64 protein-coding genes (2 of these 64 running past the window's edge) are annotated in these 55,521 nt (G+C 66.6%); 7 read left to right on the top strand and 57 right to left on the bottom strand.

Annotated elements, in window-relative coordinates:
- The 3 genes in view from dndD to dndB are tightly spaced (each overlapping or abutting the next) and all read right to left on the bottom strand, a layout consistent with a single transcriptional unit that may run on beyond the window.
- Positions 1-782, bottom strand: partial view of a DNA sulfur modification protein DndD gene (gene dndD, locus G3I77_RS02335; protein ID WP_248500726.1) — the 5' portion only. The gene continues 1,210 nt to the left of window position 1, outside the view; only the first 782 of its 1,992 coding nucleotides appear in the window; the start codon lies at positions 780-782; its stop codon lies beyond the left edge, outside the window.
- Complete coding sequence (gene dndC, locus G3I77_RS02330) at positions 769-2,262, bottom strand: DNA phosphorothioation system sulfurtransferase DndC (protein ID WP_248500725.1); 1,494 nt, start codon at positions 2,260-2,262, stop codon at positions 769-771. The genes dndD and dndC overlap by 14 nt, the downstream gene beginning before the upstream one ends.
- On the bottom strand, positions 2,259-3,389 hold the full coding sequence (gene dndB / locus G3I77_RS02325; protein WP_248500724.1) for a DNA sulfur modification protein DndB: 1,131 nt from the start codon (positions 3,387-3,389) through the stop codon (positions 2,259-2,261). Before dndB ends, dndC begins: the two co-directional genes overlap by 4 nt.
- A 50-nt stretch (positions 3,390-3,439) precedes the next feature.
- On the opposite strand from dndB, the gene dndA reads away from it, so the two are divergent.
- Complete coding sequence (gene dndA / locus G3I77_RS02320; protein WP_248500723.1) at positions 3,440-4,609, top strand: cysteine desulfurase DndA; 1,170 nt, start codon at positions 3,440-3,442, stop codon at positions 4,607-4,609.
- Between the two features lie 4 nt (positions 4,610-4,613).
- Here dndA and G3I77_RS02315 read toward each other — a convergent pair whose 3' ends face one another.
- The 29 genes from G3I77_RS02315 to G3I77_RS02175 form a co-directional block, all read right to left on the bottom strand.
- Positions 4,614-6,053 (bottom strand): DNA phosphorothioation-associated putative methyltransferase, encoded by a 1,440-nt coding sequence (locus tag G3I77_RS02315; RefSeq protein ID WP_248501440.1) that lies wholly within the window; start codon positions 6,051-6,053, stop codon positions 4,614-4,616.
- 218 nt (positions 6,054-6,271) lie between these two features.
- Positions 6,272-6,643, bottom strand: a complete 372-nt coding sequence (locus G3I77_RS02310; RefSeq protein WP_248500722.1) for a hypothetical protein — start codon at positions 6,641-6,643, stop codon at positions 6,272-6,274.
- A gap of 200 nt (positions 6,644-6,843) precedes the next feature.
- On the bottom strand, positions 6,844-7,662 hold the full coding sequence (locus G3I77_RS02305; protein ID WP_248500721.1) for a hypothetical protein: 819 nt from the start codon (positions 7,660-7,662) through the stop codon (positions 6,844-6,846).
- A 66-nt stretch (positions 7,663-7,728) separates the two neighbouring features.
- On the bottom strand, positions 7,729-7,917 hold the full coding sequence (locus G3I77_RS02300) for a DUF4314 domain-containing protein (protein WP_248500720.1): 189 nt from the start codon (positions 7,915-7,917) through the stop codon (positions 7,729-7,731).
- A gap of 263 nt (positions 7,918-8,180) precedes the next feature.
- A complete protein-coding gene (locus G3I77_RS02295) occupies positions 8,181-9,242 on the bottom strand; it encodes an SAM-dependent methyltransferase (protein ID WP_248500719.1) in 1,062 nt (353 codons plus the stop codon).
- Between the two features lie 78 nt (positions 9,243-9,320).
- On the bottom strand, positions 9,321-9,917 hold the full coding sequence (locus G3I77_RS02290; protein ID WP_248500718.1) for a hypothetical protein: 597 nt from the start codon (positions 9,915-9,917) through the stop codon (positions 9,321-9,323).
- Between the two features lie 15 nt (positions 9,918-9,932).
- Positions 9,933-10,220 carry a hypothetical protein gene (locus tag G3I77_RS02285; RefSeq protein WP_248500717.1) on the bottom strand — a complete coding sequence of 96 codons (288 nt, stop codon included), beginning with the start codon at positions 10,218-10,220 and terminating at the stop codon, positions 9,933-9,935.
- A gap of 28 nt (positions 10,221-10,248) precedes the next feature.
- On the bottom strand, positions 10,249-10,596 hold the full coding sequence (locus G3I77_RS02280) for a hypothetical protein (protein WP_248500716.1): 348 nt from the start codon (positions 10,594-10,596) through the stop codon (positions 10,249-10,251).
- A gap of 160 nt (positions 10,597-10,756) precedes the next feature.
- Positions 10,757-11,155 carry a hypothetical protein gene (locus tag G3I77_RS02275; RefSeq protein ID WP_248500715.1) on the bottom strand — a complete coding sequence of 133 codons (399 nt, stop codon included), beginning with the start codon at positions 11,153-11,155 and terminating at the stop codon, positions 10,757-10,759.
- A 74-nt stretch (positions 11,156-11,229) separates the two neighbouring features.
- Positions 11,230-11,532, bottom strand: coding sequence for a hypothetical protein (locus G3I77_RS02270; RefSeq protein ID WP_248500714.1), 303 nt, complete (start codon positions 11,530-11,532; stop codon positions 11,230-11,232).
- Positions 11,533-11,647: 115 nt separating this feature from the next.
- Entirely contained in the window at positions 11,648-12,331 is a 684-nt protein-coding gene (locus tag G3I77_RS02265; protein WP_248500713.1) for a hypothetical protein, read from the bottom strand.
- On the bottom strand, positions 12,328-12,552 hold the full coding sequence (locus G3I77_RS02260) for a hypothetical protein (protein ID WP_248500712.1): 225 nt from the start codon (positions 12,550-12,552) through the stop codon (positions 12,328-12,330). Before G3I77_RS02260 ends, G3I77_RS02265 begins: the two co-directional genes overlap by 4 nt.
- On the bottom strand, positions 12,549-12,896 hold the full coding sequence (locus G3I77_RS02255) for a hypothetical protein (RefSeq protein ID WP_248500711.1): 348 nt from the start codon (positions 12,894-12,896) through the stop codon (positions 12,549-12,551). Before G3I77_RS02255 ends, G3I77_RS02260 begins: the two co-directional genes overlap by 4 nt.
- Complete coding sequence (locus tag G3I77_RS02250; protein WP_248500710.1) at positions 12,893-13,594, bottom strand: hypothetical protein; 702 nt, start codon at positions 13,592-13,594, stop codon at positions 12,893-12,895. Before G3I77_RS02250 ends, G3I77_RS02255 begins: the two co-directional genes overlap by 4 nt.
- A gap of 19 nt (positions 13,595-13,613) precedes the next feature.
- Positions 13,614-14,066, bottom strand: a complete 453-nt coding sequence (locus G3I77_RS02245) for a hypothetical protein (protein WP_060904441.1) — start codon at positions 14,064-14,066, stop codon at positions 13,614-13,616.
- Entirely contained in the window at positions 14,063-15,568 is a 1,506-nt protein-coding gene (locus G3I77_RS02240) for a DNA cytosine methyltransferase (protein WP_248500709.1), read from the bottom strand. Before G3I77_RS02240 ends, G3I77_RS02245 begins: the two co-directional genes overlap by 4 nt.
- 69 nt (positions 15,569-15,637) lie before the next feature.
- Positions 15,638-16,120 (bottom strand): hypothetical protein, encoded by a 483-nt coding sequence (locus G3I77_RS02235; RefSeq protein ID WP_248500708.1) that lies wholly within the window; start codon positions 16,118-16,120, stop codon positions 15,638-15,640.
- Positions 16,121-16,178: 58 nt separating this feature from the next.
- The gene (locus G3I77_RS02230; RefSeq protein WP_248500707.1) at positions 16,179-16,334 is read right to left on the bottom strand and encodes a hypothetical protein; all 156 of its coding nucleotides are present in this window, start codon (positions 16,332-16,334) and stop codon (positions 16,179-16,181) included.
- A complete protein-coding gene (locus G3I77_RS02225; protein WP_248500706.1) occupies positions 16,331-16,549 on the bottom strand; it encodes a hypothetical protein in 219 nt (72 codons plus the stop codon). Before G3I77_RS02225 ends, G3I77_RS02230 begins: the two co-directional genes overlap by 4 nt.
- A complete protein-coding gene (locus G3I77_RS02220) occupies positions 16,549-17,199 on the bottom strand; it encodes a hypothetical protein (RefSeq protein ID WP_248500705.1) in 651 nt (216 codons plus the stop codon). Before G3I77_RS02220 ends, G3I77_RS02225 begins: the two co-directional genes overlap by 1 nt.
- 84 nt (positions 17,200-17,283) lie before the next feature.
- Positions 17,284-17,733: a hypothetical protein gene (locus G3I77_RS02215; protein ID WP_248500704.1), complete on the bottom strand. Its 450-nt coding sequence runs from the start codon at positions 17,731-17,733 to the stop codon at positions 17,284-17,286.
- Positions 17,734-17,837: 104 nt separating this feature from the next.
- Positions 17,838-18,818: a helix-turn-helix domain-containing protein gene (locus G3I77_RS02210; RefSeq protein WP_248500703.1), complete on the bottom strand. Its 981-nt coding sequence runs from the start codon at positions 18,816-18,818 to the stop codon at positions 17,838-17,840.
- 89 nt (positions 18,819-18,907) lie between these two features.
- Positions 18,908-19,789, bottom strand: a complete 882-nt coding sequence (locus G3I77_RS02205; protein WP_248500702.1) for a PD-(D/E)XK nuclease family protein — start codon at positions 19,787-19,789, stop codon at positions 18,908-18,910.
- 277 nt (positions 19,790-20,066) lie between these two features.
- The gene (locus G3I77_RS02200) at positions 20,067-21,158 is read right to left on the bottom strand and encodes an AAA family ATPase (RefSeq protein ID WP_248500701.1); all 1,092 of its coding nucleotides are present in this window, start codon (positions 21,156-21,158) and stop codon (positions 20,067-20,069) included.
- 23 nt (positions 21,159-21,181) lie between these two features.
- Positions 21,182-21,526 carry a hypothetical protein gene (locus tag G3I77_RS02195; RefSeq protein WP_248500700.1) on the bottom strand — a complete coding sequence of 115 codons (345 nt, stop codon included), beginning with the start codon at positions 21,524-21,526 and terminating at the stop codon, positions 21,182-21,184.
- A gap of 218 nt (positions 21,527-21,744) precedes the next feature.
- Positions 21,745-22,332 (bottom strand): hypothetical protein, encoded by a 588-nt coding sequence (locus G3I77_RS02190; RefSeq protein ID WP_248500699.1) that lies wholly within the window; start codon positions 22,330-22,332, stop codon positions 21,745-21,747.
- A gap of 180 nt (positions 22,333-22,512) precedes the next feature.
- On the bottom strand, positions 22,513-22,767 hold the full coding sequence (locus tag G3I77_RS02185) for a hypothetical protein (protein WP_248500698.1): 255 nt from the start codon (positions 22,765-22,767) through the stop codon (positions 22,513-22,515).
- Positions 22,768-22,797: 30 nt separating this feature from the next.
- Positions 22,798-23,646 (bottom strand): peptidoglycan-binding protein, encoded by an 849-nt coding sequence (locus G3I77_RS02180; protein ID WP_248500697.1) that lies wholly within the window; start codon positions 23,644-23,646, stop codon positions 22,798-22,800.
- A 40-nt stretch (positions 23,647-23,686) separates the two neighbouring features.
- Entirely contained in the window at positions 23,687-24,010 is a 324-nt protein-coding gene (locus G3I77_RS02175; protein ID WP_248500696.1) for a hypothetical protein, read from the bottom strand.
- A 126-nt stretch (positions 24,011-24,136) separates the two neighbouring features.
- Here G3I77_RS02175 and G3I77_RS02170 point away from each other — a divergent pair, with 126 nt between their 5' ends.
- Complete coding sequence (locus tag G3I77_RS02170; protein ID WP_248500695.1) at positions 24,137-25,147, top strand: EcsC family protein; 1,011 nt, start codon at positions 24,137-24,139, stop codon at positions 25,145-25,147.
- Between the two features lie 166 nt (positions 25,148-25,313).
- On the opposite strand, the gene G3I77_RS02165 is transcribed toward G3I77_RS02170, so the two are convergent.
- From G3I77_RS02165 to G3I77_RS02110, 12 genes are all read right to left on the bottom strand, one after another.
- Positions 25,314-28,259: a hypothetical protein gene (locus G3I77_RS02165; RefSeq protein ID WP_248500694.1), complete on the bottom strand. Its 2,946-nt coding sequence runs from the start codon at positions 28,257-28,259 to the stop codon at positions 25,314-25,316.
- Positions 28,256-29,359, bottom strand: a complete 1,104-nt coding sequence (locus G3I77_RS02160; RefSeq protein WP_248500693.1) for a hypothetical protein — start codon at positions 29,357-29,359, stop codon at positions 28,256-28,258. Before G3I77_RS02160 ends, G3I77_RS02165 begins: the two co-directional genes overlap by 4 nt.
- A 54-nt stretch (positions 29,360-29,413) precedes the next feature.
- Positions 29,414-30,343: a hypothetical protein gene (locus G3I77_RS02155; RefSeq protein ID WP_248500692.1), complete on the bottom strand. Its 930-nt coding sequence runs from the start codon at positions 30,341-30,343 to the stop codon at positions 29,414-29,416.
- A 15-nt stretch (positions 30,344-30,358) separates the two neighbouring features.
- The gene (locus tag G3I77_RS02150; RefSeq protein ID WP_248500691.1) at positions 30,359-31,258 is read right to left on the bottom strand and encodes a phage tail domain-containing protein; all 900 of its coding nucleotides are present in this window, start codon (positions 31,256-31,258) and stop codon (positions 30,359-30,361) included.
- Entirely contained in the window at positions 31,258-35,919 is a 4,662-nt protein-coding gene (locus tag G3I77_RS02145; RefSeq protein WP_248500690.1) for a phage tail tape measure protein, read from the bottom strand. The genes G3I77_RS02150 and G3I77_RS02145 overlap by 1 nt, the downstream gene beginning before the upstream one ends.
- A 474-nt stretch (positions 35,920-36,393) precedes the next feature.
- Positions 36,394-36,975, bottom strand: a complete 582-nt coding sequence (locus G3I77_RS02140; protein WP_248500689.1) for a hypothetical protein — start codon at positions 36,973-36,975, stop codon at positions 36,394-36,396.
- A gap of 15 nt (positions 36,976-36,990) precedes the next feature.
- Positions 36,991-37,476 (bottom strand): hypothetical protein, encoded by a 486-nt coding sequence (locus G3I77_RS02135; protein WP_248500688.1) that lies wholly within the window; start codon positions 37,474-37,476, stop codon positions 36,991-36,993.
- Positions 37,477-37,607: 131 nt separating this feature from the next.
- Entirely contained in the window at positions 37,608-38,042 is a 435-nt protein-coding gene (locus tag G3I77_RS02130; RefSeq protein ID WP_248500687.1) for a hypothetical protein, read from the bottom strand.
- Between the two features lie 55 nt (positions 38,043-38,097).
- Positions 38,098-38,580, bottom strand: coding sequence for an HK97 gp10 family phage protein (locus G3I77_RS02125; RefSeq protein ID WP_248500686.1), 483 nt, complete (start codon positions 38,578-38,580; stop codon positions 38,098-38,100).
- Entirely contained in the window at positions 38,540-38,944 is a 405-nt protein-coding gene (locus G3I77_RS02120) for a hypothetical protein (RefSeq protein ID WP_248500685.1), read from the bottom strand. The genes G3I77_RS02125 and G3I77_RS02120 overlap by 41 nt, the downstream gene beginning before the upstream one ends.
- 74 nt (positions 38,945-39,018) lie before the next feature.
- Entirely contained in the window at positions 39,019-39,441 is a 423-nt protein-coding gene (locus tag G3I77_RS02115) for a DUF6093 family protein (RefSeq protein WP_248500684.1), read from the bottom strand.
- Positions 39,438-39,881, bottom strand: a complete 444-nt coding sequence (locus tag G3I77_RS02110; RefSeq protein ID WP_248500683.1) for a DUF6093 family protein — start codon at positions 39,879-39,881, stop codon at positions 39,438-39,440. Before G3I77_RS02110 ends, G3I77_RS02115 begins: the two co-directional genes overlap by 4 nt.
- A 310-nt stretch (positions 39,882-40,191) precedes the next feature.
- Between G3I77_RS02110 and G3I77_RS02105 the strand changes: the two genes are divergently transcribed.
- Entirely contained in the window at positions 40,192-40,710 is a 519-nt protein-coding gene (locus tag G3I77_RS02105) for a hypothetical protein (RefSeq protein ID WP_248500682.1), read from the top strand.
- Between the two features lie 268 nt (positions 40,711-40,978).
- Here the strand turns inward: G3I77_RS02105 and G3I77_RS02100 are convergent, their stop codons facing one another.
- From G3I77_RS02100 to G3I77_RS02085, 4 genes are all read right to left on the bottom strand, one after another.
- Entirely contained in the window at positions 40,979-41,431 is a 453-nt protein-coding gene (locus tag G3I77_RS02100) for a hypothetical protein (RefSeq protein ID WP_248500681.1), read from the bottom strand.
- A 212-nt stretch (positions 41,432-41,643) separates the two neighbouring features.
- Entirely contained in the window at positions 41,644-42,753 is a 1,110-nt protein-coding gene (locus G3I77_RS02095; RefSeq protein ID WP_248500680.1) for a glycosyltransferase family 4 protein, read from the bottom strand.
- A complete protein-coding gene (locus tag G3I77_RS02090; protein WP_248500679.1) occupies positions 42,735-44,135 on the bottom strand; it encodes a hypothetical protein in 1,401 nt (466 codons plus the stop codon). Before G3I77_RS02090 ends, G3I77_RS02095 begins: the two co-directional genes overlap by 19 nt.
- 53 nt (positions 44,136-44,188) lie before the next feature.
- The gene (locus G3I77_RS02085; protein ID WP_248500678.1) at positions 44,189-45,439 is read right to left on the bottom strand and encodes a nucleotide sugar dehydrogenase; all 1,251 of its coding nucleotides are present in this window, start codon (positions 45,437-45,439) and stop codon (positions 44,189-44,191) included.
- A 66-nt stretch (positions 45,440-45,505) separates the two neighbouring features.
- On the opposite strand from G3I77_RS02085, the gene G3I77_RS02080 reads away from it, so the two are divergent.
- A complete protein-coding gene (locus G3I77_RS02080) occupies positions 45,506-46,279 on the top strand; it encodes a glycosyltransferase family 2 protein (RefSeq protein WP_248500677.1) in 774 nt (257 codons plus the stop codon).
- A 133-nt stretch (positions 46,280-46,412) separates the two neighbouring features.
- Here the strand turns inward: G3I77_RS02080 and G3I77_RS02075 are convergent, their stop codons facing one another.
- The 7 genes from G3I77_RS02075 to G3I77_RS02045 form a co-directional block, all read right to left on the bottom strand.
- On the bottom strand, positions 46,413-47,315 hold the full coding sequence (locus G3I77_RS02075) for a TauD/TfdA family dioxygenase (RefSeq protein ID WP_248500676.1): 903 nt from the start codon (positions 47,313-47,315) through the stop codon (positions 46,413-46,415).
- 279 nt (positions 47,316-47,594) lie between these two features.
- On the bottom strand, positions 47,595-48,518 hold the full coding sequence (locus tag G3I77_RS02070; RefSeq protein ID WP_248500675.1) for an endonuclease/exonuclease/phosphatase family protein: 924 nt from the start codon (positions 48,516-48,518) through the stop codon (positions 47,595-47,597).
- On the bottom strand, positions 48,515-49,459 hold the full coding sequence (locus G3I77_RS02065; RefSeq protein ID WP_248500674.1) for an endonuclease/exonuclease/phosphatase family protein: 945 nt from the start codon (positions 49,457-49,459) through the stop codon (positions 48,515-48,517). Before G3I77_RS02065 ends, G3I77_RS02070 begins: the two co-directional genes overlap by 4 nt.
- A gap of 192 nt (positions 49,460-49,651) precedes the next feature.
- The gene (locus G3I77_RS02060) at positions 49,652-50,062 is read right to left on the bottom strand and encodes a hypothetical protein (RefSeq protein ID WP_248500673.1); all 411 of its coding nucleotides are present in this window, start codon (positions 50,060-50,062) and stop codon (positions 49,652-49,654) included.
- 296 nt (positions 50,063-50,358) lie between these two features.
- Positions 50,359-50,790, bottom strand: coding sequence for a DUF6415 family natural product biosynthesis protein (locus G3I77_RS02055; protein ID WP_248500672.1), 432 nt, complete (start codon positions 50,788-50,790; stop codon positions 50,359-50,361).
- Positions 50,787-51,284: an ATP-binding protein gene (locus G3I77_RS02050; RefSeq protein WP_248500671.1), complete on the bottom strand. Its 498-nt coding sequence runs from the start codon at positions 51,282-51,284 to the stop codon at positions 50,787-50,789. The genes G3I77_RS02055 and G3I77_RS02050 overlap by 4 nt, the downstream gene beginning before the upstream one ends.
- Entirely contained in the window at positions 51,284-51,883 is a 600-nt protein-coding gene (locus tag G3I77_RS02045) for a hypothetical protein (RefSeq protein ID WP_248500670.1), read from the bottom strand. Before G3I77_RS02045 ends, G3I77_RS02050 begins: the two co-directional genes overlap by 1 nt.
- Positions 51,884-52,099: 216 nt before the next feature.
- Here G3I77_RS02045 and G3I77_RS02040 point away from each other — a divergent pair, with 216 nt between their 5' ends.
- The 3 genes from G3I77_RS02040 to G3I77_RS02030 are packed head-to-tail and all read left to right on the top strand — an operon-like array spanning position 52,100 to position 54,517.
- The gene (locus G3I77_RS02040; RefSeq protein ID WP_248500669.1) at positions 52,100-53,440 is read left to right on the top strand and encodes a hypothetical protein; all 1,341 of its coding nucleotides are present in this window, start codon (positions 52,100-52,102) and stop codon (positions 53,438-53,440) included.
- A gap of 23 nt (positions 53,441-53,463) precedes the next feature.
- Positions 53,464-54,009, top strand: coding sequence for a GNAT family N-acetyltransferase (locus G3I77_RS02035; RefSeq protein WP_248500668.1), 546 nt, complete (start codon positions 53,464-53,466; stop codon positions 54,007-54,009).
- Positions 54,010-54,022: 13 nt separating this feature from the next.
- Entirely contained in the window at positions 54,023-54,517 is a 495-nt protein-coding gene (locus G3I77_RS02030; protein ID WP_248500667.1) for a gamma-glutamylcyclotransferase family protein, read from the top strand.
- 52 nt (positions 54,518-54,569) lie between these two features.
- Here G3I77_RS02030 and G3I77_RS02025 read toward each other — a convergent pair whose 3' ends face one another.
- Together G3I77_RS02025 and G3I77_RS02020 are read right to left on the bottom strand one after the other, a co-directional pair.
- Positions 54,570-55,025 carry a hypothetical protein gene (locus G3I77_RS02025; protein ID WP_248500666.1) on the bottom strand — a complete coding sequence of 152 codons (456 nt, stop codon included), beginning with the start codon at positions 55,023-55,025 and terminating at the stop codon, positions 54,570-54,572.
- Positions 55,026-55,409: 384 nt separating this feature from the next.
- Positions 55,410-55,521 carry the 3' portion of a hypothetical protein gene (locus G3I77_RS02020; protein WP_248500665.1) on the bottom strand. 698 nt of this gene lie beyond the right edge of the window, so the window shows 112 of its 810 coding nt (coding positions 699-810); its start codon lies off the right edge, out of view; its stop codon occupies positions 55,410-55,412.

Genomic DNA, 55,521 nt, shown 5'->3' with positions numbered 1-55,521 from the left:
AAGAGCTTTCCGCCGGCTCGCTCGAATTCTTTCTCTTTCTTTTCGAGTTTCGCCTGGAGACGGTCACACCTCGACCGGATGCTGCCCAATTCCTGGTGGCGGTCCGCGGCTTCCTGCCTTGCCGCTTCATGCTCGGCTTCCTGAGCGCGGATGTGGTCGATGATGGCCTGGTCTTCATTGGACAGCCGCTGTCGCCGCGCTAGCGCAAGAAGGTCGGTGCGGAGCTGCTCCACCGTGCTCACACCCAGGAGCGAGTGGACTGCGGACTCGATGACGCTGGCTGCCCGCTCGGGGTCCGCAAGCGACTCGATCTTTTCGCCATCGAAGAAGAAGAGTGAGGCTACTTCGAGCGGAAGGATGTCCTCTACGTGATCGGGCCAGCCGTCGCTGAGGATCCGATCGAACTGGCCGTCCACTAGGACGTTCAGGAACTCTTTGAGCTGCTTGCCGCTGGTATGCCAGCTTCGGATCACTCGGTAGTGCCGCTCCTGGTCATCGACGACGATTGAGAATTCTAGCGCGATCTCAGCACCGTCGGACTTGTTGGCCTTGCGGTTGATGCTCTCACGGAGGTAGGAGTCATATGACCGGTTACCCCGCCCGCTGCACCGCGCCCGCGGGCCGTACAGGACTAGTTGGATGGCATCCAGCAGAGTGGTCTTGCCACATCCGTTGAGGCCTCCGATCAAAACAATCGGCCGCCCGGGCTCAACGCTCAGATCGAGTGACTGCTTGCCGCGGTAGGCGCCAAAGTCGTGGAGTTCAAGCTTATGAAGGTGCATCGGTGGTCTCTTCGTCCAGCGTCACGTAGGTGGGAGCGGCGTCGCGGATGGCCTGCTTACGCTTCGCGAACTGAAGGGCGTCGTCTTCGTTCTCGTAGAAGCCCTTCTTGATCGCCTTCTCCAGCTCCTTGAAGAGGCCGGAGCGCCTCGTCATGGTGCGATGCTGCCGTTCGACCGCGAGGAGCTCACGCGTCATCGTGAAGTGAATTTCGTCGCCGTCACACACTTCCTTGAGGAGATCCATCTCTTCAGCCCCGAGGACCAGCTGCTCATCAAGAGGCCGGCCCGGGAACTCCTCGCCCGTGGCTGCCTCATAGATCGCCGGCAGTGTGTCCTCGACTTCATGCTTGTCGAACACCCAGATACGGCGGATCTCGTGCAGTTCCGCCTCCGTGATCAGCTCAATGCCCCGCACGCTCTCGGGCGCCGTCCGCCTCACGAGACTCTGCGCTTCCAACAGCTTCGTCAGCCACTTCTGACGCGCTTCTTGCGTGTACGGGCCCTGGATGACGCCGTCGTGGAAGAGCTGGACATTGCCGTTCATCCGCCGGAAGTCGCGGGTTTCCTTCTCCTGCGACACGTCGTCGAGCTCATTGCGGAGCTCGAGGAGGGGCCGCATCCACTCCTTCTCCTCATCGTTGCGGATCATGGCGGTCATGGACTTGTCCTTGTCCACAAGGGTGCAAGTCCAGCATCCGAAGCGACTGTCACCGCAGGACGGCGTGGTGTCGTCCACCACCAAAGGGCACTCGGAATCTTCGGATGCCCCCTGGTACATGGTCAGCAGATCCTTATTGCGATGCCCCCATGCGTTGGAGTACTGCATCAGGAACATCCAGACCTCATCGGTGCCCCACGCTTCAATGGGGCTGTAGACGAGGGAGTTCGGCAGGTTTCCGTTGGGAGAGAGACGGTCTCGGACACGGCGCTTCTCGTGCTTCGCCATGGCCCGGGCACGCGCCTGACTCTCGGTCTTTCGAATGCCGAGAACGAGGATTGCCTCACCGTGCCGGCGCACGACTCGCCGGATGAACGCGTTCGACGGCTTGATCTTCAACCGCTCTGTGCACCAGCGGAACTTGGGGCGAGGCGCTGGGTAACCCTTACCAATGAGGTTGACCCAGAAGGTGTCCTTAACTTCAGGGATGAGGCGGTGCGGCTCGATAGGCAGTCCCTGCTCCTTCGCCGCCTTCCCCATCGTGTCAAGTGACTGAGTGACCCAAGCCGCAACCACTGGATTTTCAACCAGTGTGTCCGTGCTGATGACGTGCACTGGCTTGGTGCGCTGCTCGTCCGGCAGCCCTTGGAGCGCAAGCCAGACGAGTTGGAGTACGGCGGTGGAGTCCTTGCCGCCGCTGTAACCGATGACCCAAGGCACCTCGTCAGCTGTGTAGAGCTCGCGGATCTCCTCCGTGAGCTCACCGACTACCTCGGCGAGGGCCCTCCCCTGGAAGGGGGCCGACGACTTCGGGGTGCTCATGCATCTCCTCGCAGGTATGCGTCCTCTACACGCTGCTCTTCCGGACTGAGTTGCAGCTTCATGTGACGACGCAGGTAGTTCACGGTCAGAGTCAAGTTTTGGTGGCTCTTCGACACACGCCCGCCGATCAGCGCGCGCCCCTCCCAATCCGGGTTGGTTCGGGACCAGTCAACCGAAGTCAGACACTTGAGCTTTGAGTGCCACTCCTCCGGTGACTCGGAGTCCCGCAGGAGCGAGTTTCCGATCCGCCCGAGAGCGTGCAGGGCGATACCGTGACTGTGGATGTAGTCCTTGCGTACCTCGGGGGCTGCGAGCTCGCGCTTGCGCACCATTCCCCACTCAGGAACCACAAGGTCGACGGCCTCCCAGTATGCCTCTGCCAGCTCCTGGGCCTTGTCCTTCTTGATCTCCAGCCCTTGCAGTAGCGACTGCGTGGCGTAGTAGACAGCACTCAGGGTGAAGAGCTTGCGGGACCGTTGAGCCAGAGTGCTGTTCTCCATCTCGACATGCCCCTTGAAGACAGGGGACTTCATCGCCAAGAGTCGAGCCATGATCGCCAGATCATCACGGTGGTCGTAGAGCACGCCGATGGAACGTGGTGGCCGGACTGCGTGTCGGTTGAGGTCTGCGAACATCTGCTGGCAGCGGGCCAGCCCAGCGTCATGGAAGAAGACGACGGCGATCGTTTCCTCGCCGAGGTCGGGGTTCTCCTTGAGGGCTTGCTCAATCGCCGCCCGCCGATGCTGACCATCGTTGATCAAGAATCGGGCAGCCATGGGAATCCGGATCTGGCCAGCGCGCATCCCCATGCCGGAGTCCGCGATGCTCTCGAAGTACATCTCGCCGTCGACCGATGCAGTGAGCGCACTGAAGACGTAATCGTCCGGGTTGTCGACAATGTACCGAGTGAGCGCCGGAAGCCGTCCCTTGTTCAGGACGCGCTGGGCTCGCACCTCTGGCGCCAGCTCATCCTCGTCGAACAGGAAGATCTTCGGGATGAGCCGCAGAGGGCACATGGACACGTAGAACTCACGGCCCGCCTGAACGCCCCGGATGGCTGGAAAGATGTAGTCAAAACCGGCGGACGTGGCAGTGTCGGCAAGTTGCGAAGATGGCGATGATCCCACCTGCGTAACGCTATCGTACGTCAGGTAAAAGACGTACAGGACGTGCTGGATTGACGCTCAAAGGTGTGGTGGGGCTAGTGGTGACGTATCTCGATGCTGCGGCTACGACGCGCGTGGACCCACGCGTGGCCGATGTGGTGATGCACTGGATGACCGAGGACTTCGGGAACGCCGGCTCTCGGACGCACGAGTACGGGACCCGCGCGAAGCGTGCGGTGCAGCAGGCACGCGAGTACCTCGCCAGCACCGTCGGCGCCGAATCCGATGAGTTGATCTTCACTAGCGGTGCCACTGAGAGCAACAACATCGCCTTGCTCGGCCTTGCTCCCCACGGAGAGCAGAGTGATCGACGCCACATCATTACCTCGGCGATCGAGCACAAGGCAGTGATCGAGCCCCTAGAGCACTTGCAGACTCGCGGCTTCGAAGTGGACTTCATCAAGCCCGGCTCATCCGGCAGGGTCTCCGTCGAGGCAGTGTTGGAGCGGCTACGCCCGGACACACTCCTCGTCTCCCTGATGCACGTAAACAATGAGACGGGTGTCATCCAGCCCGTGGCTGAGCTCGCTGGACATCTGCGAGAGACGCCGACGTACCTGCACGTCGATGCCGCGCAGGGATATGGGAAGGTTCCTGAGGATCTGAGTGCCCCAATCGACATGATCAGCATCAGCGGCCACAAGGTTGGCGCTCCGAAGGGTGTTGGGATGCTCGTCACCCGCCGGCGGCGCTGGGACAGGCTCCCGCTGCAGCCGATCATGTTTGGTGGCGGTCAGGAGCGAAAGCTACGCCCGGGGACATTGCCAGTACCGCTGATCATGGGGCTGGCTGAGGCGGCGAAGATCTTCCAAAAGGAACACAAGCAGTGGAGCAGGAGCGCGGCGGAACTTCGGTCCCGACTCTTGAACGCACTGACTAAGACTCGATTCCAGATCAACGGCGACCAGGACCACGCCGTCCCGCACATCCTCAACCTGTCCTTCGACGGTGTGGACGCCGAGGCACTCATCGTCCGCCTCAAGCAACACGTCGCCGTCGCGACGGGTTCTGCGTGCACGAGCGCCTCGTACACCCCCAGTCACGTGCTCACCGCCATGGGCTTGCCCGAGGACGCCGCAGAGAACGGGCTCCGTCTGTCCTGGTTCCCGAGCCAGGCCGCGGATCTTGATGTTGAGGAGTTGGCGGAGATGATCGCGGAGATGCAGCCCGACTCCGCGTGATCGCTCAGCCCGTGGTACGGCGCACCAGTCGATGTCCGCGAAGGGCCCGATCGCAGCGAATGAGCTCGGCCTCCCAGCCGTTCTCTGTGCCGATGAGGTGAGGGTGCTCGTACAGACCTGCCCTCACCTCTGCTGCCGTCAGCCGCTGGTACTTCTCGGTGTCCGGGTCGTCCGGGGCCAGGAACTCATGCTTGCGGTGCAATAGCGGCCGGTTCTGGGAGTCGGCGTACGACGTATGGGCGGTCTCCAGCGTCTTGAGATCCACCTGATAGGACGTCAGGATCCGTGGGTGCGGGTCCCTGTCGAAGTCGGGGTAGTCCAGCCAGCTCACCGCCCTCCCCTGGTGACGCAGCTTAGCCACGGTCCACTCCTGGGGCCGGCCTGCCGCAATCGAAGCACAGTGCTCGTACAGGCGCAGAACCGTAGGCATGCGATCAACGGCACGCTGGTGCACGTACAGGGCAGTCGGGGTAAGTTTCCCAACGGTCGAGGAGTTCATGGCTCCGCGGACGTACGTGTCATCGCGCAGCTTGAGGAGCAGCCGGTCGGACCTCTGGCACGCCTCCTTGTAGGAGGAAAAGAATGCGCGCACATCGAGCTGAACGCTGAGCGGAAGGCTGTTGAAAGGGCCGCGGCCGTTGAAGAGCTCGACGGCTAGGAAGAGCAGGGTGTTGAGCGTGGATCGCTTGGCCCCCTCTTCGACCTTGGCCTGATCGGCAGAGTCCCGAACCAGGCGACTCAGATCGCTCGGGCGTAGGTGGCTGAGGAGTTGGGCCATCGGTTGGGGCACTTCTTCCATGCGGGGCATGCGTCCGCGGCGTTCCGCATGATCGACGACGGCGGCGATCGCCGAGGTTGTGTCTTCGGAGGCAAGCCACTGGGCGTCCGGGACGATCCGCTGAGCGAGGTAGCTCAGCCGGGCGGTCTCGTCCTTGAAGGCGTAAACGACGCCTGGGGCGGCCGAGACGGTCCGTACGCCTGTGACCACCTCGACGTAGTTGCGTAGTTCGCTCGCTTTGAAAAGGTGTTGGAAGGTCTGCCGGCTGGTGAGGAGTCCGTCACCGAAGGCCTCGCCCTTGACCTTCGACTTCTCCCACGTCAACCGTGCTGAGGCAACGAGCACGGTAGTCGCCAGATCCCATGCCCTCTTCAGCGTCTTTCGGCGCTCGTGAGGGTCTTCGATGACATTAAGTACGTAGGTGAGAAGGACAACTTCCGCAGGCTCCAGCTGCCCGTCGGGTTGGAAGAACGGGTCCCAACCGACGGCTTGGCAGTCCAGTTGCTTCAGTGCGCGTACGTCGTCGCCCCGGCCGCAGCCATAATCCAGAACGCTGCGCCCCGGGACGACTTGGCTGTCGATGACGGCCTGTCGGGCGGGCACGGAGAGGCCCGCGCGGCTAATCGCGGTCAGCCTGCGATCGCTGCTCCATGTCCGCTGCACCATGATCACGCCCTCACACAACCGAACGACAAGCGGAGGGTAGCGGCGGATACTCCTCGCGAAGGCACGAAGGGAAGACGCCGACCGGACTGATTGGGCTCTGCGCCCCATGGCCTACCACGAAAACGTCTCCGTCCAATGTTGTCGATCACGGTCCGTGTCTCGCTTTCGACATGCCCGGGACGGCTGCTGTGGCGGCCGTCCCGGGTGCCAATCCGAAACTAGTGCCGGTTGCAGACCCAGGTCTTTGGCTCTCCCTGGGTGACGAGGTCGAGGGCCGTCGTAGTGTCCGTGCCGCACAGCTGGCACGTGACCTGGACGGTGCGTGGCATGCTCACGGGCTCAACGGGCTCGTCGACGTGCAGCGTGAACTGGGTCGTCTCGTCGGTCGGAATGATGATCAGTCGTGAGCCGAGTTCCGGATGGGGCGCAATGGTCTCAATCTTCAGGTGCTCGTTGGGGTTCTCTGGGAGTGCGAAGACGTCACCTCGGCGGAGGCGAGCTGCTATGACCAGGGACGGCAGGCTGACGGTGACGAGGAAGCCGTTGGACTGACGGGGGTTGGGCATCGGCGGGTTTGAGGCGGCGCTCATGGCTGAACTTTCATGTCTGGTGTGGAGCCCACAAGGCGGCTGAATTGCGGCGGCCTCGGAGGCGAGGTTTCGTGGACCTTGCCGGCGTCGTGGAGCAAGTCGGCCACTGCGCACTGGGCATCGATGGCCACTGCCTCTTGAGCTCATAGCGGATGGCGCTCGGGGAAGGGCGCGACGTATGGCCGCGCCCCTCGATCGAGTCAGGACGTTGACTCGGTGGCGGTGGCCGTCGTGCGGCGCTTCGGGTTTCGCTTGCGGGGACGACGGCTGGTGGCGGGGTTCGGCTCAGAAACGGGCTGGTCAGTCGTGTCGTTGCCGTTGCTGGTGCCGTCGGACGTTGATTCTGGGGCGGCTTCGGGCTCGGTGTCCGGTTCGGGGCTCGGAACCTCCTCGAATGCCTGCTTCAGCAGCGCCGACTCCTCAGCCGCCACCTCTTCACCGCCCCCATCCGGCTCCACGTAGGCGTTCGAGTCAGCATCGGCGTTGGGCTCGACACCGTCCTGCGGGGGCGGCTCGACCTCGGCCTCGTGGTCATGGCCGTGGTCATCGACGACCGACGGGGCTTCCCGTTCGGCGGTCGCCGCGGCAAGGGCGTTGTCGAAGAGGTCTATCCACGGCCGGTGGCCGACGTAGCGGGGTTTGCACTCGAAGGCAGGGAGAAGGGCGTCTTCGAGGGTGCTCAGGATGATGTGTTCGGGGTTCTCATCGGTCTCGGTAACGAGGGTGGTCGACTGGTTGTAGCGGTGCCCCTCAGGAAGGCGCGCGGCGACCTGCGCTTCGTAGACGGCTCGCTCGGCAAGGGTGGCGTCGTCGGGAAGCGGGGGTGCGGCGCTGCCGGTGATCCAGAGCTGGACGGTGGTTCCGCCGAAGATGGGGCGGAAGCTGATGCCTCGTCCGTCGCTGTAGACGAGGTGGGCTGCGCCGTCGGCGGGCGCTGCGGTGTCGACCGCCCAGTCGCCGCCGAGGCTTTGGGCGAGGTTGGCCGCGGCTTCTCGGACTGCGGCGTCGGTAATGAGCATGTGTCGTTCTCCAAGAGGTCTGCGGGTGAAGCGGGGCCCGCCCCTGCCGGGGCGGGCCCGGTGTGGCTACGCGGGACGTACTTCGTCGCCGTCGTCGAGGAGCATCGAGAGGGTGGAGCCGCTGTCCCAGGTCACGGAGAGGATGGAGAGGTTGGCGTCGAACCGGTGGACGGTGCCTTCGTCGCCGGGCTTGAGTTCGGTGTGCGAGTCGGTGGTGTGTACGAGGGCGATGCGGTCGCCCTTCTTGTAGGTCATCTGCGCTCCAGTCGTGGTGTTGTGGAAGTCGTGGTCGGCCGACCGCTAGGCGTCGTGGTCGCACGCCTCGGTGGGGCAGGCTCCGCAGTCGAAGCAGTGGTCGCAGCCGCAGGCGTCGCAACCCAGTTCCTGGCACCGGACGTCGTGACTGCGGCAGTACGGGAATGTGAACGGTGGCTCTTCCATGACTCCCCTCCCCTTCTGGTTCTATTCTATATGCATTCAGGGGGGGGTTCAAGATCGACTAAGACAGTTTTCGCAGGTCAGGCCGCTACATCGCGCATCAGAGCTTCGACCTTCTGGATCGCCGCGAGGAAGACGGCCTGCGAGTGCAGTCGATCGCGCCGTTCCAGGGACTCCAATGCCTCCCGGGCAGCCCTGGCGGGCACGTTGCCTTCGTGCAGGGTGTCGCCGCACCCGATGAGTACGTGCGGGCCGAGGTCCCAGAGGATCGCGTTGACGGCGGCACCCGCCGCCGCGAGGGGATCGATGTCCGTCAGCGACCATCCGAACTGGTGCGGGTCGATGCCGCGTTCACGCATGACCTGTACGGCGGCGCGGTACATGCCACCGGTCCCGCCCGCGGGCTCGTCGAACTTCATGCCGGGCTCAAGCGGCATGTCGTCGAGCAGCATCCTGGCCATCAGGTAGGCGACGTCCGGCGGCGTGTGTATCTCCGCGAGTGCATCGTGAGCGCCCTCGGAGCGCATGACGGCAAGTAGGGTTCCGATCACGTCGGTGGTGGAGCGGAGATCGGGGTCACCGCTTGCGGTCAGGTGCAGCAGCCCGTTGGTGAGCGCGGCCTCAACGACGGCTCGTACGGCGGTGGCTCGCCGAGCATCGGGCTTCTCGTCGTCGACCCACTTGTGGAGAGGTGTGGCTCGGTCGATGAGGTCGGGTCGCATGATCCACATGCGGGCCCAGCACTCGCGAAAGGCGGCCAGCAGCTCGGTGTCGTCGAGGCTGAGCCACCAGTCGGCGGCGAGGTAGGCGTCCGGGCCGCGCAGGGGCCACAGTGCGAGCGCAGCGACCGCACCGATGGGGATTTCGATGCTGCTCCCCCCGTGCGCGTGGTGCCAGGCGTAGCTGACGGCTTCCGCGATCTCGAACGCGTGCGCGTGCGGGTTGCTCTGCGCCGGGCGGTAGTGACCCAGCTTGGGCTTGACGACCGCCAGGGAAGGGCGAGGCCTGGCAGCGGGCATGGTCACGGGCGCGGGGGCCGGCGGTAGGTCGGTGAGGTACTCGCGGGTCGGCGCGGCAGGGGCGGGCGGCGCGGGTGGCTGGTCTGGCTCATCAGGGACGGCGAACAAGTCGAGTTGGCTCATGCTGGTCCTCCTGGCTCGTAGGTCTGCGTGCGGCGTCATGTGTCGGCCTGCGGGGGTGCAGGCCGACACGCGTCGCCGTCAGGGGGCGTGCTGGATGCGGCGCAGCAGGACGGCGGCTTCCTCGGCGCGTCCGGCGTCGACGAGCGCGGCGTGCTGAAGCAGTTCCGTCAGGTCCTCTGCGGTGAGCTGTGCGAGGACGTCAGTGAGACTGAGGTGCCGCATGCCTGCGGAGCGGTAGGGGTAGCCGGTCGCGATGGTGAAGACCAGTCCAGGTATGAGCCGGTCGGTGTGCTCGTCGGCGAGGCCGAGTTGGCGGCCAACGCGGTGGATGGCGTCCGGGTCGCCGAGGATGGCGTTCGCCGGTACGGCCTGGTGGGCGCGCCTGGCGGTCTCCATCTCCCGGTCGAGATAGGCAGTCCAGGTGAGGCTGGCGTCGGCGTCCCGGCCAGCGGCCGTCAAGGTGGCGGCGATGAGCAGGGCCTTGAATCTGTCGCTTTTCAGCGCGAGGCCGAGGTATTCGGCGGGCGTGATGCCGGCGTTGGTGATCGCGGGGTGGTGGGCCTGGGCGCGGAAGAGGCCGAGGGCGGCGCGCAGCGCGCGAGCGGCGGCGTCCGGGTGAACACCCAGTTCCTCGGCGACGCGGACGGACACGGTGTGCAGAGTGGTCGTACTCATGTGGTCTCCAGGGCTCTAGTCGGTGGGCTGGTTGAGGGAGGCGAGGTAGGCGTCTGCAGCCGCCAGCCGTGTCGGGCTGTTGACGAGTTCTTCCGACCAGACCCGCAGAGCGATGTCGCCTGCCACGTCCTCGTCGGGTGCGGTGACGACGTAGGCGGCCTGGCCGGATGCCTCCAGTTCGGCGCACCGTTTGTCATGGGCGGCGTCGTCCTCGGGAGGGGTCTCGACGGCAACGACGTCTATCTGTGCGGGGTTCGGCTCCCGGTAGATGACCCACCACTGCCGTGCGGATGGACTGGTCATAGGTCTCCTTGATGCTCAGGGGCGGGCGTCAGACCTGGGGGTCTGGCGCGGAGTAGTGGGTGAGAAGTTCCGCGATCTCTCGGCCGATGTGGTCCATGAGCGTGCGGATGTGCTTCCTGTCGCCGCGCAGATAGAGGGCGAGGTCGAGAACTTCGGAAGCGGCGGCGTAGGTGAGCAACTCCCGGTACTGCTCGACGGTGAGGGGTTCGAGGTCGTCCGGGCGCAGCGCCCAGGAAGCGACCACCGCGCTGTCGGCGAGGCGCGTGGCGGCGCTGAGCGTGGCGGTGTCGGGCGCGCGGGAGAGAAGGATGAGGAACATCGCAGCGAAGTGGTGGTCCGGCGTGTGGATGACCGGTACCGAGGGGCGAGCGGGCACGGATGCCTCCTTGAGGATGAAGGGACCCCCGGATGCTTCTTTTCTATATGCATCCAGGGGATATTGCGGCCCTGCTGCGAGCGAGCACGGAGGGGTCAGTCCGGACTGATGCCGACCACGAGCGCCGCACCGTTGACGGAGCGGCCACCCTGTCCGACGGCTACCACCGAAGGGGGCCGATCTCGCGAGGAGGGAGGCCGCGGGGATTGGCGGGGAGAGCGACGGCGATGTCGCGCTCATCGGTCAACGGGTGGACGAAGTAGTAGCCGGGCGGGTGCGTGCGCAGGTCCGCGAGCCGAGCGAGGAGGCACAGATCGGTGGTGAGCTTGCCCCAGATCGGGTCCGGCTGTTTTTGCAGGTCGAACCGGAGAAGGAGTCGCCCGTCGTCGCCGTGCAGACTCCATAGGGCATAGCTGAGGTCGTCGCGGGTGGCGACGAGAGTCCTGATGCGTGGCTCGATCGCTACCGCCGTCACGGCCATGCGCCTCAGTACGGCGCGAGCGAGGTTGCGGGTGGCCTCACACACCCGCCGGTCCGCGAGCGGGCAGGGGTCTTGCACTTCACGTGCCTCCTTGACACAAGGCCGCCCGGCGGCCGGGATGCGATGGTCGCCGGACGGAGTCGTTGACGGCGTCAGCCGACGGGGATGGGACGGTTCTGCAGATCCAGGAAGATGCAGGTGGCTGCGGCGGTGGGCCTGTAGTCGGCCACGATTTGACCGCCCTCGTCCCAGGTGAGGAGTTGGACCAGGACGTCGAGCAGCGGTTCGGGGAGCATCTGCCGCCAGTTGTCATAGTCGGTCCCGGGGAACCACTCCTTGCAGGTCCGCCGGAGGGATTCCGCGATGGCCTCGGCCAGCCGGTCCGCCTGGGCGGGGCTGATCTGCTCGACGCTCAGGCGCTGGCGGATGCGGTCGGGACTGAAGGGGTCTGTCACGGTCTCTCCTGACGGTTCAAGAAGGGGACCACTCCCCCTTCTTTCTGGTTCTATTCTATATGCATTCGGGAGGGGGGCAAGATTTCCGGTGGATTTTCTTGATCACCGGAGGGCTTTATTTCCGCAGGTCAGCTGCCATGTCTGCAGGGATGAGGTCGCGTATGTGCAGGACGAGCCGCGCGCCCTCGACCACGTGCCCCATGCGCATGTCCGGGCCGACGACGCGCGTGTGGTCGTCGTCGTCCAGGACGCCTTGGTCCACCAGCCCGTCAACGCACGCCTTGAAGCTGGGGTACCAGTTGGCCGGGTCTCTCCTCTGCCCGTCCTCGGGGTGCAGGACGCCGATGATGTGGACCCGTTCCAGGTGTGGCACTGCGCGTGAGGCGGCCCAGGCCGCGCGCCGCAGCACCCTGGTGATCTCCGCGCGTTTGTGGTGGTGGAGCCGCTGGTTGGCGTTCAGGAGCGTCAACCGGGGCGGCAGCGCGACCCTGAACTGGCGGCCGGGCATTCCCTCGAACCAGTCCGGTTCCTCCTCGCCCGGAACTCCGACCGGGGGAACTGCTGTGGGCGGTGCCAACTCTGTTGCGTCGGGGGCGTATCCGCTCCGACGTGGCACGCCGGCGTTGGTGAAGGCCGACGCGTGCAAGGCGGAGATCAGCATGAGGCGGCGCCTGCGGCCAGTCGCGGCGTCTGCGACCAGGGCGCGCATGTCCCCCGGCTTGTACTGCTCGATCCGTATGCGGATGCTGTCCCGCGGGTCGCAGGCCACGAAGATCCGTCCCGGCTTGATATGGGTCACCTGCGGCCCCGGTCGAAGAGATCCGACAGAGCTTTCGCCGCCACCGCCGCCGGCCACGCGACGATGACCACCGCGAGGTACAAGGCGACGGCGGCCGGCCGCAGTTGGCACACCAGTCGCAGGGTCGGGTCGTGGGCGAGCAGCTTCCGGGAGGCGCCCGCCAGGACCACGGCTCCCGCTGCCCACGCGAGGAGGACAAGCAGGGCGAGCGCGCTGGTCACGACTTCACCTTTCTGGTGTCGACGTGAACCCAGACGGTACGAAGGACGCGGGCTCGGGCCAGGCGCAGGGAGAGGGAAGCGGCACGGCCGTTCTGGTGCGCGGGGAAGCCCGCGCAGATGGCGGGGGCATCCGTGCCGAGCGTGGCGTGGCAGACGATGTGCCCCTCCTCGGCGATGGCGTTGGCGATCATCTCTGCCACGCGCCCCTCTTCCAAGCGCATCAGGTTGCCCGGCCGGAAGATGCACGTGCCGCATCGCCCCGCGCAGATCCGGACGCTCCATGTCGCCGGGTCGGCAACGTCGTAGCGCAGACCGTCGGACGAGTAGGTGGCAGAGCTGGTCATCGATCAGCCCCCGGAGTGGCGGCGCGCACTGCCTCACCCGTCGCCGCCAGCAGCATCTCCAGGCAGTGGGAGAACAGTTCGGGGTCCGGCGCGGTGAAAGCGGCCCCGTAGAGGGCGAGCGTGGTCGCGGTGTCCCCGTTGGCGAACGCGGTGATGAAGCGTGCTGCGAAGAGGTGTGGCTGCGGGACGATGTCCTCGGGACGGCTGCCGTCGGAAGTCAGAATGATCCAGTACGCCGTGTCGGCATCGAGTCCCTGCATCTTCGCCAAGGCTGCCTTCGCGATAACTGCGAGTCCCGTCGCGACTCCGTACATCAGCGAGGGCGTCCCGTTCCGTGCGAGGTCCGCCAGGATCTCCTGGGCCTCGTCGTGGCGGCCTTCCGTCCAGTGGACGACCGCCTCGACGAGGCGCTCGCTGAGCATCGGGGGCGTCACTGGGTCGCCCCCGTTCGTCGGCATGACTGGCGCGGACCAGGTTCCGGACTGGCCCGGGACCTCTCTCCAGCCGTTCACCGCGTCCTGGGTTCGGGCGTCGGGTCGGATCATGTAACCGTGCTCGATCAGCCGGTGCCCGGCGCTGGCCGGGCGGAAGCTGTCCCAGTCGAAGACGAGGTCCACCAAGTCGTCGTGGTCCTCGGCCAGAACTCGAATCCGGTAGCCGTCCGGCGTTCCGGTGCATATTGCGGTCAGGTGCTTCACTGCGATTCCTCTCGGTTGGTCAGGGAGCGTCTGGGAGTTCGAGCTGCTGCGCGGCCTGCTCCTCCGCGTCCAGTGGGTTCGGTCCGGGGCGGTAGTGGGGCAGGCACCGGGGGCACTGCTGCTCTACCGCCCGGCGGTGAGCGCGCGATCCGGCGGCCGTGCCGCACGATTTGCGGATGACCGGGACTGGCAGCTCGCTGGGGTCGGCGTCGGGCAGCTCGTGGATGATCACGCCGTTGAGCCAGATCCGGCCGCCGCAGATGCCGGTGAACAGGCTTTTGGCTGGGAGGACTTGCCGGATGCAGGCGGCCCGGAAGGGGCATCCTCCGCAGACGTAGAGAACGGGTTCGCAGATGGCGACCAGTTCGACGCCGTTCTTCCATCTGTCGTCGGCAACGGCGAAGTCCTCGTCGCCGAAGCATGGGGCGTGGGAGGTGACGTGGGTGCCGATCAGGGTTCGTGATCCGGTCACAGGATGGGCTCCAATCGCTGGCCTATCCACCGGGCGACATTGACCGAGACCGCGTTGCCTGCCTGCGCGGTCTGCTCGGCCTGGTTGCCGTAGACGACGTACTTCTTGGGGAACCGCTGCCCTTCGAGCTGTTCGCGGGGCTTGAGCATCCGGAAGTAGCAGTCGTTGATGTCCGGGGCGTTTTGCACCAAGGCGGCTGAGTCGCGGGTGGAGAGGGTGTGGACGGGTTCGGCGGCCGTCTTCACCGCGGCCTTGCGGTACGGCACGACGAGGGTGTTGCGCGCATGCTCGGGGGTGGTGCCGGCGTGCGTGACGAGGCCGTGGTGGTTGCCCTGAGCGGTGACGACACTGAGCGGGTCGCTCACGGGGCTGGCGGTGGCGTGGTTGCGGTACTCGATGATGAACGGGTCCATCGTCAGCAGGGCTTCGCTCTCGCGGGTGGTGCGAGTACGCATCGGCACGTCGAGGGGGACGGCGTCGGTGTTCCACGAGCCGCCGGTCGGCACCAGGAGCGCGTCTCCCTGCTTCACCGTCCGGGCGGGCATCGGCCGGTCCTCGACGGCGTACGCCCTGTCCCCGCCGTCCTTGCCGTGGGTGAGCGAGATCGAGTACGGGCGCCAGGGGAACTTGCGGCGCCCTGCGCGGATTCGGTCCATGGTGGTATCGGCGAGCGGTTTCTTGCGGTCGCCGATGCGCTTCCCGAGGTCGCTGAAGTCGATGATGTCGCTGGCCGGGCGAACGTACGGCTCGACCATGGCGTGGCGGCAACGGGTGTTGGGGCAGCGATAGATGTAGTCGCGCCGGTACTTACCGATACGCAGGCCATCGGTCTTGGTCCACGACTGGACGGCGTGCACGTCTTCACCGCAGTCGACACAGGGAGCGAGCGGCCTGGGCTCCAGGTCGGGCTTGCGCATGGTCTTGAGGGTGAAGACCACGTACATCCGGTCACGCCACTGCGGGGCGCGCAGGTTGACGTCATCACCAACGTGGGCGCTGCTGACGCACACGATCTGGTACTGGTATCCGAGCAATTCCATGGCTTGGAGCCAGGTCGCGAACAGGATCCAGTCCAGGCCGAATTCGACGACGTTCTCTACGACGATGGCCTTGAACCGCTTCGCTTCAGCGGCTCGCACCACGCACCACGCGGTAACCCGGGTCGCCTCGAAGGCGTCCTTGGTCAGGGACTCCCACTCGTCGCGTTCTTCTTCGAGCAGGTCGAGGAGATCAAGTTGGTTGGCTTCCCGGGGCTTGCCGCCCGCGGGGCTGATCTCGGTGCAGATGACGGATGCCCACAGTCCATCGGCCTTGGGCAGCATGCGCATGGGGAAGCCGTCGCTGAGCGTCATGACGGCGTGCTCACAGTTGGGATGGTTGGCGGCGTGCGTCTCGATTGCGAGCCGCCAGTGGTTGATGCCGAGCAACAGCTCGTGCCCGGCTTCGACAAGTCCGGTGCTACTGCCGCCCGCGCCACACAAAAGGTCAATCCAGGTGGCCATGCTGGTAGTTGTTCTCCAAGAGGTCTTGCGTGCCCGGCCCCGCTACGCGGGGCCGGGCGACGGCCGAGATCAGTGAGTGCGGAGACCGCCGTGCGCCTGCGCGTGGCGCAGGAAGGAGATCCAGATCCCCCATGTCGGGTCACCCACGGGCATCTCTGCGATGGCCACGCCCGGGTGGGCGTCATAGGTGGCGAGGGCGACGCTGATCTCGGCGACCGTCACGAGGAAGCCGTCGTTCGAGTCGATCTTGTACCTGGGTATGCCGGTCGGTACCGTCTCGGAAGCGTTCTTGACAGCCTGGTAGGCGGTCCGAAATGCGGCGACGCGGTTCGCCGTGCTCTCGTCGTACTTGGTGCCGGGCCGGAGATCCACGCCCGCCAGCCCGTAGGCGGACAGCTCCGGGTAGGACGGGACGGGCAGCTCGACGAGCATTCCGAAGTTCTTCATCGCGTCGAGGGTGCGCGGCAGTGCGGTGAAGGCGAACCGGAAGCAGTTCCCGCTCGCTTCGGCTCTTTTGCCGTCAGAGGTCTGGATGTAGATGTCGTGTCCCACGGGACGTTCTCCAAGAGGTCTGCGGCTGCCCGGCCCGGAGTCGGGCCGGGCAGCGCGATCAGCGGTGGGCGGCGTGGCGGCGGTGGACTTCGCCGTAGGTCATGCGGCGCGGGGCCCGGCTGCGGGCCTCCCAGCGGCGCTCTTCGATAACGATCGCGGTGAGGCCGGCACCGACGCCGAGGGCGAGCACGAGCAGCGCGTACAGGACGGTCATCGCGCCACCACCTCGTAGCGGGCCGGGCAGGGCTGAAGGAGCTGCATGCACGCGACGAACACCCCGTGGGCGTCGTTGGTCGCGAGTCCGTTGTCCAACGCGGCCTGGGCCCGGGCGCGTTCGGCGTCGTCCTGCGGGTGGGTGATGATGCAGGTGCAGCGGCGCTTGCTGGTCTCCTCCGCCGGATTCGGCGGGGCCGCTTCGGTGTCCGCCATCAGACGATCACCTGTCCGGCGGACGCGAGGTAGATGGTGGCGACCTCGTCGTTCAGCTCCCACACGGTGAGCGGCCAGTCCGTGCCGCCTTGCGCGTGGACGCACGTCCAGCCCTGCTCCGCCATGGCGCGCACGGCGTTGCCGTACTCCTTGATGGCCGCGTCGTTGTCAGCGAGGGGGCCATGGAGCAGCTTGGACAGCGGCTGGCGCTGCGCTGTCACGCCCTGAAATCGGACGGAGACCAGGTGGGTGACGCGTGGCGCGAGGCGTCGCTCGGTGACGAAGGCCGTGATGGCCTGGATGAGCGGGACGACGTTGTTGCCGTGCTCCGACTGCTCTCCGCTGTCGGTGGAGTCGTAGAACACCTCGTCGATGTTCGGGTTGTCGTCGTGGAGGCGCTTGACCTGGAAGCCTCCGAGCGCGGCCGGGTCCATGGGCAGGTCCTCGACCGAGGAGATCCACAGGTACGAGCCGTCGGTGAGCTCGGCGGTGATGGCGAACATGTTCCCGGACTCGACGTTGGTCACGAGCGGGATGCGGCGCAGCGCGGTGATGACCGGCTCGTACGCGCCCCACAGGGCCAGCCACAGCGGGTCTTCGGTGTTGTTGTGTACGGGCATCGGGGCCAGCGGCGCCAGGTCGTTGCTCACAGTTCCTTCTCCAAGAGGTCGTGTGCCAGCCAACAGTACAGAGTTGGGATCTATCTCAGCCCAAATTGATGAACGTGAACGCGCTCACCACAGGCGGGTGACGAACACCAAGCGCGGGGCCTTGCGCCGTTCCTCTCGCGCCTGGCGGCCGAGGGCGGTCGAAGCCTCCAGCTCATCGGCACGCTGGATGGCGACATCGGCGATGTCCAGCGCCTGGTGGGCGAGGTCACGGGCCTGCATAAGCGCCCGGTGATTCTCACGGTGGTCGAGGTGGATCTCGGCGCCGCCGATGTCGTCGAGGAGTTCGCCGACGACCTCGTCCCGCACCAGCTTGGCGCGCCCGAGCCCGCCGAGGTGGCGCTCACAGTCGAGCACATCCTTGAGGTCGGCGATCTGGATGAGCATGTCGCCGACACCCTTGGGGTCTTGGCGGTAGAGGTCGGCGAGTCCGTGGATCTGCTCACGGGCGGCAGCGCCGCTGTCGAGCACGAGCGCGCCCTTGTGGCAGCGGCGAAGGATGGGCAGGTAGTTCATGTCGTCCTTCCGATCAAGAGGGGGCTCCTCCCCCTCTTTCTGGTTCTACTCTATATGCATTGTCAGGGATGTCCATATTTCTGGTGCAACTTTCTTTCGGGTGCCTAAGTTTTTCGCTGACTGTCGCCCTTCCGTGCTCGTACGGCCTCGCGCACAGCTCTGCGCGCCTCTTCGGTCGCTTCCGGGTGCTCCTCGACCCGTCGGCGGCGCCTGGCGGCGTCCTCGTGCCACTCATCCCAGAAGCGCCCGTGCTCCCGATGTTCCTCGTCCTTGGCCTCCTCCTGCTCCCTCCGGCGCCCTGCACGCGGGTTGGTGCCGCACCCACGACAGGAGGCGGCAGGGCGCCCCCGGTGCTTCGTGCAGCCCCTTGGCGGCTGCCCGCGCTCCAGGGCGGAGCTGTCTGATGGAGCGGATGCGGGCTCCCCTGCGGCGTCAGCCGTGGGGGTAAGGGGGGAAGGAAGGACAGAGGAAGAACCAGGAAAGGAAGGGGTTCCACCTCTGGAACCCAGTGGGTTCCCCCCGTGAGACTCACCGGGTTCCACGGATGGAACCCGGCTGTCCTGCCCGTCCGGGTTCCCCCCGTGGAACCCTGCCTCCTCGCCTGGGTTCCCCGCGTGGAACCCAGCTTCGACCTGCGGCGATTCGGCCTTCTCTTGGCGAGCGGCCTCGCGGTCTTCGACGTCCTGATAGGTCATCGCAGGCTTTGCGGGGGCCGAACGCGCGACTCCGGAGCGGGCCTTGTTGGCGTTCTTCGGAGCAGCCTTGCGAGCCTCCAGGCGCTCCTTGAGCTCGGGCGTGGTCGGTGTGGGCGGTACCCCGAGGGGGAAGACCCGGTAGACCGCCGCGCGGCCCGCCTTGCCGGTCTGCACGCGCTCGACAAGCCCTTTGGCTATCAGCTCCGTGACGATGGTGATGGCGCGTTTGTCGGTCACGCCGACCCATGCCGCGAGACGGGTGAGGCCGGGGCGTGCGAGGCGCGTCTCGTCGTCGGCACTGTCCGCGATCTTCATGAGGGCGAGTTTCTGGCTCTGGCTGAGCACGTCAGGCGGCAAGTAGGCCGCAGCAATCATCAGTTGGATGGACACGGTTCCCCTTGGGCGGTACAGGCACGGCGGCAGGACGGGGTGCCCCGCCCGGTCGCTCCCGGGCGGGGCTGAGACTCATCGGAGTCGGGTCAGGCCGGCGCGATGTTGATGACCGCGCGCGTCTTCTTGCCGGTCTTCCGCCGGGGGATCGCCAGTCCTGCGTCCTTGAGGTTCTTGACCATGCGGTTGACGTCCGGCGTCATCGGGACCGGGATTCCGGCGACCTCATGCAGGTCGACCATCGCCTCCACGTCGTCCCTCTCCTCGTCGTTGCCTCCGCGCCAGGACAGCTTGTTGGGGCCGTAGATCCCCTCGGGGGATTGGTCGAGCTTCTTGCGTGCGAACTTCTTGACCCTGTCGCCCTCGCTGGCGAGTTCGTGTCCCTTCACGTAGTCGATGAGCGCCTGTTCGCGGTCGGCGTCGTTGCGGATGAGAGCGGTCTGCTCGGGCACGCCCGGCGCTGTCCCGGGCCAGCACAGGGAGCGGAACGGGCAGTAGTCGCAGATGGCGTCCAGACCGGGGCCGTTGAAGTCGCGGGGCATCTCCTCGGGGTCGCCGGTCTCGCGCACGCGTTCCACCCACCACTGGGCCTCCGCTGCGCGCTGCGGGTCGAAGTCGATCTCCTGGACGTGCTCCGCGCCGGAGTCCCGGTTGATGAACCGAAAGCGAATACGGCCGATGTCCAGTGGCCCCAGGCGGGACAGGTACCGCTGGCCGGGAACGTCCTCGAACCCGACCTCGAACAGCGCGCCCGCGTACAGCTGGACCTGCCGCAGCTCGGCGGCCGTGGCACCGTAGCGAAGAACGCGGTCCCACAGATACGTGGACTTGGTCTTCACGTCCTCCACGGTGAGGACGTCGGCGGGTATCGCTGGCCGGTGACGAGCGGGCAGGCGAGCGGCGGTAGCCGCGTCGAGCTGCACGATGTCGACATGCCCTCGGATCAGGTCGTCCTGGACACTGCGTTCCACCAACCATCTGTACTCCGTGCGCGCGGACTCAAGCAGCCCGTGGTGAATGAACGTTCCGAGGATCGCCGCTCGCTTGTCGGGGTGATCAGTCGGTGTGGTGCCGTGCAGGATGTAGGCCGCGCGTCGGCCGCACACGGTGTCGGACGCGCCGAGCTGTGTCTGACGAGAGCGGGGACGACGGGCGTCCACGTCGTGTGCGGCATCCCAGATAGAAGGCGCGATGCCGTCAACTGTGGCTACGGTCATGGGGAGGTCTCCAAGAGGTCAGCGTTGGCGGTCACTGCTCGGCGTCCGCGTCCTGCTCGTCGGCCTTGCGCTGGGCGGCGGCACGGAGCTTGTCGGCGTCGGACAGTGGGCCCTCCCCCATCTCCCGCCGGGGGCTGTCGAGTTCGGCGGCGCGCTGCTCGGCGGCGGCCCGGATGGTGAGGATTTCGTCGTGGCTCAGGCGGTTCACCGGATCTGGGACGGCCCGCCACAGCGCCTCAAGGAGCCTCTTGTCCGTCAGGCCGGCGATGCGGGCGAGCCAGGGCTGTACGAGATCGCCGACGAGCGCGGGCATGATGCGCGGCTGGGACTCGACGGAGCAGCCCAGCTTGTTGAAGACCAGGTCCTCGATGCTGAAGTCCCGCAGCGGCAGCGGCTTGTTCTTCTCGACACGCATCCGCAGTGATCGGACCTTGATGACCTGCGGGTCGGCATTGCGCTTCATGCGCACCCAGCACGACGAGTCGAAGCCAAGGTCTTTCTGGGCCGAGACCTTCCACTCGCTCTTGTTGTGGATCGGCTGGCCGTTGTCGTCCGTGGCGCTGACCTGCTTGCCGCGGGCCAGCACGATGGCGATGCCGGGCAGTGTGCGCAGCAGGTAGATGATCCTGTTCCACCGCTCCGTGGCGTCGTTCCAGAGGTTCCGGCCGATGTCGAACGCGGCGTCCGGGTCCTCCTGGAGCAGCGCACGGTTCTTGCGTGTCCGGCGACCGCGTTCGTAGGTCCAGTTGGTGAGCATCCGCCACAGCGCGGATCCCGAGTCGATAGTCAGGACGACCGGGGGCTCTCCGGCCGCCGCCGCGCGCCTGGCCTCGGCGTGCACGGCCTCAACCTGTTCGAGAATGTCGCGGTAGGTGCCGTCGTGCTCGATGATCAGATAGTTGGCGCCCTCGATGGCCGCGTACTCGTCGGCCGATCCCTCGTCGAGATCGATCCAGTACATCTGGCCGATGCGGTCGCTGCTGGAGAATTGTGCGGCCGAGTAGGTCTTGCCCGCGCCCTCTTCGCCCTCGATGAGGAGGAGGGGCCAGGGGACGATCCCCGTCGGCTTGCGTGTTTTCAGTTGGACTGCGGGCGGCTTTGCGGTGCCCGCCGGTGCGTTCACGATCTGGCTCCAAGAGGTCGTGGTCAGTCCGTGCGCAGGGCCCGGACTTCGAAGAGGGCTGACCACTCCGGGTGTTCGGCCAGCAGGAGCCGTACGTACCGGGAGCGGTAGTCGTTGTTCAGCGCGAACTCGTCGCCTCGGGTCGCCGCGCCGTACTGGTAGCGCAGGAGCTCGAAGAGCATCCCGATGCCGATGCGGCCGAACCCCTTCTCCGCACAGTCGGCGGTCATCCGGATCAGCGCCCTGAGAACCCAGGGGTTGAGCGCATGGAACGCCTCGAATCGCTGCTGGATGGTCAGGCTGCGGACATCGGCGGGGTGGCGAACGGGCTGGATGGTGCCGAACAACGGCGGCTGTTCGATCAGCAAGGCTCCCCTCTCAGAGATAGACCCAACACGCTGAAGTGTTGGAATCTATCCCTGGACAGGGGGATTGTCGATCGACAACACCGCCGACCACCCCCGGCGGCCCCCTGGATCGCTGCACGATCCCCCCCTTGAACGAATGAAGCGCACCCCTTTGGATGTGCTTCCATTCTATATGCATTCAGGAGTTAGATCAAGGCATTCAAGCCTCTGACCTGGACCTATTCGGCGGTCTTGTTCGCCGCCTTACCTCGCGGCACGATCCTGGATCCGGGCCCGTCGTAACTGCCGTCACGCAGGGCCGCCAAGACTTCCTCGTCGATCACCCAGTCCACTCCACGCGCACCCGCCTGTAGCGCGGGGGCGTCTGCGACTACCGGTCCCAGGAGCCAGATCGGTGATCCGGACAGGGTGTAGTCAGCGGGCCGGAACCGGCCTGTACTCATGGCCTTCCGCAGGAGCGCGCCGGACGGGAGTCGGAACAGGGCCACCAGCTCGGCCTGACCTACCAGCGGGGGCAGTTGTTCAACGTCCCTCACCCAGTAGCCCGGGTCCTGCTCCTTGACCAGCCGCTCAAGCACCGTCTGATTGAGGTGCTTCGGACGGGGGGTCGTCTCTCCGAAGCCCTTTACGAACTGGAGGAGCCAGTACGGCGACCCGCTGATGATCTTGGCGTAGCGGTAGTCGAGGGTGTGATCCCGGCTGATCCACTGGCTGACCTGGAGTGGCCTCACGTCGTACAGCGCGGCGAACTCGACCCTGCCGGCCAGGTACGGCTTCCTTCCCGCCGGCGCCTTGTCCTCTGCCACTCCATCGCCTCCAGCTCACGTCACGTCTGCATATAGATTGTAACCAACGTGGAAGCAGAGTCCGACCCCGCCAAAGAGGCGATAGGGTGGAGTCTCCAAGAGGTCGAAGACCCCCGTCGCGAGACGGGGGTCTTCTTCCATACTGGGCTCTCTGGCCGCTCGACGTCACCTCATCGTCGGTCAGGTACGCGGCAGGGTGAGCGACGTGTTCTCGTACTTCGGCGGACGGGCGTAGCCGAGCAGCCAGCCGAACCGAGGCGACAGATGCTCCTCGGCGAGCCGGAAGACGCCGTAGTAGGAGAAGGTAGCGACCGGGGTCAGGACTCCCGTGACGGTCGCGGCGTCGAGATCGAGTCCATGTCGGAGGGCCACCGCGACGAGCCAGCCGACCGCGGCCGGGACTCCCGTACGCAGCAGCGAGGCGTAGAGATTCATGGGGATGTGCTCCTTGAGCTGGTCAGGGGGTCAGGCGAAGAGACGGCGCCAGGTCTCCGGGCCGGGGTAGCCGTCGGCGTCGGAGCCGCTCCACTTCTGGGCGTGCTGGAAGTCGACGACGTTGAGGCGGTCCGCCTCACCCCAGTCGCGGGACGGGCCGACGCGGTAGTGCTTGCCGTAGCCCTTGCGCACGAGCTGCTGACCCAGCAGAAGGATCGAGGCGTTCGACTTGCCGGGCCCGAAGGCGCTTCGGCCGGGGAACGCCGGCGGGCCCGGCTTGGGCGATGTCGGCGTGCTGGTCGGCCACTTCGGCATAGGGCCCGGGTCGGTGTGCGTGTTCTCGGGCGTTTGGCCGTGGCCGTAGTGCCCGCCCTCCGTCTCCCAGGTGTGCTCGCTGCGGTTCGCCTTCCAGGTCGGGGCGCCCATCGGCCAGACGTCCGGCACTCCCCAACTCCGGGCCCAGGCCAAAATCTTGCCGAGACCCTTGGCCGGGGTGTCCCGGACGGTCGCGTACGACTTCCCGTTCACGCGGCAGTACGGGAAGAACAGCGTCTCAACTTGGAGACACACCTTCCCCGTGCGGTTGGTCCGGGTGCCACCGGTGGTGTCGACGACCGACTTGGACCGGCTGTTCGCCGGATAGAACTGGGCGGTCCTGCCCGTGAAGGGATCCCAGAGCAGATGCGGCGCGACTCCCTTGCCGCCGCCGGTGAAGTACTGCACGAGCTTGTCGAAAGCCACGAGATCGGCAGGGTTGGCCGCCGTGGCGTTCTTGTCCCATGTGATGTGCCAGATGACCCGTGGGTCGTACTGCGTGTCGGTGGGTGCGGTGTCGCTGAGCGGGTGCCGCTCGGCTCCAGGTAGCCAGAGATCAGGCATGGCGCGTTCCTAGTTCTCCCCCGCGCCTGCTGTTCTGAGCCTACAGTCCGAGCTTGCCGGTCACGATCGCGACGATCACTCCCACCACCACGGGGGCGGCCAAGGCAGTGAGGGCCAACCGTCTTACGCTGCGGGCCTCTTGACGCTCCGTCTCACGCTCTCGCTTCATGGTCGTGACGTCGTCCTCGACGGCCTTGATCCTGAGTTCGTCCGCGCGCCGATCGGCCTCGTACTGGACCTGTGTCACCATCTCGGCGAGCCTCGCGCCGAGTGCGGCGAAGTCAGCGCGCAGGTCGTCACGCATCTGCTGCATGGTCCGAAGCAGTTCCCATGGTGTGGGGTCCTGGCCCTGCGGCTCGGTCACGGCGTTTTCCTCCATCGGGGCCCCGCGCCGGCACCTCATGCTACGGGACCTCGGCGTTCCTCGGCCTCTGCGCTACACCTCGGTGAACTCCGCCTGAGGCTCTGATGTTGTACTAGTCTCAAACCCGTGACGAGCCTGTCGATCTCGCCGTACGAGTCGCGCCGATGGCGCGAACTCAACGCGCACTGGGGCAAGAAGGCGAAGCGCCGTGAGTTGGTGCCGCCCAAGGCCCGTGCCGCCTTGGACGCAGCTGGCGAGAAGACGAAGGGGCTTGCTGTCCGCGCCGGTACTGCCGTTGCTGAGGCTACGCCGGAGCCCCTCAAGGAGTTCGGCACGAAGGCCGCCGGCGCGGCCCTTGCGCCAACGGTCCACGGAATCGTGCGAACGATAGACCTCGTCAACGACTGGGTCGTCGAGCTCACTGACCCGCAGAAGGTGATTGATTTCCATCGCCGAAAGGGCCGGGATGTCGCATCGCTGGCGGACCTTCGCGAGCTCGACCTTGCCGATCTAGACGAGGTCGTGAGGCGGCTTGTGTTGCAGTGGCGGTCCTTCGGCGCGGCAGAGGGAGCTGCTTTGGGTGCCTTGGCGATGGTTCCCTTCGCCGGAGGAGCGGTGGCGATTGCCACCGATCTACTGGTGATGCAGATCTTGATGAACGCGATTGTGACCAGGGTCTGTTATGCCTACGGATTCGATGCCAAGGCCCCTGAACTCCAACACGTCGTTCGCCGGATGGTCACCCGATCCTTCGGTGAGCAGGTCCCAAAGGCCGCGACAGCGCGAAGTGCCAATCTCGCTGCTGCTGCGGCGAAGGGTCGGAAGAACTGGAGCAAGAAGCTTCGCAACGACCATCGGATCCTCGCTGCGCTAGAGAAACTGATGAAGCAGTGGAACGGCGTACCCCACGTGTCCGTGGGCAAAGCCGCCAAAGGTCTCCCCGTCGTTGCCCTCGTGGCCTCAACTGGCACCAACGCCTACGTGATCGGGGATGTTGCGAAGCAAGCGCGCCTATACGCGCAGACGCTCTACCTCTCAGAGAAATACGACCTCCCATTGCCCCCGAACCTCAAGAACTTCGCCGACTTGGATGAGCCCGGCGACGACGAGGGCGAAGCGTCGTTGGGAATCAGCTGAGACAACGTACGGTCATGACAGCGCCGGCGAAATCGTCGATCGTTGATAGTTGGGCCCACACAGCGTGACCTCATACCCGTTGCCCGCGACTGGACACTCATCGGTACGGCACACCACAATGCGCAGCACAGAAGGCTGCATTCTTCACCTTCGGTAGGGTATTCCATCAGCTTCCAATCACGATCCAGTCCACAGCTGTACTCGTCGTATTCGTCCTTGTCACCCAGACGGTCAAGCCAGTAGCGGACACGTTGGTAACCCCGACACCCGTAACCGCTGTACCGGGAACAGCCGTTGACGGCGTTGCAACAGCCCGGAACGTTGTCCCTTTCACGCTCAATCCGGTGATCGTGACAGATGTCGGTGTATTTGCCGCGCTCGGCGTGATGGTCACGCGACCGGTGGCGATATTCCCGGCCTTGAACACTCCCGCGACGCTGAAGCCGCTGGATGTGAGCTTGGCAGAGGATTCCGCCGAGCTGGACGGGGCATCGCGGACATGCAACTCGATGGATGACCCGGCGGCCGACGTATCAGCTCCGTATCCGTTGATGTAGGCAACTCCGTTGCCACTCAGATCGTTTGCGTAGACGTTGAAGACTGCCCCCGAATAGCCCGGAACGTGGCTTTGCAGGAACAGCCCTGTCTCCTGGCTTGAGCCGGTCACCTGGGGGGCGCTCAGAGAAACGCTGGGGACTTCGTAAGTGCCGGAGGAATCTGAGCCGTACGCGATGGCGGTATTGAGTTCTGCCGGTGCCGATTCATCGGCACTGCCGGAATAGAACTCAATCGATCCGGTCTCCGGATTGGTGTTTCCGGGGGAGATGACGACTCGTTGTCCGCTCGCAGCCGTTTGAAGGGTGCTGCTGGTGAGGACGGCACCGTTGATCGTCTTGCCGTTGATGGCGTCGGCGTCGAGCTTGTCCGCCGTGATTGCCCCCGCCTTGATGTGGGGCGCCTCAACTGAGCCCGCCGCGAGCTTCGTTGCAGTCACGGCGTTGGCCGCGATCTTGTCTGAGGTGACGGTCAGTGCATTCAGCTTGTCCGTGGTAACGGACAGCGCCGCGATCTTCTCAGCCGTGATGGCCAGGGCCGCGATCTTCTCTGCGGTCACCGCTCCCGCGAGGATCTTGGGCGCGGTGACCGCGCCGTCGGCGATCTGCACGCCCGGGACCACCGGACGGACGACTGCGTTGTCCCACAGCACGGCTCCGGCGGTCGACTGGTACGTCTCCACCCAGACGGTGGCCGCGGTGGTGTTCGCCGGCGCCGTGACCGTGGCTGCAAGGCGCTGCCACGAGCCACGAACCGGGACGTCCACCTGGGCGACACCGAAGCCGACGGTCGCGCCTGTGCCGTCCAACCACCGGGCGTAGAACTTGAGCGCGCCTCCCGCCCAGTCGCCGGACGCATTGGCGTCGATGGCGAGGTAGAGCTGCTCTCCGCTCAGGATCGGCATCGACGTGAGGTTCAGGGACCGTGTCGTGGCGATCGTCGCCGCGGCGTCGACGCGGAGCGCCTTCGCGGAGCCGTTGCCGCCGGAGACGACGGACCATACGGTCGTGGCGATCGCCGCGGTGTAGGCGCCCTCGAACGAGGGGTCGCTGAGCACGTTCGTACCGCCCGCGACCACCAGTTTGTCCGTGGAGATCGAGGCTGCCGCGATCTCGGTCGCCGTGACCGAATTCGCTGCGATCTCACGGCCCGTGATGACATCGGCCGCCACCTTCCCGGCGATCACCGAGTCAGCCGCGAGCGCGGCGGCGGTCACCGAACCGCTCACGAGGTTGGTCGCGTCGACGATCCCGGTCTTCAGCGCCTCGATGGCAACGGCGTCGACCTGCATGACGGCCGGGGAGCCGGAGACACCCATCGAGGCGTAGTTGAGCCACAAGTAGGGGGTGATGTATCGGACGGCGTCGTGCACGGTGCCGGGTGAGCGCGGGTCGTTGTTGGGGCCGGCGGAGCCCGCGGCCGCGCGGTCCTTGAGGTAGCCGACGACCGTGACCCAGCCGTCCATGGTCGGCAGCGATCGATACGACGCTGCGATGTAGTAGTGGCTGTTCGGGGTGTTCGCTCCGGCGCGGTTGACCAGGGTGGTCTGATCTGCGCCCACGCCGAGCACGCCGACGTAGAACGCGTCCGGGCCGGTGGCGAGTTGGGCTGTGGACCGGATCCGGGCGCTGATCCGGTACAGGACACCGGGCTCGTACGGGACGAGGGTCGTGCCACGAAGCCGGATGAAGCCGCGCGCCTCACCGACGTTCCGGCCGGTGGGCGCGTCCGGTACGCCGGTGAGGTGCGCCCACGTGGCGCCGCTGCCCTGATCGGTGGTCTGCCAGGCGGCGGCCTCGCCCATCGTGTCGACGAGGCGCTGGCTGGTGGCGTCCGCGAGCGCGCCGCCGAGTGAGCTGAGGGTGATCGCGCCGCTCGCGACCTTGCCCAGCGTCACGGAGTTGGCGGCGAGCTTCTCTTCGAGCACTGCGCCGTCCGCGAGCGCCGTGGAGTTGACGGCCCCGAGGGCGAGCGCCGCGTCGGTGACCGCGCCGCGTGCGAGCTTGGTTTCGTCGATGATCGCGTTGACGAGGTCGTCGGGGGCGGCCTTGCGGGCCAGGCCCTGCACAGCGGTCGAGGGCTCTCCGGCCGTGCCGGAGGTGTTGACCGCGATCAGGCGCACCCACAGCGGGGTGTAGGTGTCGGTGGCGAGGGTGACGCTTCCGCCGACGGCCGCGTGGAAGGCGGCCACGGGGCTGGTGGTGTCCGGCTCGGCGCCGACGGTTGTCGACAGGTGGACTTGGACCTCGGCCAGATCGAGCGGAGCGGTCTCGGCGTCCGTCCACGTTCCCGGCCAGGTCACGGTGAGCCCGGACAGCGCGGACTCCACGACGGGCGGCGTGGGGGTGGGAGGCGGCGGCCCGTTGTGGGCGACGAAGCCGACGGTGCCGTCGTCCTGGAGACCCATGCTGCCGCGCAGAGTGCCGTCCTGGTCGTAGACCTCGATCGCGCCGTCCTCGACGGATGAGTACGCCATGCGGGCGGTGCGGGTCGTGCGGGCCAGCTGCCGTTCCAAGACGGCGACGCGGGCGGCCAGTCGGGCGATGTCGCTGCTCACGCGGTGCCTCCCCCGTAGGTGAAGCGGTCTGCGCGCTGGAGTTGGATGACGGCCTGCTCGGGGGTGTCGCCGGAGGCGGGCCGGATCTGCCAGCCGACGATGCGGGACCAGGCGTCGAAGTCGGTCCACTGGTCGTGGACCCGGGCCCGTACGTCGTCGCCGATCTGCCAGGAGCCGAAGCGGGCCGCAGGATGGTCGCGGACGGTGATCTCGGTGACTTCGCCGATGACCTGGCGGGAGATGCGTTCCGTGCGGGCGCGTGCGGCCAGCCGGTCGTTCGCCTTCTCCTCTGGTACTTCTAGGAGGTGCTCCAGGCGCAGCCGACCGTCCCGTACGGCGTCGACGGCTCGACGCCGGTTGCGGCCCTCGCCGGCGCCGAGCGCGATGACGACCTGGGCCAGGTTGTCGGCGTCGTACTCAACAGGTACCGCCTTGACGACGTTCACGCCGGACTCGAAGTGGATGTCCGTGCGGCGGCGGCCGAGGCGGGGCCAGCCGATTCGGACGCGGCCCTGCGGCGTGCCGTTCTGCCAGGTGGCCTCTTCGGTCCACTCGGGGCCGCCTTCGACGGCGACCATGTCCGAGATGACGTCACCGAGCGACGGGGTGTCCCACCAGTCGATCCGGTAGGGGTCCTCCGGAGTCCCGACGGTGACCTTCGAAGTGGTGTCGTCGACCTGGATACCGAGCTGGCCGTCCGGCGTCTCCTGGCAGTACGCCCACACGTCGCGAATGACCTTGCAAGGGTCCGCGTAGGTGTAGGGACCGCGCGCGTTGAGCTGGCCATGGAGGTCGTAGCGCCGGTAGGGGTAGGAACCCCATCCGGATGCCTCGATGTTGAGCTGTTGGCCCTGCGGGTCGGCTCGCCAGATCAGGCCGCCCCAGAGCAGCCGCCCGTCACGCTCGGCGTAGATCTTGGTGTTGCCGGGGTCGAGTTGGGAGCGGACGAGGTGGGCCAGGCGGGGTTCGACCGCGCCGGTGAGGCTGCCGGTCGCGGACAGTGCGGGCCCGAACTCCACGCCGGTCAAGGGCAGGTCCCAGGCGAGGACCTTGTTGGTGAGTGCGTCGGTGGTGAGGTAGCGGTACGACGGCGACGCCATCAGGCGCGTTCCTGCTTCTCCCCCGCGCCGTGGTGTGGTGGTGCCGGTGTCGTGTCAGGCGACGCCTTCGGTGAACTCCACATCGGCGATCAGGGAAGTCGCGGCGTCGACGCCGAGGTTGCCCCACTCGGATTTGGAGGGCTGGGTGCGCACGAAGAGGTCCTGGGTGGTGCCGCGCAGGGCCGCAGCAAGGGTGATGGTGTCGGCGAGGACGACGGTGTTGCGGCGGATGTTGGCACCCTGGTCGTCGTCGATGGAGGTGGTCTGCCCCGTGTCGGTGCCCAAGGACGTCTGCATGTTGGCGTACACGTCGGATTCCGAAAGACGCAGGCCCGCGAGTGTCACCAGCAGTTTGGCGCTCGTCGCCCAGCTCGGGATCGGGACCTTCCAGCGGGCGGCGGCGGGCCAGTTGTACCACTGGCCGTTTTGTGCGACCAGCCGGTTCAGCGCGCTGGGGTAGGCGGTGTACAGCCTCCGCTCGCGTCGGGGGTTCGCGATCAGCCGCAGGTCCGTGACCATGGCGTTGGTGATGGTGGCCGTGTTCGCCGGGATGTCGACGCGTGCCAGTGGGATTGCCGTCATCCCGGACGGGACTGCCTTCGCGGTGACGGAGACGCCGGACACAACGTGGAAGTAGCCGATCTCGTCGGCCGCCGGATCGCGGTTGCCCTCGTACTCCGGGTCCTCAACTCGCAGGCAGATGAGATCGGATCGCGCCGAGGAGCCCGTGGGGGCGATCGGCACGATGGCGTCGCCCACGTTGTACTGCGTGTAGGAGCCCTGCCCCCACGCGGCGCCGCGGACCACGGCGGAGCCGTCGCCGACGCGGACGCCGGCGCCAGGGGTGGACCACTCTCTGACCTTCAAGTCGTTGCCTTCGGTCACGCCCTGGTTGCCGGACGCGAGATCGCGCACCATCATCCGGAAGGCGCGTGCGGGGTGGGTGCCGCCGTGGGTCAGCATGGGCGGCTGGATCAGTGCCATCTGAGAGTGCTCTCCTTACAGGGCGGTGTACGCGTCGCGCCAAGACACCGCGAGACGGGTGGAGTTGGTGTAGTCCGCGCCGGTCCAGCGGACTTCGCTCGTTCCGGGAGGGATCTGGAACAGGTCCAGGCGGGACACAGCAGAAAGGGCGTACGCGGCGTTGGCGCCGTTGCGCAGCACCCAGCGCGTACCAGGACGCGTGTCGATCTGGAGGGTGTCGTTCTCGCCGACGGTCAGCGACAGGTCGAGGACGCGACCTGTCTCGGTGATCCAGATGCGAGGGTTCACGACCGGGCCCTTGATCTTCAGGGAGGGCCAGGCGGGAAGGTCCCCGGCGTTGGTGACCCAGCCGGGCCGCTCCTCGGGGTTTGCCACGCCGGTCGTGATAGGCGCGGTCACAGGAGCGGTGAAACCTTCCTCATCGTCGTCGCGCGCCAGAGGAATCGTGGTCTGCTGTTCCAGCTCTCCGTGCCATCGCGGGTCGGTGGCCGCGAATTCCAGGGTCACGGGGATCCAGCCGTAGACGGCCTGGGCCATGGACACGGCCTCGACTCGGCGGACCCTGCCGTAGAGCTGCTTGGCGCTGCCACGTCCGGGCCACAGCAGCCGTAGTGTCTGTAAGGCACCTGCTGTCTTCCGCACGGCCGGGTCGGCGGCGGCCTGGTCGAGCGCGGCGAGCGCGTCGGCAGCGGCCTGCGGGTCACCCGGGGTCCGGATGCCGGCCTCGATCGTCACCGTGCGAGGGCCGTAGTAGTCCACGCCGGGGAATGAGCCGTCCTCGGTGGGCAACTCGACGTCCTGGATGCGGACTTCGGGCGTGCCCAGTCCGGTGATCTCGCTGATCGGGTACGGCGTTCCGGGGCCCATGAGGACACCGGCGAAGTCGACTTGCCACTCCTGAGTGATCGTGGCCATCAGATGCGGCCTCCTCTCTGGGCGTTCCGCAGCCGCCGCATGATCTCCGTGCCGACCTGGTCGGCCGCTTTGGCGTCGGCGCCGCCGTTGACGGTCACGGGCATGGACCCGACGAGCGCGGCGGGTCGCTCTTCCCGGACGACGACGACCTGGACCGGGACAGGCCGGGCGTCGACGAGTCGTACGAGGCCGCTGTCGCCCGCGGGGGTGAGTTGGTAGCCGAACCTGTTCGCCACGTCCGACAGGACGGCCGTCGCCGATCGCCGCTTGTTCACGCCGAGCGGCACGTACGCCTCTCCCCCGGTGGATGGCTCGGCGAAGCGGATGATCCCGTTACTGGTGGCGTACAGGCCGGTACGGATGCCGCCGTCCTCGTACGCGATTTGCTTGTTGGCCTTGTCCAGGTCGGACAGGAAGCGCGTGGCCTTCTTCCCCAGCGCATCCTTGATCCGGGTCCGGCCGAGCGTGGCGATCTCAATGATTCGGTCCTCGCCGAGCTCTGTCTTCTCGGCGACATCGTGGATGCCGGTCTTGCTGGAGGTGATCGCGGAGATGATCGCCACGAGGTCCGGAAGGTCGTCGTCCGGGATGGCCTTCGAGGCGGCCTTGGCCTGGGTGTTGGCCTTCTTGGCCTTGCTCGGGGACTTGGCGGCCTCGGCGGCGACGTCCTCCGCGTCCTTGTCTCCCTGCTCGGCGAGCATCGTCGCGAGGTCGCCGTAGCCCATGGCCGCGAGCTTGGAGAGGTTCCTCTCGAACGCGGCCTGGTCCTTGATGGCCTGCTTGAGCTGGGTGGTGTAGTCGGACAGCGTGGCGCGCGCGACCACGCCCAGCTTCTCCAGGTCCTTGGTCATCTCCGTGACGTACTTGGAGCTGCCGGTGGCCATCTTGTGGGTGAGCTCCACACCGTCCTCGCCCATGTCCTCCAGGGCATCGGCGACATCCTGGCCAGCGCGCCGGGCGACGGTGGCGAGGTCCTTGCGCCACCGCTGGGCTCGCTTCACCGCCTTGTCGAGATTCTTCTCGAAGAGCTTGAGGTCGAAGACCTCGGTCTCCTTGCCGCCCTTCTTCACGGTGCGCATGGAGTCCGAGCGGACAGACGAGACGGAGATCAGCTCCGTCGAGCCGGAGGGGCTGTAGGACCAGCCGCTCAGCCCTCCGTCGGCGTGCCATTCGACGCCCCTGCCGCCCAGACGTCGTACGACTTCCTCGGTGATGGCGCGGGAGCGGGCGCGCTTGTTGTGGGCCAGGGGTACATAGGCCTCCCCACCTGTGGCTTCCTCCGCCCATACCCTCCAGGTTCCGGCCTTCGCGATCTCCGCCATGTGGTCTTCTCGCCTGGCGGTGACCCCTCCGTCTGCGAAGAACGACAGGATGCCTCCGTCCTTCCACTGCGGCTTGTTCGCCCACGGCAGGTCGGTGCCGGGCGCCACGCGCGGAATCACGGAGACCGACACGGGAGCCGGAGGGGTCACGGAGATCGCGATGCTCTTGGAGCCGGGGATGTTCGTGACGCTGATGCCGATGGCGTCCAGCTGTGTCTGCACCGCGGCCATGTCGCCAGACAGGAGTGCGGAGGTGAGCGCGCTCGCTGCTTCCATGCCCTTGGACTGTGCCACCTGCCGGATCAGGTCGAGGGCGCCTGACCATTCGGCGTTCGCGTCCTTCCCTGCCTGGGAGAACGCGGACACGACGTTCGCCAGGTCGGGGGCAGTGATCGGTACGTCGGCTCCCCAGATGCTCTTGAGGGAGTCCATTGCACGCTCCACGTCGCCGGACAGCAACGCGTCCTGAAACGCGCCGGCGGCATCCTTCCCCTTCCTCTTGGCGACCTCTGCGAGGAGGCCCATGCCGCGGTCGAACTCGCTGCGCGCGTCGCCGACGGACTTCTTCACGGCCTTGCGCAGGTCGACCATGGCCATCTGCTCGGTGACCTTCTGGAAGGCGGCCGGGTCGTTCCGCTCCGATGCCTTGGCCCAGGCGCGGCCGATCTCCTTGCCGTACTTCTCGGTGATCTCGGCGGTCTTCTGAAGGCCGAGCCGGTACGCCTCCGTGGACCGTTCCGCGTCCTCGGTCACGATGTCGCGCAGTTCGTCGGCGACCTTCGTCTTGCCCTTCTTCAACTGGCCGACGAGTTCGTTGAGCATCGGTGCGGCGTCCACGCCGAGCTCCGAGAAGTGATCGGCGAGGTCGTCGTAGCCAAACACCGCGAGCTCGGACAGGTTTCCCTGGAAGCCGCGTTGCGCCTGAAGCTGTTTGTGCAGCTCCTTCATGTAGTCGGACAGCTTCACCTTGGCGGTGTCGGCGTCCTTTCCAGCTTTGCGCATCGCCTCGCTCGCGGCGGTCTGTGCGTCCCTGAAGGCTCGGGACGGGTCGACAGCGGCACCGACGGCCTCGGCGAGAGCCTTCATCTCGTCGGTGATCTCGGGCGCACCGGTTCGGTCGATGTCCGCGAGGGAGAACAGGTCGAAGATGCCGCCGCTGGACTTGGCCTGCTGTTTGATCTTCGCCTCGACGATCGCCTTCTGTTGGGCGATCTCGGCTTCTTTCTTGACTGCCTCGGACCACATCTTGTGGCGCTCTTTGAGGGTCTTCTCCGCTTTGGAGTACTGGGTGATGCTCTCGTAATCGCCAGACACCTCACCGGCTTTGGCCTTACCGGCGTACTCGTAGGCGTCCTGCTGAAGGCGGTTCTGGAGGATGGCGAGCTTCGCCCCGCCGGAGGTGATCGCGTCGATGGCCTCCGTCGTGCCGATGCCGACCTTCTCAAGGTCCTTCAGTGCGCCGTCAGCGGTGAGTTGGTCGTACAGCTTGTTGATGCTGGCCCCGGTCGTCGTCTCCTCGCGTTCCTGCTGCAAGGCTTGGACCAGCTCATTGGTGGCGTCCTTCGCCTTCTGCTTGGAGGCGGTGTAGGCGGCGTATCCGGCGATGCCGAGGGTGAGGACCGCGGCAAGGCCGGTGACCGCGAGGCTGGTGCCGGCCAGCACGGCGGGCATCACAGCGCCTCCGGCCTGGGTGGCGGCAAGGGCGGTACGGAACGCGGCGATCTGTACGGTGACCTTCGTGTAGGCAGCTCGGAGCAGGAGCAGTCCCGCAACGGACGCGGCGACCATCGCGATGACGGACTTCATCGGTCCGGGCAGGTCCTCGATGGTGCCGACGAAGGTATGGACGGCGGATCCGACGGTCATCAGTACCGGCAGCAGGGCTCGGCCGACGTCGATGGCGAGGGCGCGGGCCTGGTTGGAGGCCAGCTGCCACTGGCCGGTGACGGTGCCGGTCTGGAGGGCGTACGCCTTCTGCGTGGCTTCGGCGCGCGCCACTTCGTTGGCAATGCCTGCGTAGGTGTTGGCGTAGTTCTGTCCGCCGGCGGAGGCCAAGGCAAGAGCGGCACGTGTGGCGCGGATGTCCTTCCACATGTTCGAGATGCCCTCTGCGGTGTTTCCCGCCGCTCCGTTGAGCTTGTTGACGACCACGTACAGGCCGTCCTGTTCGACGGCGGAGGCGGCCGACTCGTAGCCCAGGTCCTTGACGGCCTGCTTGAGGTCCTGCGTCGGCTTCATGACGCGGGTGAGGAGCATGTTCAGTGCGGTCACGGCTTCAGCCGCGGGGATGCCGGTGAGGGTGATCGCGGCGAGCGCGGCACTCATGTCGTCGAACTCGACGCCGGCCGCCGCAGCCATCGGTACGACGTCGCCGAGCTGCTGCGCGAGTTCCTCGAACGAGATGACGCCGTAGTTGACGGTCTGGAACATCACGTCCATGACGTCGCTGGCGTCCGACGCCGACAATCCGTACGCGTTCAGCACTCCAAGCAGCGCGCGCGCTGAGGTCTCCGACGTGGTCAGGCCCGCTGCCGCCCCCTGAGCCGCGACCTCGAGGATCTGCATGGCGTCCGCGCCGTCGAAGCCGGACGAGACGATCTGATACAGGCCGTCGGCGAGCTCGTCGGCGGTCTGCGGCAGGCGGGTGGACAGCTCGACGATCTGATCGGTGAAGGCTCCGACGTTCTCGGACGTGATCTGTTGCGAGATCGTCAGCACGTTGGCCATTGCCCGCTCCAACGAAATCGCCTGAGCCACTCCGACGCCGAGTGCGGCACCGATGAGCAGACCGTTCTTGGCGGTCCGCGCAGCCTGGGCGGTCCGTGCAGCGGCTAACTGGGCCTCAGCCCGAGCGATTTGCTGTGCCTGTCGCTGCGCGTTGCGTGCGGCCGTGGTCTGCGCCTCGTCCCGCATCCGCACTGCGGACACGGCACGAGCCTGGGCCGATACGGCGAGACCGGTGGCGCGCGTCGCCGTAGCCTGGGCCGCTGCCGCCCGCCGCTGCGCTTCGGCGTGCTCCTGGGCGGCGCGAGCGGCAGCCGACTGGGCCGCAGCGGAGGTGCGCGCGGCAGCTGCGGCCCCGGCTCCGGCCGTGCCCTGGGCACGCGCGTTCATCGTCTGCGCCAGGGCCTCCGCCCGTGCGGCTCGCGCTCCCGTCGCCGTCACGGCGGCCTGTTCCGCTGCCGCGCGGCGGGCTGCTGTCGCTGCCACCGTCTGTGCACGGCCTGCGCGTTCCTGGAGCGCGGTGGTCCGCTGCACGGCTTGAGCCACCTGTGCCTGGGAACGAACCATCTGCGCCGACGCGGCGGCTTGAGCACGGGCCAGATTGTCGCTGGCCACGCGCACCTGGTTCAGCCGTGTCGCCGTCCCATCCAACTGACCATCAAATGCGCGTAATTGAGCTGCTCCCTGCCGCAGACCGGTGGACAGCCCGCCGGTTGAGGCGAGGAGGTTGACGTACAGGGTGTAGGCACCGGCCACGTCAGGATGCCTCTCTGGGCCTCAGCCCGATTTTGAGCCCCCGCGCATCTGGTCCATCAGGAATGTGTTCGCGTTCCATCTCGATGACCTCACAGCCCACACAGCGGTGGGGCTCGGCCACGTACGCGAAGCGGTCGCCCCCCTGGCTCTCGTCCCACTCCGCGGCCCGTGTCCCGCAGGTCTCGCAGACGCTGCGTTGATACGCGAGGTAGGCTGTCGCCTTCGCCCGGTCCAAAGCCGTCCATCGGCCGTCCCCCGCGCCCGTGAACTGCGAGTGCGGGAGTCCGTAGGCGTGGCACAGCTCCATCTCGGCCCTGAACTGGGCGTCGGCGATCAGCCTTTTCCCAGGTCAGCCCTCATGGTCTGGTTGACCAGCAGCGCGGCCGTGAACAGTGCCTTGGCGTCCGCGTCGCTCCAGCTGTCGAGGAGTTCCTGCGCCTCCGCCTCGCTCATGCCGTCCACCGAGGAGGCTGAGACGAGAGCAGCGGGGAAGGTCTCGACGTTGTACTCGTGGCCGACGTCGGCCTGCTCCTCCGTGGGGGCGTGCTCGCGAAGCAGCTGCTCCCAGGCGGGTCGCGGCAGAGCCCGGAAGGTGAGCGTGAGGGTCCCGGCTGCCAGGGCTCGCCGGGCCTCGTCCAGCGCGGCTTGGGCGGCCAGCACTTCCGGCTGAGCGAGCGCCCAGCTCTCACGCTCGTCGGCTGGTACCTCCATCTCGGAGGCCCGGCCAACGGCGCTGGTGCGTGCCTTGGCCATGTCGAGCGCCGCATCGGTCACGCGCTGCTTCAGGTCCTGGTCGTCGAGGAAGGACACGGCGCGCTCGGGAAGTCGACGAGCTCGCAGACGGGCCATCTTGGCCGCCCAGTGCGGATCGCGGGCGACGGCATCGGCCGGCGGTTCAACGAAGGTCGTGGTCATGCAGCACCCCGCCGATCAGGCCGCGGCCGGGATGGCCACGTCCTGGACGGGCTTGCCGGTCACGTTGAAGCTGACCTTGAACTTCGCCGGCTCGGAGGCCGTCGTGTAGGTGCTCGACCGGGAGCCGACGCGCACCGGGAAGATGTCCATGGACTTGGACGCCGGGATGTCGCCCTTGCGGAGGATGACCACGTACCCCTCGACGCCCTTGGCGAGGAGCGTCTCCAGGGCGTTGTCGACCTTGTCCTCGTAGAAGGTGAGGCTGGAGTTGTCGGCCTTGTCCTCACCGGGGATGTTGCCGGTGAACTCGGTTGCCAAGTCCGGTGTGTCGATGGGGGTGTTCTCGACGGCGAAGCCTTCGATGTCGCTGATGGCTGGGGACAGATCGGTCCCGTTGCTCCCGCCGAGCTCCGGACGGATCGGGATCAGTTCCTTCGAGACGATGTCCTTCAGGAAGAAGAACTTCGTGGTGCCGCGACGGGTGAACCGCTGCTGTGACACTGATTCTCGCTCTCCGGGAACCGGTGTTCCGGAGCGCGCACACGCCGGGCCGGCCCCCATGAAGGGGGAATCGGCCCGTGCCGGGTGGCCGGGCGTCCGCGAGATGCCTCCGCGGTGAGGTAGCTGGAACGTCAGGACCCGAGAGTGGTCACAGTGAGGACGTACCGCTGCACATAACTGTATACGCCACCGCTGACAGACATCCCTTCCTCCTTGTCCAGCTCGCGGTCGATCACGACGTATCCGGTGATGGTGATGGTGTTGACGTAGGCCCCGCTCAAGCGCGCGAGGAGCGCGGTGCGGACCTTGTCCGCCATCCACTCGACCTGTTCGGCGGATGAGGCGACCGAGGTGACCTGGACGAGCACGCGGGCGTCAGCGTCACCGTCACCGTACGGCGGGCCGCTCGTAGTCACGCCCAGCGGGTAGAGAACGCTGTAGGGAATCGTGGCGCCGGTGGGCGTACTTGATGCCGTGGGGGCAGTCCCGTACCCGCAACTTCGGGCGGTTGCTGTGGCCAGTGTCTTCTGGATCGCAAGGGACACTTCTCTGCCGGAGACGGGCACTACTCCTCCTCTACTCCGGGGGTGGTGAACTGTCGCCCGGCGGCGCGGCGGTCACTCACGACTCGTCGTCGATCGTCTCGCCGAGCGCAGCGATGAACAGCGGCCGGATCTCCTCGACAGCTGGCCCGACGTGCGGGTAGGGCGGCTGATTGTAGATGCGCCCCAGGCTGTCGGCGCCAACGAAGCCATACTCCAGGCGTCGCGCCTGGGGCTTGTTCGTGCCGACAACCGCCGTGACGGAGAACCCGTCCGTGTACACCTCGTGCGTCCAGGAGCGCCTGTAGTCGCCCGTGGGCGCGTTGGGGCCCGGCCTGCCGCTGGCCTTGGCCTTGATCCTGGTCTCCAGCAGCATCGCGTAGTGCTGGACGGTGGCCGTGACCTCGGGCAGAGTGCGCGCAGCCCTGGCGTCGAGCTGCGCGGCGATCTGGAACGCGTTGGAGTAGGCGCCCGCCAGAGGGTGGGCGTTGGGGTGCGGATTCAGCGAGGACGCCACTGGCTCACTGCCCGTCTTCCGGTTCCGGCTCGCCCCACTGGCCAAGGGCCCATTCCCGCAACAGGGCGAGCATGGCGCGGGTCAGCTCGTGCGGGCGGCCGTCCATCAGGTCGTGACGGTCGAGCGCAGCCTTCTCCAGCTCGGCGGGGCTGATCGCGGAGAGGAAGGCAGCCGCTGCCGGGCCAGGTTCCGGCGGGTCGCCGATGACGACGTGCGCCAGGCCCTCGAACACACCGGTCGCCGTGGATCTCGGGGAGAGTTCGATGACCATCCGCGGTACGTCGCCCGCGCGGTGGGCCAGCGAATAGGCAGAGAGGTCTCGGGAGACGTCGTGACCGCCGATCTCCACGACGGCGGTATGCCCCTGCCCGGTGACGCGCACCGACAGGGGCTCGCCCTTGGGAGACATAGGTTCATTACTCTGACGTGTTGGCACCTATCTGAGCTTACGGGTATCTGGTCACAGCCCAGTTCGCCAGCCGTCTACGGAGGGGTGATCTCGTCGAGACGGGTCACCCGAACGATCTCGACCGTGGACGCCTCCGACGGATCAAGGACCTGCCACACCCGATTCGCTGTCGCCGCGTGCTCGCCAGCTGCGGCCACGACCTCCACGCGGTCATACCGCACGGGAACGGGCGCCGAAATCGGCGTGAGGAGGCGATACCAGCTGACCGTGTCGTCCAGCCATTCCCGCCCGAGAACATGCTGTGCGGTGACCTGGCCATGGCCGGACAGGACAGCTCCCGGCCCCTCGTAGACCGATTCCGCCGGCACGGACCCCAGAAGGCCGGTCGAGGGATCAAGTTGGGGAGTTCCCGTTGGGCGGGTGATCCGTACCGTATCCACCAGCAGCGTCGACTCCAGCCTCTCCCGTTCCGCGTCGGTGTCGATCGGCGTGCTCACGAGGTGCTGCCCGAAGTGCTGGACTGGGTGTTCTGGTCCAGGAACGTCGTGCGGACCACGGCCAGAGTGGAGGTCTGCCCGACATCGAGGACGCGCCACGTACGGCCGATCGCTGCCGGGTCGGCGGCGTTGACGACGCTCACCGTGTCCTCGCGCGAAGCCACCGGGGCATCCAGAGGCGTGATCAGTTTGTACTTCGACGTGGAGTCGTCGACGTACGCCTGGCCTTCCAGGTGCAGGACGATCCCGGGATCTCCATTCGGGAAGACCCCGCCGCGCCCTTCGTAGATGATGACTGGCGGGCCTGGCTCGTACTGGCCTGTGTCCGGGTTGAAGACCGGCTCGCCCGCTCTGCTGATACGTACGATGTCGGTGAGGATCTTGCGTTCAATCAGGGCGCTGACGGCCCCGAGGGTCAATCCTTCAGTGTGAGTGCTCATATGTTCGAGCGTAGCCACGTCAGCTGACGGCCCGGATTCCTCCTGACTGCCGTCCCGTGCCATTGGAGGTTGATCGTTGTCATCGAAATTTGATGATCAGCAATTTCGTGCCACTGAAGCCTGAGCAGCGCAGGCGTGCCGGCAGTGCTCGCCGCGCTGCTTGCCCGTCCTACGGCACGCTCGCCCGTAGGCGAGGGCCGCAGATGGCAGTCCTGAACTAACGCCCGAGTTGTGTCGATCATTACTTGCATGTAGCTTTGGACCGGTTCGCCCCGTCGGGGGGCGGCAGGCCGTCCGATAGGAGGACAACATGGCCCTGAGCAAGCTTGCTCAACAGTTCGCGGACGAGATCAGCCTTCAAGACTGGTCCGACGCCCACATTCGGATCGACCGTGCAGGTCACGACCGCAAGACCGACACGAAGAGTAGCCCCAACGATCCGATTCTGAACGCTGACGAGGTGCGTCGCGTCAAGATCAACGTCATGTGGGTCACTGCCCAAGTGTTGGGCTACAACGACCCCAACTTTGACGTCTACGAGTTCGCTGAGGCGTGTGGCATCAACACTCAGAACAGCCGAGGCGGCAGGGACGGCACGTACCGTGCGGGGCTTCGTAGCATGGACGGCCTGTACCAGCAGCCCGGCACTTTCAAGTATGACCCCCTGACCGAGGTTGTCACCACGGACACCAGCGACGCCTACCACGCCAACATCAACTGCTCGCTGTTCCAACGCGGTTACCAGAACATGCCGATCCGCAAGTTCCCTCTTGGCGGCGTGCCGGGCAAGTGGAAGCCATGCCAGTGCATCTCCCTTAGCCAGGGCTGACACAAGAAGGCCCCGCCGTCCCGTGACAGCGGGGCCTTGCACGGCTCTTAACCGAGTTGTCTCACTGTCCTCGGACAGGTGATCTTGACCGTTCGCCAGGTGAGTTTGACCGTCCGGTTCAGTGGGTTCATGGTCCGGACCTCGTCGGCGGGAGCGAAGGATGATGATCATTCCCTCCCCTCGCCGGGTGCCTGGCCCTGATCTGAAGTGCTGGGGTCGGACTCGGGTGCGGATTGAACGCGGCCGCGAGCACTGCGTCTGGATCCGTTCACCTCGTGATCAACGGTCTCGATGAGCTCGTCGCGTGCGAGGTACATGACCCCGACCCCCGCTTCGTCAGATCCTCGCTCCACCTCACCGCAGTGGCCTTCATGACGTTGTCGGCAGCCTCCTTGATCGCGGGGCCAGCCACAAGTCTGATCGAGTCTCTAGCAGAGATGAGGGCCGCCTGATCTCCCGGTCCGCCAAGTTCGTCATCTGAGTTCATCCGTGCTTCCATGATCCGCGCTGATGCGCCGAGGAAGTCTGTCACCGCTCGGTTCAGCTCGACGCGCTTACGCTCTTTCGCGTCACGGCGTCCACGGAGCCAGTCTCCGGCAGCCCAGCCGACGAGTGCAGCCACAGATGCGAACCACCACGGGGCCGTAGAGGAGGTTAGAAAGTCCATGACAAACATCGTTGCCTCAACCCTCCGGCGATATCGCCGTGCGAGGTCAGTCAAGAGCCCAGTTCCACCCGTTCAGACCGTGCTCCGACCAGGGGAAGGAAGGATGGGGGCCGTTATCTCTCCCTCCCCACGCGGCGAGATCTGGACCGAACTGCTCTCTGAACCGGGCGGTCAAACTCACCTGGCAAACGGTCAAGATGGCCTGTCAGAGGACACTCACTGTCGTGCCACCTTCGTGCCCCGAGGCAGGTCTCGAAACACTGGGGTTAGGAGGTAACGCGGAGCGTCAGTTCGCGAAGCCGGCGGCCGGTGGTAGTGATGTCGTATCGGCGCGCGTTATCGAGAGCCGCCTTGTTCAGGGCCTTGCGCTGGTGGAAGTCCCGGCCCATCTCTTCTAGGGCCACAGCCAGCGAGCGCGGGTCACCAGGAGTATAGGGAACGCCAGCGCGCCCGAGGATTTCCCTCACACCGGGAAGATCGGAGTAGGCAACCGGAAGTCCGTGGGCTTGAGCCTCAATGAGGACGAGCCCGAAAGCCTCCAGACCCCTGGTTGTGAAGACGAAGGCGTCGAAGCTCGGCAGGCGGCGCCACAGTTCGGCGCGGGGCAGGAACGGATCAAAATGAACCCGGTCCCGGAGCCCGAGTTCGATAGCCCGCTGTTCCAGATGCTCCCGTAGGATCCCTTCGCCGATCACGGTCAAGTGGTGCGGCTGATCGGTTAAAGCCAGGGCTTCGACTGCGGTGATCGTGGATTTGTTGTCGTCCAGACGACCAGCGTGCACCAACGATAGCGGTCCGGTTCCAGTAAGCGGTTGATCGCGTACCCGGGCATCGCTCAAAGGGATGCCCCAAGGGATGACGGTGAGTCGACCGGTGAACCGGCGTCCGGTGAGACGGTCGATGCGGTCGGCGAGGGCGGAGGTCGGAGCCACGATCGCGATGCTTGCAGCAGCAACTTCATTCAGGACCTCGCGTTCCGATGCGCTGCGCTCGGCAACCATCACGTCGGGGCCGTGGGCGATGGCGATGATCGGTATGTTGCCAGCAGTTCGGGTGAACGCCAGGCTGAGAGCGAACCCGAGGTACTGGGCGTGAATGACATTCGGCTGGATCTTCTCGACGAGCGCACCGACCTCACGCGTCAACTCGTCAACGTAGGGGTCGAAGTCCGGGCCGTGGGGGCGTTTCGTCGTGGAGAGGGTGATCAGCTGATCAAACGCAGCCTCCCAAGCCTGATCGACCGGCGCCCTGCCCAGAAACGTCGTGTGGATTTCAGGCATCGCGCCGTAGAGATCGTTGACGAGGATCATGCTCCCGGACGAAGGCGCGGCAGTGCGGTTGATGCCAGTCATGATGTTCAAAGGCTGGGCGGACATGCGGAAACTCCATTCATGGATGACCGTTGGGGTGGAACCGGAGATCGGGCTCCCAGGGCCTCGAATCGTGAATCGTCGGAAGCGTGTTGCATCTCGCGCTCACGGGGTGGCGCCCACCACGACGCCAGGTGCGGCGTGAAGACGGCCGTGACCTCAGCGGCCGGATGTAAATAGCCCTTGCCGTCCAGTTCTGCCGTCCATACTCTGACTGCCGATCGGGGGTATACGGGATTTATCCCTATCTCCCCCTTGGGGAGGACTCCGTTGAACGGGGTGGGTATTCCCTCGTTGTTCCAGTAGTCCCATGCCTCCAGCGCCTTGGCTTTCTCGAAGCAGTGGTACAACTGCCGATAGCGAGCCATGTACCGGATCTCACGGAAGATCATCTGGCCGATCAGTCCGGGCGCGGCTTTCCGGAGCGTGCTGAGATCGACGCCCTGGAAGGTGACCGATGCCGCGTCCTGGGACGGGTGCAGCGCGGTCCGGGCGAACAGGTGGGACAGTCGTCGCCGGACGTACTCGGAGACTCCCGGGCCGAGAGCTGGTTCCATGCCTTCGATGAGCTGGACGAGCCGGTGATGGCGCGGATTGAAACGGGCCAGGTCGAACAACTGGTCCATGCCGTCCACGGCGGCGAAGGCGAGTCGTTTGTAGAGCCAGTTGTTCAGTTCTCCTGCCTGGGCGTAGGTCTTGGTCTCCGGAGTAGCAGAGTGGAGCATCAGGTATTCGGACAGAACCTCGAAGTACAGGTAGCCGAGAAACGGCACATGGGCAACGGCGGCGGACAACTGGTCGATGAACTCGGGTGCCGGAGTGGCATGGCCGGCGGCGTTGCGCAGGGCGGTGTCGAGGAACACGGCCGCGGCGCGCAGCCCGGCCAGTACGGCGCGGTCGAGCTGGTCGTTCTCGGCCGGGGTGAGGAAGCTCTGGTAGCGCAGGTAGGTCCGCAGGTGGATGGCACCGAGATGCAGGTAGTCGACGCCCTTGGGCCGGATCGGGGCATCCGGGGTGACCTCGAAGATCATGGGCGTGGTGGAGGGTTTCGTCCGCATCAGGTAGGCGCCGAGGTTGTGTGGGCGCAGTCCCTCACGCTGACTGGCGAGAGGCGAGCAGTACAGGGCCCCGACCAGGCATCCGGTGGAGACGTGCAACTGCCGGCTAGTGCGGATGGCGTTGATGTCCTTGGTGGTGTGCAACAGGTACATCGGCTTTCCGCTGACGAACGCTTCGGTCATGGCGTTGTGTCGCATCAGCCAGCCGTTGGGGGTTGAGCGTTCCAGGTGGTGGCGCCAGTCGCCCTCGCTTTCGGCCAGCGAGGCAGGAATTTGACGCTGCGCGGGCATGGTGTAGTCCGTGTGGGCGTGTTCCCATTCGTCGCGCAAGGCAACTCCCGAAGATGGAGGATTGGCCGCGGGCCCGGGGGGATCTCGAGGACCTAAAGAGTCTCGACGTTGACTCCGGAAAGACGGTTTCGGCAGTCCAGAACATAGGTTGCGCATTTCTCGATCATCGGTAGGTCGAATCTCGGGTGATCCATGAGAAGAATGACTGCATCCGCGGCGGCCACCTCGTCCGGAGTCGCATCGACCCGAGGCACGCTGAGCTTTGCGTCGTCGCCGTCCGGGATATTGGGTTCGGCACCGCGAACCTCAGCACCGAGTCCGATGAGAAGTTCGGCAACACGTGCCGAAGGGGAATTGCGAAGGTCGGTGGCGTTGTACTTGTAGGTCAGGCCGAGCAGCAGAATCCGAGATCGGCTGATGGCCATGCCGCGCTTGTCGAGTGCGTCCACGAGACGCCGGACGACGTAGTCGGGCATGTGCCGGTTCACGTCAGCGGCGAGTTCCGCGAACCGGAAAGGCACGCCGAGGTCCTGCTGGGCCTTCCACGAGAGGAACATCGGGTCAACGGGCAGGCAGTGCCCGCCGACTCCCGGCCCTGGGGTGAACCGCGTGAATCCGAAGGGCTTGGTCGCGGCGGCGTCGATCGCCTCCCAGATGTTCACGCCGAGGGAAGCGGCCAGCATCGCCATCTCGTTGACCATGGAAATGTTGACGAACCGGAAGGTGTTCTCGATCAGCTTGGCCAGCTCGGCGACCTTCGTCCCGGACACCGGTACCGTGGTCTGAAAGATGCCGTCGTAGAAACCCTTGATCACATCGAGTGATTTGGCGTCGATTCCGGACACCAATTTCGGCGTCCCGTCGAACGACCATCGCTTGTTTCCGATCCGCTCGGGACTGAATCCGGCCAGGAAGTCCACCCCGCCCTTGAGGCCCGACGCCTCCTCCAGGATCGGCAGCAGCAGTTCCTCGGTGGTGCCGGGATAGGTCGTGGACTCCAGGACCACCGTCGCACCGGGGCGAAGGTGCTCGGCCAGCGTCCGGGCGCAGGACTCGATGTAGGTCAGGTCGGGCACCCCGTCCCGCAGCGGGGTCGGCACGGTGATCACCGCGATGTCGAAGCCGACCAGCGCGGCAGCGTCGGCGGTCGCGGAGTAGGCTCCGGAATCCAGCACTGCGCGCAGCCGCGAGGAGTCCACGTCCCTCACGTAGGACTGGCCGGCGGCGAGCTGCTGGACGCGGTGCGTGTCCACGTCGTAGCCGACGACACGGTGACCCACCTCGGCAGCGCGTACGGCCAAGGGAAGCCCTACATAGCCCTGACCAGCGACAACTATCTGCATGGCAGCTCCTACTTGATTGCGGTGCTTGAATGGACCGTCGTTCCTGGTCTGGCAAGGAGAAGTGCTGTGCCCCTGGTGTCTGTCGTGATGCCCGTGTACAACTCGGCAGCGACCCTCGGCGCAGCCGTCCGATCGGTGCTCACGCAGACCCACAGCGACCTGGAGCTGCTGGTCACCGACGACCAGTCCTCCGATGGCTCCATGGACCTGCTCCGCGAGTTCGCCGAGCAGGACGAGCGCGTTCTGCCGGAGTCGGCACCCGAACGGGGCGGTGCGGGCCGGGCACGCAACCTGGCGATTCAGCGGGCCCGCGGGGACTACATCGCCTTTCTCGACAGCGACGACATGTGGCTTCCGGAGAAGACCGAGAAGCAGCTCGCCTTCGCCGCGGAAGGTGATGCGCCGCTGACGTTCACCTCGTACTTCAAGATGGACGCCGACTACGACGGCGAGAGCACCGACTGGGTCCCGAACGGGCGGATGATCCGTGCGCGGGAGCGCGTGGACTACCGCGCGATGCTGGTCCGAGACCACATCGGTGCCCTCACCGCCATGTACGACCGCAATGTCCTGGGCACGAGGCTGATGCCGGAGATGCGCAAACGGCAGGACTACGCCCTCTGGCTGTCGATCATGCGGGACGGCGCTGACGCCCGGGGCCTGGATGAGCCGCTTGCGGTGTACAGGGCGCACCAGGCGGGATCGTTGTCCTCCAACAAACTGTCGCTCGTGCAATACAACTGGGCCCTGTACCGCGAGCACGAGCGTCTGTCGGTCCCGCGGGCGACGCGGGCGCTGGCCGGCGCCGTGTGGCAGTCGCTGTACAACTCGCGCATATAGGTCCGTGCGCCGGGAGCCCGTTGCGCGACCGTTTCCGGGGGTGCCCGACCGGGCCCCGCCCCGTGGCCCTGCCACGTGCTCGGGGGCTGGACCCGAGGGCGGGACTCGGTGGGTCACCGGTGCTGTCGGCCGGCTACGCGGCCGAGCCATCGCCGGCCCTCGCGCGCAGGAACAACTGGAGGAGCAGCCGCCGGTCGGAGACCGGGACGGTTTCCTGACCGTTGTGGAGCGCCTCCCGACCGTGCAGGAAGCGGCGCTGGTTCACGATGAGGTAGTCCCCGGGCTGAAGCATGAAGGAGACCTGACCCCGGACGAGCTCCTCGGCGAGTTCCTTGGCGGCGTCGGCGTGCGCCTGGCCGAGCTCGGACCTCTCCAGCATCTTGGCGGTGAACCGGACGAACCCCTCGCCCGGGTCGGAGCCGTCCAGGATCGGAAACGGCTTGTACTCCTCGCCCACGCCGAACAGGTCGAAGAAGGTCCCGTAGTGGTAGGCCGACTCGGCCAGCAGAGCGCGGCTGTCCTCCGACAGCCGCGCCACCGCCGCGTGGGCGTCGGAGAGGATGCTGGGGCCGCCGCCGAGTGGGTCGCGGCGAACGCACAGGAGCGTGGTGTAGTCCGGGGGCAGGGTCCCGTTCACCAGGTCCATGTGGAACGCGTTGTACCCGATGCCGCTGGACTTGCCGGGGTCCTTGTCGACCTTGACCCCGATGTCCTTCCAAAGGGGCCACCGCGGGAAGGGCGAGAAGGGGACAGCCACCTCGGCCGCGAAGCCCGTCACCAGCCGCAGGAACCGGTCATCGTCGATCCCCAGTGCCTTGGCGAGGTTTCCCAGGCGCAGGACGGCGTATCCGCCACCCTCTCCGGTCAGCGCGTGGCGCAGCGTCGCGGCGGTCTCCTCGACCTGCGGCGTTGCCGTCAGCTCGGTCCGGTACCGCTCCATGGTGGACCGCGCCAGGAACGAACCGTCCACTTCCCAGGGTGGGAGAGAACGGTCGATCAGAGCGGCTTCGAGTTCACTCGGGATGTCGATGAACACGCGGAGCTTCCTTCTCTCTTGGGGTCTGGGGGTGTCGCTCTGGTGCTGCTGCCGCCCTGGGGTGCCGGCGGTCCGACAGCGGGTGGGTCTCGTGAGGCCGTGAGGCCTCGGGGGCAGCGATCAACTGTCGAATCGCGTGCCAAGTGGGCCGGCGGTGGGGCCCAGGAGGTATAGCCCCAGCGCCGCGTCTCCGCCCGCACCGAATGCCGTCTGTCGTACGGGCAGAGCTTGTTACCGCCGGGCGGCCAGGGTGGGCATCCGTCCCACCGAGCGGCAGTCTCAGGGGGCGACCAGCGACTCGAGCGCGCTCGGCTGCTGGTTGAGGATGTCCGAAAGGCGGTCGCCGTCGAGCGCGACCCGAACGATGTGGTGGTCCGAAACCTCCTCGGGGACCTCCATCACATCCACGCCAGTCACCGCGTCCAACAAGTCGGTGGTGGCGTAAAGGCGGTCGATGCGAGAGTCCGGCCCGTGCGTCTCGCAGGCGTTGACCGTTCGGGAGACTGCTGCCTTGTCTCCGTGCTTGGCAGACCAGTGGCGGGCCACGTCCTCCAGGCCGGCGGTGCGCAGCGCCTCATCCGGGCGGGTATCCATTACCCGGGCACCGTCCGGGCCTATGAACGAGCGGTGTAGGCGGTGCGGCCTATCTTTGATCTCGTTCAGCACCGGCAGCGCGGGGTCGCCCTCGATGCCGGGGACTGGATAGCTGTTGTTGTCGCCAGCGACGAGACACGGCATCCGTACGGTCTCGCCCTGTGGGGTGGTCCACTTCTTGTCGGCCCACGTCGACAGCCATTCCGCCTCGGCAGCACGGTTGGTGCTCGATGCGTAGTTGAGGTGGTACGAGGCCAGGGCGAGCGGTGTGGCTTCGGTGCCTGCGGGCAGGTAGCGCATGGTCAGCCCTGTGGGCGGCAGCACCCACATGGGGCCAGGCTTGGGCCACTCACGCACCGGGTGGAAGAAGCGCGGGTCGGCGAAGATCGCAGTGCACGATTCCGGGCCGAGCCAGCCGCGCATACCGAGAACGCCCTCCAGCTCATACAGGATCGCGTTGCCGTCGGCGTCCGCGCGCCACATCTCCTGACGAAGCACCAGGTGCGGGCTAAGGGACACCAGCAGCTCGTGCGCCTGAAGGCGCTTGGCGGAGTCTCCACCACCGTTGTTCTCAAAGTTCCAGGACAGCACGGTGATTCGGGTGCTCATGCTGCAACCGCCTTCTCACCAGGGGTCCCAGACAGGGCACGGCGCAGCTTGGCGAGGCTGAAGGTGGCGACAACAGGGGCGTGGTCGGATACCTCGCGAACGTCGTCGATGACGATGACCTCCAGCCTGGTCAGGGCCTCGGCTACCTGCGGGGTCGCATAGATGCGGTCGATCCGCCGCATCGGGCCTTGGTCCGTGCGCCACAGCGATGCCGTGGGGTCGAGCGCATCCGGCTGGCCGAGCACGGTCGCGGCGTGGTGCCCCAGGTCCTTGAAGACCGGCGGTCGCCCGTCGTGCTCGCCAGCGAGGATCTCGTCCGGCCGGGTGTCGGAGACGCGTTCGCCTCCCCGCTCGATCGTGCGGGCCTCAAAGTGCGACCGGTCAGTGATCTTGTCCCAATCGGGTAACGCGGCTGTCTCGTCGTCGGATCGGTGTGGATAGGAGTTGCAGTCGCCGCCGATGATCGCCGCCATGCCCGGTTGCCCCAACATGGCAAGACGCTTCGCTTCGCTCGCCCGTTGGGCTGGGTCGAAGGAACACAAGTGGAATGAGGCCAGGCTCAGCGTCGACGGCGCGCCCTTGAGCCGTACGACCGGATTGCAGATCGGATGCCACATGCTGGTGACGTGCTCGAAGTATTGGACGGGCGTACACAGAGACGGGTCTGTGTAGACACCGGTCGGATTGGCTGACTCAGGGGTGGCAGTAGCGAGGAACGCAGTGTGCGCCGGGCCGTTGCCGCCGAGACGAGCAGCCTCCGCCCATATCGCTCGCCCGCCGAACATGTCCCCGCGGGTGATCTCCTGGCGGAGGAGTACGTGCGGCTGGAGTTCAACGAGGACGTCCATGGCCAGGTGCCATTTGGCATCATCACCACTGTTGCTGATGCCGTTGTGCTCGACGTTCCACGAAACGACGCGGAACTCATCGGTCGAGTTCAACAGGTTCCTCTCCTTCGGGGTCTTGAGGTGTCTTCGGATGCCGTTCTAAACGTCCGGCTGGCGCTGGGGCCTATGGGGGACGTGGGCCCCAGCGCCGTTCCTCCGCCCGCGCCGAATGCCGTTGTCGTACGGGCGGAGCTTGCTGCCTGCCTGATGGCCACAGAGCCGGTCGTGTGGTCACCGGGCAGGGGTCTATGCGGCGGCGGGCGCCGCCAGGTCCTCGAGCAGCTCGTCGAGGCCGACGGCGCGGAACGACTGGAGGCGGCGAACCAACTGCGAGGCGAGAAACGTCCCGATGTTCGCGTGGCCGTACGGCAAGGGCGCGTCCGGCTGGGCGACGACCTTCACGCCTCCGTCGTCGAGGCCGTACAGGGTGCCGTGCACGCCGTATAGGGGCGCGCTCCTGGCCAGGAACACCATCGGGTTGTCCTCCAGGTGCGGACAGAGCTTCGCGGCTGCACGGGCGTGCTTCCGGCACACGGGCGGCTGATTCGTGAGAATGCTCGCCTGAGTCGGGTCGTGGTCCCTGGGGCCGGCGAGAAAGATGAAGCCGAGCGGCGTCCGGGCGGGGAGCGAGCAGATCTGACAGAGCATCGTCTGCATGCACACCATCTGCCGGTGGGGGTGCATCAACTTCCATTGCGGTTCGCCGGTGATTCGGCCTTGCGCGTCGACGGGATTCCAGCCGCACCGCGCCCACAGGGCGCCTCGCGGGTCTCGATCCCTGGGGTCCTCGTCTCGGTAGTACAGCCGCGGACCGGACGAGTGCCGGATGATGAAGAGGTTTTCTGGCGCAGCGTCTTCCCCGCCCCTCTGGGTGATGTAGGGCACTAGGGACAGGCGTGGGTCCCGAGGGTCTATGGCCCGCGGGTTGTACGCGAGTCTGAGGGACGGGAAGGTCACGGCTCCTCCGTAAGGCACTGGTTCTCCACCAGCAGTTCGAGGAGTTCGTTGAGCGTCCACGCCATCTGTCGGACGTGTCCGACGGCCCGGCGGTGGTCGCTGGGTACTTCCTCGGATCGGATGGTGCGGCCCCGCTCGACGAGGTCGGCTATTCGCTGGTCCTTCTGGTCCATCTGGGAGGTGAGGGCGAGGTTGACGAGTCGCATCAGGTGGCCGCGGAGCCGCTGCGCGTGCTCCTCGGCCTCGTCCTCGGAGGGCGTGTAGTCGTCCAGGACGGCCGCGACGTCGTCGAGTAAGGAGCCGTCGACGTACGGGGCCCACCGCTGCACCTTCTCCAGGACCCTTTTCAGTCCGGCCTCGGTGAAGGGCGGCACGGCCGCACGCACGGGATGGGCCCAACCGGAGGCCAGAGCGGGGATGGCCGTCACTGGGACTCCTTCGGCACGGCCTTCGGGTCCTCCGGAACGGCGAGGCGGCACCAGGTCTTCGCGCCGGCGTCGCTCGTCCCCCAGGTCCCGCCGCACTCTTTGACCACTGCTTCGACCAGGGCGAGGCCACGCCCCGACTCGGCGTTGGCGCTCACCCGTCTGGGCGCCCCGTGACCTGCCATGCCGTCGATGACGTCGATGTGCAGGAAGCCGTCTCGTACGGCCATCACCAGGCCGACTCTGACGGTTCCGCTGTGCAGTACCGCGTTGGTCACCAACTCGGAGACGAGGAGCGTCACCTCGTCGATCAGGTCTTCCAAGCCGCAGTACCGGACTTGGGCGGCGGCGATCCTGCGAAGGACGCGTACGCCGTGGGCGTCTGCCTTGCGGAGCGGGCCGTTACCGCGGTGGGGCGCGACGTCGATCCACTGGTCCATCAGGTCCGTGTCGCGGAGGGGGACTGCGCGGGACGGTCGTACGGCTGTCGTCGTCATCACGTCCTCTTGGGGGATGGCAGGGCCGACGGGGATGGCAGGACCGACCTGACTGCTGACACAGCCCTGCTGAGGGGAGTCCGCTCTACGGGCGCGAGGAGAGCACCCGCCTCGGAGAGGCATCGTGCGAGCGGGACGGGGCTGGTGAGCAGCGGCGCTCCGCCGACGGACTGCTCGCCGTCGGGCGGCACCAGCCAGCGCACGAGCCCAGCCGTCGGCCGGGGCACGAGCGCGGGCACGAGAATCGCGTGCCCCTCGCCAAGGCAGGCCGGCCGGGGGAGCCGTTCGGGCCACTGCGAGGCCGCCATCAGGCCGTACCAGCCCACCCCTGTACCGCGCGGTACCAACACGGCTGCGGAGCGAAGGTTGGAGAACAGCACGGCCGGCCCGAGCGGCTGCTCGTACTGGTCGAGGAGCCGATACGCCGCCTCGACCAGGGATCGGTCAGACAGCACGATGTCGAAGGTCACGCCGCACCCGAGGCGCCGCGGCAGGTAACGGTTCTCGCGCCAGCGGGCAGTGGCCATCTCCGGGTGCGCTGTCGCCGCGGAGAGCCACGCGGACACGGTCTCGTGCTCGGCGATCTCGCGGGTCTTCATGAGCCCTCCCGGCACCACGACGGCACACGCGGTGTGTGCGGCGTGACCCAGTGCAGCGAAGACGCCAGGCGGTGAACAGGTCTTTTCGCCGGAACTCTGTCCGCCTCCTACCCGCCCTTTGCCCGCCCTTTCGCCCGCCCTTTCCTCCTGACCAGGGCTTTCAGTTGACGAACCCTCACGCACCGCCACGGGAGTCGCTACCGTGAGGCGGACCAGATGGCGATGGGGGCGGTGGAGATGCGTGAACTCAAGCGATTACGCGAGCACGCGAACCTGACGCAAGAGGAGATGGTCGACCACCTCACCACCCTTGCCAAGCGCCTCTTCGCCGAGCGGCGGATAGGCAAGCTCCCGACCTTCACCGTCCGCCAACTCTCGAAGTGGGAGAGCAAGGAGCCTCCACCGTGGCCGCACCCCGACGCCCGCGCGGTGCTGGCCGCCTACTGGAAGCGCCCCGTCGAGGAGCTAGGTCTGCGGCCACGGAGCGTCAAGAGCGACGGTGGCCCCATCGTCCTCACCCCAGTGCCCCTGATCGCCCAAGAGCCCGCAGTCGGCCCCCTGCTGGTCGCCACCAGCCCGGCCCCCCTCACCGACGAGGCGCCGCCGTGGCTGGCCGAGACCGCCACCGGCACCGACCGGCCCGGCGAGTGGCGGATCGTCCCGGAAGAGGTGTCATTCCTTTCGGCCGCCGCGGATGACAACTACGCGATCGACCAGCAGTTCGGCGCCAACAGGCTGTGGCGGCCGACCCGGGCGCACCTGCTCTGGACTCACCACATGATCGACCGAGGTATCTACGATGACGCCCTGGGCCAGCAGCTCCATGCTCTGGCGGGCAAGCTCACCACATCGCTCGGATGGTTCTGCTACGACGCCGGCCTCCAGGACAAGGCCCGCCAATACTTCTCCGAGGCCCTGAACGCGGCCAACTACACCAGCGACGACAAGCTGGCCAGTCGCACGCTGAGCAACATGTCCCGACAGGCCGTCGACCTGAACAAGGGCCGTGAGGCCGTGCGCTTCGCCAAGCTCGGACAGCGGCATGCGGAACTGTGGGACGCGCCCACCCGCGTCATAGCTCTCCTCGCGATCCGAGAGGCACAGGGTTACGCCCGCCTCGGTGACACTCTCAACTGCGAGGCTGCCATCAAGCGGGCCTGGAAGGAGTGGGAGCGCGGTGGCGACGAGCGAGACCCGGACTGGGCCCTGTTCCTCAACCTCGCAGAGCTGACCTGTCTTGAAGGCATGTGCCGCCTCGACCTCGGCCAAACGGCCCGCGCGCAGGCGCTACTGGCCCGGTCTGAGGCGATGCAGGATGCCGCCCATTCCCGAAACCGCGGGATGTGCCTCGGTCGGCTCTCGGTCGCGGCGGTGGAGAACGGTGACGTCGACCATGGCCTTGCGGCTGCCACCGAAGCCCTACGGCTCGTCGAGAGCGGCATGTCCTCGACCCGGACCGCCGCGCAGTTGAAGATCGTCCATAACGGGATGCTCCCCCATCAGCGCGCCCGCGGGGTGGGGGACTTGCTCGAACAGATCCGGGCTCACGTCGCGTGAGTGAGAAAAGGAGAGTGCACACAGTGGCACCGCAGTTCCAGCGGCACGATGCGAAGTCGGCGAAGGGCATAACCTCCGAGCTGGTCGACGTCTACGCCCACGTGTACGACGTCCCGCCGTACATCGGAGACCCCTTCTTCTCCGCCGATTCCTTCCGGGAGCGATTGGAGGCGGCGTACGACACCCCCGGGTTCGAGACCGTGACCGCCTGGCAGGACGGCCAAATCATCGGGTACGTACACGGCGCGACCTTGCCCGCAGACAAGCCCTGGTGGACGTCACTCGGCAACAGGCGGCCGAACGACCTCGTCGTCCTGGCCGACGCCGGCGGAATCTTCTGGCTCCGGGAACTGATGGTGCTCCCCGAGTTCCAGAACAAGGGGCTCGGCCGCCAGATCCACGACACGGTCATTGCTGGCCGCGCGGAGACCGCCACGGCACTGACGTGCATCGTCGATAACCAACCTGCCCACGATGCATACCTGCGGTGGGGGTACACGATTATGGGACAGATCAAGCACGCCCCAGAGTCGCCCGTCTATGACGCGATGTACCTGCCCTCTCCCTGAGACCGGAACGCCAATGATGCAGACGATAACCAGCCCCGCCCCGGTCCCGGAGACCTCTGGTCGCCGGGACCGACTCGCGCAACACCCCGACGTGCTGTTCTGCTACGGCACGCTGCAGTTCGACGCCGTCCTCAAGGCCCTGTTGGGGCGGATACCCGAGCAGGCCCCAGCGGCTGCTCCCGGGTACCGCGCGGCCGCGCTCGTGGACCGCCTCTATCCCGGGCTCGTCGTGCGCGCTCTCGGCGGCTCCGCTTCCGGAGTGCTCCTGACCGACCTGAGCAACGAGGAGTGGCGCATCCTCGACGCGTTCGAGGACGAGCGGTACGACCTTCGTGAAGTGACCCTGTCCACCGGTGCGACCGGGTGGGCCTACATCTGGCCGGGCGGCGACGTCCTCGACGAGGATTGGAACGCCGCGGAGTTCGAGGCCAAGCACCTGTCCGCGTACGCCGCGCGGTGTGCCCGGCTCGCCCCCGGGCTAGCCGCGGGAAAGCCAAAGGACGAGTAGGCCGGCGGCATCCGGCGGGCCCCGGCCGCGCGCGGATGCCGCTTCGTTTCTGCTACTTGATCGGGTTCTCGTCGAGCCAGTCGGACAGGTCGTGCGCGGACCCAAGCACCTTCGGCCGGTTCGTGCCGTACGCCGTGGCGCCCTGGTCCTCACCCACAGAGATGCCGTCCTCCATGGTGTCGATCAGGGCGTACGCGTCCGTCCAGAAGTCGGCGCCCACGGACTTCTCCGAGTTCATCGCCTTCCGCAGGTCGCGCGCGGGCTTCATGAGCGCCTGCATCTGATCCCAGCACGTAGCTGGCTCCTGCTCGAGACAGCCGCCGTCCGTGTCGAACTTCGTCACCGCATCCTGGAACGTGGTGGTCGCGGCTTCCACGCTCACCGTCTTCGCCTTCGCGGCCGGCTTGGCGTCGTCCTGGTCGTCCGAGCTGCTGCAGCCACTCACGGCCGCCACGGTCGCGGCCAGGAACAGCCCGGCGACAGTCTTCCCCCATGTGTGTCTCCCCATGACGGAGGATCATCCCACGAGCTACCGACACGGACACGACAAGGAATTGCCAACCGCCAGGGCCCTCCCCCGAAGTGTCCCGCACTACGGCTCCTTGCCCCCACCTCCCTTGCACCGCGCAGAGCCTTGCGGCCACGGCCATACACAGCGCGCACGCCCCGCCTGCGATCAGCATGGCCACGATGCTGGCAAAGACCACGAGGCCAATGCTCGCCCCGCCGAATCACCGCCGCCGCCAGCGGCTGCCAGGCTGCCCTCGACGCCGAGCGGTATCTCGCTGCCCGGGCAGCAGGCGAGACGGACAGGAACTGGTCGTCGCCGTCAGCGCATAGAAATAGAAGCAGGGCGCTGCCCCGTCCAGACACCCCTCCGGACACGTCAGACCTACATCAGATCCGGACGTGGGCCGAACCCCCGCCGACAGCGCGGATGGGAGATCGGCCACTCCGCAGCGTCCTCGATGGTCCGCACTGTGCGGTTGGCCTTGTCGGTGTCC

The organism is Streptomyces sp. D2-8, from assembly GCF_023184515.1.
Classification (GTDB): Bacteria; Actinomycetota; Actinomycetes; order Streptomycetales; family Streptomycetaceae; genus Streptomyces.
The sequence above is the reverse complement of the archived record's forward strand: the minus strand, read 5'-3'. Positions and strand labels throughout refer to the sequence as shown.

Coding starts and splice junctions, on each gene's coding strand:
- G3I77_RS02285 (WP_248500717.1), bottom strand. CDS start 10,220: ATGACCAGTCCATCCGCACGGCAGTGGTGGGTCATCTACCGGGAGCCG.
- G3I77_RS02040 (WP_248500669.1), top strand. CDS start 52,100: ATGGCGATGGGGGCGGTGGAGATGCGTGAACTCAAGCGATTACGCGAG.
- G3I77_RS02290 (WP_248500718.1), bottom strand. CDS start 9,917: ATGAGTACGACCACTCTGCACACCGTGTCCGTCCGCGTCGCCGAGGAA.
- dndC (WP_248500725.1), bottom strand. CDS start 2,262: ATGAGCACCCCGAAGTCGTCGGCCCCCTTCCAGGGGAGGGCCCTCGCC.
- G3I77_RS02085 (WP_248500678.1), bottom strand. CDS start 45,439: ATGCAGATAGTTGTCGCTGGTCAGGGCTATGTAGGGCTTCCCTTGGCC.
- G3I77_RS02315 (WP_248501440.1), bottom strand. CDS start 6,053: ATGGTGCAGCGGACATGGAGCAGCGATCGCAGGCTGACCGCGATTAGC.
- G3I77_RS02140 (WP_248500689.1), bottom strand. CDS start 36,975: ATGACCACGACCTTCGTTGAACCGCCGGCCGATGCCGTCGCCCGCGAT.
- G3I77_RS02225 (WP_248500706.1), bottom strand. CDS start 16,549: ATGGCGGACACCGAAGCGGCCCCGCCGAATCCGGCGGAGGAGACCAGC.
- G3I77_RS02030 (WP_248500667.1), top strand. CDS start 54,023: ATGATGCAGACGATAACCAGCCCCGCCCCGGTCCCGGAGACCTCTGGT.
- G3I77_RS02310 (WP_248500722.1), bottom strand. CDS start 6,643: ATGAGCGCCGCCTCAAACCCGCCGATGCCCAACCCCCGTCAGTCCAAC.
- G3I77_RS02155 (WP_248500692.1), bottom strand. CDS start 30,343: ATGGCACTGATCCAGCCGCCCATGCTGACCCACGGCGGCACCCACCCC.
- G3I77_RS02300 (WP_248500720.1), bottom strand. CDS start 7,917: ATGACCTACAAGAAGGGCGACCGCATCGCCCTCGTACACACCACCGAC.
- G3I77_RS02160 (WP_248500693.1), bottom strand. CDS start 29,359: ATGGCGTCGCCGTCGTACCGCTACCTCACCACCGACGCACTCACCAAC.
- G3I77_RS02240 (WP_248500709.1), bottom strand. CDS start 15,568: ATGGCCACCTGGATTGACCTTTTGTGTGGCGCGGGCGGCAGTAGCACC.
- G3I77_RS02110 (WP_248500683.1), bottom strand. CDS start 39,881: ATGAGCACTCACACTGAAGGATTGACCCTCGGGGCCGTCAGCGCCCTG.
- G3I77_RS02060 (WP_248500673.1), bottom strand. CDS start 50,062: ATGCAGACGATGCTCTGTCAGATCTGCTCGCTCCCCGCCCGGACGCCG.
- G3I77_RS02255 (WP_248500711.1), bottom strand. CDS start 12,896: ATGACCAGCTCTGCCACCTACTCGTCCGACGGTCTGCGCTACGACGTT.
- G3I77_RS02050 (WP_248500671.1), bottom strand. CDS start 51,284: ATGACGACGACAGCCGTACGACCGTCCCGCGCAGTCCCCCTCCGCGAC.
- G3I77_RS02230 (WP_248500707.1), bottom strand. CDS start 16,334: ATGACCGTCCTGTACGCGCTGCTCGTGCTCGCCCTCGGCGTCGGTGCC.
- G3I77_RS02070 (WP_248500675.1), bottom strand. CDS start 48,518: ATGAGCACCCGAATCACCGTGCTGTCCTGGAACTTTGAGAACAACGGT.
- G3I77_RS02305 (WP_248500721.1), bottom strand. CDS start 7,662: ATGCTCATTACCGACGCCGCAGTCCGAGAAGCCGCGGCCAACCTCGCC.
- G3I77_RS02105 (WP_248500682.1), top strand. CDS start 40,192: ATGGCCCTGAGCAAGCTTGCTCAACAGTTCGCGGACGAGATCAGCCTT.
- G3I77_RS02185 (WP_248500698.1), bottom strand. CDS start 22,767: ATGAATCTCTACGCCTCGCTGCTGCGTACGGGAGTCCCGGCCGCGGTC.
- G3I77_RS02150 (WP_248500691.1), bottom strand. CDS start 31,258: ATGGCCACGATCACTCAGGAGTGGCAAGTCGACTTCGCCGGTGTCCTC.
- G3I77_RS02295 (WP_248500719.1), bottom strand. CDS start 9,242: ATGAGCCAACTCGACTTGTTCGCCGTCCCTGATGAGCCAGACCAGCCA.
- G3I77_RS02215 (WP_248500704.1), bottom strand. CDS start 17,733: ATGAACTACCTGCCCATCCTTCGCCGCTGCCACAAGGGCGCGCTCGTG.
- G3I77_RS02025 (WP_248500666.1), bottom strand. CDS start 55,025: ATGGGGAGACACACATGGGGGAAGACTGTCGCCGGGCTGTTCCTGGCC.
- G3I77_RS02095 (WP_248500680.1), bottom strand. CDS start 42,753: ATGTCCGCCCAGCCTTTGAACATCATGACTGGCATCAACCGCACTGCC.
- G3I77_RS02045 (WP_248500670.1), bottom strand. CDS start 51,883: ATGAAGACCCGCGAGATCGCCGAGCACGAGACCGTGTCCGCGTGGCTC.
- G3I77_RS02180 (WP_248500697.1), bottom strand. CDS start 23,646: ATGCCTGATCTCTGGCTACCTGGAGCCGAGCGGCACCCGCTCAGCGAC.
- G3I77_RS02120 (WP_248500685.1), bottom strand. CDS start 38,944: ATGTCTCCCAAGGGCGAGCCCCTGTCGGTGCGCGTCACCGGGCAGGGG.